This window comes from Klenkia soli (genome assembly GCF_900103975.1).
Classification (GTDB): Bacteria; Actinomycetota; Actinomycetes; order Mycobacteriales; family Geodermatophilaceae; genus Klenkia; species Klenkia soli.
This window is the reverse complement of the sequence record NZ_FNIR01000004.1, coordinates 170,489-228,159: the sequence shown is the minus strand read 5'-3', so window position 1 is coordinate 228,159 and position 57,671 is coordinate 170,489. Positions and strand designations below refer to the sequence as shown.

General features: G+C 73.5%; 47 protein-coding genes (2 of these 47 running past the window's edge). 21 read left to right on the top strand and 26 right to left on the bottom strand.

Annotated elements, in window-relative coordinates:
* The 6 genes from BLS67_RS07850 to BLS67_RS07825 all read right to left on the bottom strand — a co-directional run.
* Positions 1–99: the 5' end (the start) of an ABC transporter ATP-binding protein gene (locus BLS67_RS07850; RefSeq protein WP_091242590.1), read on the bottom strand. The gene continues 987 nt to the left of window position 1, outside the view; the window shows 99 of its 1,086 coding nt (coding positions 1–99); its start codon is at positions 97–99; the stop codon falls past the left edge of the window.
* Complete coding sequence (locus BLS67_RS07845; RefSeq protein ID WP_207500409.1) at positions 99–959, bottom strand: ABC transporter permease subunit; 861 nt, start codon at positions 957–959, stop codon at positions 99–101. The genes BLS67_RS07850 and BLS67_RS07845 overlap by 1 nt, the downstream gene beginning before the upstream one ends.
* A complete protein-coding gene (locus BLS67_RS07840; RefSeq protein WP_242653905.1) occupies positions 956–1,735 on the bottom strand; it encodes an ABC transporter permease in 780 nt (259 codons plus the stop codon). The genes BLS67_RS07845 and BLS67_RS07840 overlap by 4 nt, the downstream gene beginning before the upstream one ends.
* Before the next feature lie 110 nt (positions 1,736–1,845).
* Entirely contained in the window at positions 1,846–2,946 is a 1,101-nt protein-coding gene (locus BLS67_RS07835; protein WP_242653904.1) for an ABC transporter substrate-binding protein, read from the bottom strand.
* A 196-nt stretch (positions 2,947–3,142) separates the two neighbouring features.
* Complete coding sequence (locus BLS67_RS07830) at positions 3,143–3,928, bottom strand: enoyl-CoA hydratase/isomerase family protein (protein ID WP_091242587.1); 786 nt, start codon at positions 3,926–3,928, stop codon at positions 3,143–3,145.
* Between the two features lie 127 nt (positions 3,929–4,055).
* On the bottom strand, positions 4,056–4,853 hold the full coding sequence (locus BLS67_RS07825; protein WP_242653903.1) for an ABC transporter ATP-binding protein: 798 nt from the start codon (positions 4,851–4,853) through the stop codon (positions 4,056–4,058).
* 68 nt (positions 4,854–4,921) lie between these two features.
* On the opposite strand from BLS67_RS07825, the gene glgX reads away from it, so the two are divergent.
* Entirely contained in the window at positions 4,922–7,066 is a 2,145-nt protein-coding gene (glgX, locus tag BLS67_RS07820; protein WP_091242580.1) for a glycogen debranching protein GlgX, read from the top strand.
* 218 nt (positions 7,067–7,284) lie between these two features.
* Here glgX and BLS67_RS07815 read toward each other — a convergent pair whose 3' ends face one another.
* Together BLS67_RS07815 and glgP are read right to left on the bottom strand one after the other, a co-directional pair.
* Positions 7,285–8,265 (bottom strand): FHA domain-containing protein, encoded by a 981-nt coding sequence (locus tag BLS67_RS07815; protein ID WP_091243129.1) that lies wholly within the window; start codon positions 8,263–8,265, stop codon positions 7,285–7,287.
* A gap of 185 nt (positions 8,266–8,450) precedes the next feature.
* Positions 8,451–11,000, bottom strand: a complete 2,550-nt coding sequence (gene glgP / locus BLS67_RS07810) for an alpha-glucan family phosphorylase (protein WP_091242576.1) — start codon at positions 10,998–11,000, stop codon at positions 8,451–8,453.
* Between the two features lie 123 nt (positions 11,001–11,123).
* Here glgP and BLS67_RS07805 point away from each other — a divergent pair, with 123 nt between their 5' ends.
* The 5 genes from BLS67_RS07805 to BLS67_RS07785 all read left to right on the top strand — a co-directional run bounded on the left by BLS67_RS07805 (position 11,124) and on the right by BLS67_RS07785 (position 20,627).
* The gene (locus BLS67_RS07805; RefSeq protein ID WP_091242573.1) at positions 11,124–13,127 is read left to right on the top strand and encodes an alpha-1,4-glucan--maltose-1-phosphate maltosyltransferase; all 2,004 of its coding nucleotides are present in this window, start codon (positions 11,124–11,126) and stop codon (positions 13,125–13,127) included.
* 52 nt (positions 13,128–13,179) lie between these two features.
* Complete coding sequence (gene treS, locus BLS67_RS07800; RefSeq protein WP_091242570.1) at positions 13,180–15,012, top strand: maltose alpha-D-glucosyltransferase; 1,833 nt, start codon at positions 13,180–13,182, stop codon at positions 15,010–15,012.
* Positions 15,009–16,355: a maltokinase N-terminal cap-like domain-containing protein gene (locus BLS67_RS07795; RefSeq protein ID WP_091242567.1), complete on the top strand. Its 1,347-nt coding sequence runs from the start codon at positions 15,009–15,011 to the stop codon at positions 16,353–16,355. The genes treS and BLS67_RS07795 overlap by 4 nt, the downstream gene beginning before the upstream one ends.
* Positions 16,356–16,405: 50 nt before the next feature.
* Positions 16,406–19,090, top strand: a complete 2,685-nt coding sequence (gene glgB / locus BLS67_RS07790; RefSeq protein WP_091242564.1) for a 1,4-alpha-glucan branching protein GlgB — start codon at positions 16,406–16,408, stop codon at positions 19,088–19,090.
* Between the two features lie 124 nt (positions 19,091–19,214).
* Positions 19,215–20,627 (top strand): neutral zinc metallopeptidase, encoded by a 1,413-nt coding sequence (locus BLS67_RS07785; RefSeq protein ID WP_091242561.1) that lies wholly within the window; start codon positions 19,215–19,217, stop codon positions 20,625–20,627.
* Between the two features lie 11 nt (positions 20,628–20,638).
* Here the strand turns inward: BLS67_RS07785 and BLS67_RS07780 are convergent, their stop codons facing one another.
* Positions 20,639–21,622: a tetratricopeptide repeat protein gene (locus BLS67_RS07780; protein ID WP_091243126.1), complete on the bottom strand. Its 984-nt coding sequence runs from the start codon at positions 21,620–21,622 to the stop codon at positions 20,639–20,641.
* A gap of 329 nt (positions 21,623–21,951) precedes the next feature.
* Between BLS67_RS07780 and BLS67_RS07775 the strand changes: the two genes are divergently transcribed.
* Together BLS67_RS07775 and BLS67_RS07770 are read left to right on the top strand one after the other, a co-directional pair.
* On the top strand, positions 21,952–22,476 hold the full coding sequence (locus BLS67_RS07775; RefSeq protein WP_091242558.1) for a C40 family peptidase: 525 nt from the start codon (positions 21,952–21,954) through the stop codon (positions 22,474–22,476).
* 201 nt (positions 22,477–22,677) lie between these two features.
* Positions 22,678–23,556, top strand: a complete 879-nt coding sequence (locus BLS67_RS07770; protein WP_091242555.1) for an endonuclease domain-containing protein — start codon at positions 22,678–22,680, stop codon at positions 23,554–23,556.
* A gap of 66 nt (positions 23,557–23,622) precedes the next feature.
* Here the strand turns inward: BLS67_RS07770 and BLS67_RS07765 are convergent, their stop codons facing one another.
* Genes BLS67_RS07765 through BLS67_RS07755 form a run of 3 tightly spaced genes read right to left on the bottom strand, consistent with a single transcriptional unit; the run spans position 23,623 to position 27,278 of the window.
* Positions 23,623–25,095: a phytoene desaturase family protein gene (locus BLS67_RS07765; protein ID WP_091242551.1), complete on the bottom strand. Its 1,473-nt coding sequence runs from the start codon at positions 25,093–25,095 to the stop codon at positions 23,623–23,625.
* A gap of 25 nt (positions 25,096–25,120) precedes the next feature.
* Positions 25,121–26,071: a methylmalonyl Co-A mutase-associated GTPase MeaB gene (gene meaB, locus BLS67_RS07760; protein WP_091242547.1), complete on the bottom strand. Its 951-nt coding sequence runs from the start codon at positions 26,069–26,071 to the stop codon at positions 25,121–25,123.
* Position 26,072: 1 nt separating this feature from the next.
* Positions 26,073–27,278: an acetyl-CoA C-acetyltransferase gene (locus BLS67_RS07755; protein WP_091242543.1), complete on the bottom strand. Its 1,206-nt coding sequence runs from the start codon at positions 27,276–27,278 to the stop codon at positions 26,073–26,075.
* 196 nt (positions 27,279–27,474) lie between these two features.
* Between BLS67_RS07755 and BLS67_RS07750 the strand changes: the two genes are divergently transcribed.
* The 7 genes from BLS67_RS07750 to BLS67_RS07720 all read left to right on the top strand — a co-directional run bounded on the left by BLS67_RS07750 (position 27,475) and on the right by BLS67_RS07720 (position 35,069).
* Entirely contained in the window at positions 27,475–28,329 is an 855-nt protein-coding gene (locus BLS67_RS07750) for an alpha/beta fold hydrolase (protein ID WP_091242539.1), read from the top strand.
* Positions 28,330–28,448: 119 nt separating this feature from the next.
* A complete protein-coding gene (gene mce / locus BLS67_RS07745; RefSeq protein ID WP_091242536.1) occupies positions 28,449–28,898 on the top strand; it encodes a methylmalonyl-CoA epimerase in 450 nt (149 codons plus the stop codon).
* Positions 28,899–28,966: 68 nt separating this feature from the next.
* A complete protein-coding gene (gene ccrA / locus BLS67_RS07740) occupies positions 28,967–30,298 on the top strand; it encodes a crotonyl-CoA carboxylase/reductase (protein ID WP_091242534.1) in 1,332 nt (443 codons plus the stop codon).
* Positions 30,299–30,359: 61 nt separating this feature from the next.
* Positions 30,360–31,643, top strand: a complete 1,284-nt coding sequence (locus BLS67_RS23415) for a coiled-coil domain-containing protein (RefSeq protein WP_091242531.1) — start codon at positions 30,360–30,362, stop codon at positions 31,641–31,643.
* 137 nt (positions 31,644–31,780) lie between these two features.
* A complete protein-coding gene (locus tag BLS67_RS07730) occupies positions 31,781–33,499 on the top strand; it encodes a hypothetical protein (RefSeq protein WP_091242528.1) in 1,719 nt (572 codons plus the stop codon).
* A 69-nt stretch (positions 33,500–33,568) separates the two neighbouring features.
* On the top strand, positions 33,569–34,414 hold the full coding sequence (locus tag BLS67_RS07725) for a DUF4397 domain-containing protein (RefSeq protein WP_091242524.1): 846 nt from the start codon (positions 33,569–33,571) through the stop codon (positions 34,412–34,414).
* Between the two features lie 16 nt (positions 34,415–34,430).
* A complete protein-coding gene (locus tag BLS67_RS07720) occupies positions 34,431–35,069 on the top strand; it encodes a class F sortase (RefSeq protein WP_091243122.1) in 639 nt (212 codons plus the stop codon).
* Between the two features lie 54 nt (positions 35,070–35,123).
* Here the strand turns inward: BLS67_RS07720 and BLS67_RS07715 are convergent, their stop codons facing one another.
* The 4 genes from BLS67_RS07715 to BLS67_RS07700 all read right to left on the bottom strand — a co-directional run bounded on the left by BLS67_RS07715 (position 35,124) and on the right by BLS67_RS07700 (position 39,395).
* Entirely contained in the window at positions 35,124–35,423 is a 300-nt protein-coding gene (locus tag BLS67_RS07715; RefSeq protein WP_091242521.1) for a hypothetical protein, read from the bottom strand.
* A gap of 13 nt (positions 35,424–35,436) precedes the next feature.
* Positions 35,437–37,218: a 3-hydroxyacyl-CoA dehydrogenase family protein gene (locus BLS67_RS07710; protein ID WP_091242518.1), complete on the bottom strand. Its 1,782-nt coding sequence runs from the start codon at positions 37,216–37,218 to the stop codon at positions 35,437–35,439.
* Positions 37,219–37,324: 106 nt separating this feature from the next.
* A complete protein-coding gene (nucS, locus tag BLS67_RS07705) occupies positions 37,325–37,984 on the bottom strand; it encodes an endonuclease NucS (protein WP_091242514.1) in 660 nt (219 codons plus the stop codon).
* A gap of 43 nt (positions 37,985–38,027) precedes the next feature.
* A complete protein-coding gene (locus BLS67_RS07700; protein ID WP_091242511.1) occupies positions 38,028–39,395 on the bottom strand; it encodes a dicarboxylate/amino acid:cation symporter in 1,368 nt (455 codons plus the stop codon).
* A 234-nt stretch (positions 39,396–39,629) separates the two neighbouring features.
* Between BLS67_RS07700 and BLS67_RS07695 the strand changes: the two genes are divergently transcribed.
* Genes BLS67_RS07695 through BLS67_RS07685 form a run of 3 tightly spaced genes read left to right on the top strand, consistent with a single transcriptional unit; the run spans position 39,630 to position 45,415 of the window.
* Positions 39,630–40,367, top strand: coding sequence for a hypothetical protein (locus BLS67_RS07695; protein ID WP_091242508.1), 738 nt, complete (start codon positions 39,630–39,632; stop codon positions 40,365–40,367).
* Positions 40,368–40,405: 38 nt separating this feature from the next.
* Positions 40,406–41,974 carry a DNA polymerase Y family protein gene (locus BLS67_RS07690; RefSeq protein ID WP_091242505.1) on the top strand — a complete coding sequence of 523 codons (1,569 nt, stop codon included), beginning with the start codon at positions 40,406–40,408 and terminating at the stop codon, positions 41,972–41,974.
* Between the two features lie 15 nt (positions 41,975–41,989).
* On the top strand, positions 41,990–45,415 hold the full coding sequence (locus tag BLS67_RS07685) for an error-prone DNA polymerase (RefSeq protein WP_091242502.1): 3,426 nt from the start codon (positions 41,990–41,992) through the stop codon (positions 45,413–45,415).
* Positions 45,416–45,421: 6 nt separating this feature from the next.
* On the opposite strand, the gene BLS67_RS07680 is transcribed toward BLS67_RS07685, so the two are convergent.
* The gene (locus BLS67_RS07680; protein WP_242653902.1) at positions 45,422–46,207 is read right to left on the bottom strand and encodes an enoyl-CoA hydratase-related protein; all 786 of its coding nucleotides are present in this window, start codon (positions 46,205–46,207) and stop codon (positions 45,422–45,424) included.
* Positions 46,208–46,270: 63 nt separating this feature from the next.
* Between BLS67_RS07680 and BLS67_RS07675 the strand changes: the two genes are divergently transcribed.
* Positions 46,271–46,996 carry a YqjF family protein gene (locus BLS67_RS07675; RefSeq protein ID WP_091242499.1) on the top strand — a complete coding sequence of 242 codons (726 nt, stop codon included), beginning with the start codon at positions 46,271–46,273 and terminating at the stop codon, positions 46,994–46,996.
* 42 nt (positions 46,997–47,038) lie between these two features.
* Here BLS67_RS07675 and BLS67_RS07670 read toward each other — a convergent pair whose 3' ends face one another.
* The gene (locus BLS67_RS07670; RefSeq protein WP_091242496.1) at positions 47,039–49,048 is read right to left on the bottom strand and encodes a protein meaA; all 2,010 of its coding nucleotides are present in this window, start codon (positions 49,046–49,048) and stop codon (positions 47,039–47,041) included.
* Positions 49,049–49,147: 99 nt separating this feature from the next.
* Between BLS67_RS07670 and BLS67_RS07665 the strand changes: the two genes are divergently transcribed.
* Positions 49,148–49,474: a hypothetical protein gene (locus BLS67_RS07665; protein ID WP_091242493.1), complete on the top strand. Its 327-nt coding sequence runs from the start codon at positions 49,148–49,150 to the stop codon at positions 49,472–49,474.
* Between the two features lie 4 nt (positions 49,475–49,478).
* Here BLS67_RS07665 and murA read toward each other — a convergent pair whose 3' ends face one another.
* Positions 49,479–50,771, bottom strand: coding sequence for a UDP-N-acetylglucosamine 1-carboxyvinyltransferase (gene murA / locus BLS67_RS07660; RefSeq protein WP_091242490.1), 1,293 nt, complete (start codon positions 50,769–50,771; stop codon positions 49,479–49,481).
* Between the two features lie 22 nt (positions 50,772–50,793).
* On the opposite strand from murA, the gene BLS67_RS07655 reads away from it, so the two are divergent.
* Positions 50,794–51,396 carry a cob(I)yrinic acid a,c-diamide adenosyltransferase gene (locus BLS67_RS07655; protein ID WP_091242486.1) on the top strand — a complete coding sequence of 201 codons (603 nt, stop codon included), beginning with the start codon at positions 50,794–50,796 and terminating at the stop codon, positions 51,394–51,396.
* Positions 51,397–51,414: 18 nt separating this feature from the next.
* Here the strand turns inward: BLS67_RS07655 and BLS67_RS07650 are convergent, their stop codons facing one another.
* The 7 genes from BLS67_RS07650 to BLS67_RS07620 form a co-directional block, all read right to left on the bottom strand.
* Positions 51,415–51,825 carry a DUF2550 domain-containing protein gene (locus tag BLS67_RS07650; protein WP_242653901.1) on the bottom strand — a complete coding sequence of 137 codons (411 nt, stop codon included), beginning with the start codon at positions 51,823–51,825 and terminating at the stop codon, positions 51,415–51,417.
* A 34-nt stretch (positions 51,826–51,859) separates the two neighbouring features.
* Entirely contained in the window at positions 51,860–52,252 is a 393-nt protein-coding gene (locus BLS67_RS07645; RefSeq protein ID WP_091242483.1) for a F0F1 ATP synthase subunit epsilon, read from the bottom strand.
* An 89-nt stretch (positions 52,253–52,341) separates the two neighbouring features.
* Positions 52,342–52,611, bottom strand: coding sequence for a hypothetical protein (locus tag BLS67_RS07640; protein ID WP_091242479.1), 270 nt, complete (start codon positions 52,609–52,611; stop codon positions 52,342–52,344).
* 297 nt (positions 52,612–52,908) lie between these two features.
* Entirely contained in the window at positions 52,909–54,351 is a 1,443-nt protein-coding gene (atpD, locus tag BLS67_RS07635) for a F0F1 ATP synthase subunit beta (protein ID WP_091242475.1), read from the bottom strand.
* 55 nt (positions 54,352–54,406) lie between these two features.
* Positions 54,407–55,369 (bottom strand): F0F1 ATP synthase subunit gamma, encoded by a 963-nt coding sequence (locus BLS67_RS07630; protein ID WP_091242471.1) that lies wholly within the window; start codon positions 55,367–55,369, stop codon positions 54,407–54,409.
* A gap of 4 nt (positions 55,370–55,373) precedes the next feature.
* Complete coding sequence (atpA, locus tag BLS67_RS07625; protein WP_091242468.1) at positions 55,374–57,011, bottom strand: F0F1 ATP synthase subunit alpha; 1,638 nt, start codon at positions 57,009–57,011, stop codon at positions 55,374–55,376.
* 92 nt (positions 57,012–57,103) lie between these two features.
* Positions 57,104–57,671, bottom strand: partial view of a F0F1 ATP synthase subunit delta gene (locus BLS67_RS07620; protein ID WP_091242465.1) — the 3' portion only. Its footprint extends 266 nt past the window's final position; the window shows 568 of its 834 coding nt (coding positions 267–834); its start codon lies off the right edge, out of view; it ends in the stop codon at positions 57,104–57,106.

Below are 57,671 nucleotides of genomic sequence, written 5' to 3'. Positions count from 1 at the left end.
GTCGCCGTACCGCCGGGTGAGCCCGACCAGCTGCACCCCGACCCCGGGGGTGTCGCGCAGCGCCTCGACGCCGGCGGGGCGGTCGGGGGTGGTGGTCATCAGGAGTCCTTCCCCGCACGGCGGCGGTCCAGCGCGGAGATGAGCAGGAGCAGACCCCAGGTGACGACCAGGGAGAGCACCGAGACCGACACCGACAGCTGCGGCTGGGACCCCGAGACCTCCACGATCCAGGTCGGGAACGTCTGGAAGCCCAGGATCGAGGCGATGGTGTACTCCCCCAGCACCAGGGCCAGGGTGAGGAACGCGGCGTTGAGCACCGAGGTGCGCAGCACGGGCAGGACGACGCCCACCAGCACGCGCGGCCACGAGGCGCCCAGGCTGCGGGCGGCCTCGGTGAGGGTGCGCAGGTCCACCGAGCGGATGCCGGCGTCCAGCGCCCGGTAGACGAACGGCAGCGCCAGGACGACGTAGACCAGCACCAGGATCCAGGGCAGCGAGGGTTCCTGGAGGGCGAAGAACGCCTCGGCCAGCGGGGTGCCGTAGAAGTAGTCGGGCGCCCAGGCCAGCACGCTGCGCACCCCCACGACCAGGGCGATCGGCGGGAGCACCAGCGGCAGCAGCGTGAGGATCTCGACCGTCGGGCGCAGCCGGGGCAGCCGCAGGTCGACCAGCACCATCGTGGGCAGCATCAGCAGCAGCGACAGCACCACGGTGAGGACGGCGAGGACCAGCGAGCGGCCGAACGCCTCGGCGAACCCCGGCGCGCTGGGGATGCCGGTGTAGAACTCGGCCGTCAGCGCCCCGTTGCTGCGGGAGGAGTACCAGACCGACGCCGCGATCGGCACGAGGAAGTACAGTCCCAGCACGGCCAGCGTCACGACCCGCCACGCGCCGGCGCCGCGCCGGCGTGGCCGGCGCCCGGTCTCCGGGGCGACCGTGGTCGGCAGCGTCGCGGTCACTGCAGCCACCGCTGGGTGCGGCGCTGGACCCAGGTGTAGAAGACCATCACCACGCCGATCAGCGCGACCATGCCCAGGGCCAGGGCCTTGCCGAGGTTCTCCGAGCCGACCAGCACGTTGGAGCTCAGCGCGTCGGCGATCTGCAGGGTCACCAGCGGCACGCTGGAGCCGACCAGTGCCCGGGCGGTCGCGTAGGCGGCGAACGACGAGGCGAACAGCAGCATGGTGGCGCCGATGACCGGTGGCGCCAGCACCGGACCGCCCACGTACCGCCAGTACTGCCAGCCGGTGGCGCCCAGGTTGTCCGAGGCCTCCCGCCACTGCGGGCGCAGGCCCTCCAGCGCCGGGACGATGGTCAGCACCATCAGGGGGACGAGGAAGTACAGGTAGACCACGGTCAGGCCGCTCATCGAGTAGAGCGAGAACCCGCCCAGCCCGACGCCGAAGTCGCGCAGCAGGACCGTCAGCACCCCGGCCTGCCCGCCGATGGTGGCGATGAACGCGAACGCCAGCGGGATGCCGCCGAAGTTGGCCAGCACGCCGGACGCGGTGAGCACCAGCCTGCGCAGCAGCCGGCCCCGCCGGGCACCCAGCACCGCGACGGCCAGGGCGAGCCCGAGGACGGCACCGATCACCGCGGTGGTCAGCGACAGCTGCAGGCTGCCCAGGTAGGCCCGCCGGTAGGCCCCGTCGGTGACGGCGACGATCGAGTCGGTGGACCAGGACTCCTGGTAGGTCACCGGGTCGGTGGCGCGGAACGCCTCGACCGCGAGCACCCCGATCGGCAGCAGCAGGAAGACGGCCAGGTAGCCGAAGAACGGCAGCGTCCCGAGGACGGCGAGCAGGGTCGCCCGCCGTCCCCGGGACCGCGGGGCGTGGGTCTGCGTCAGCCCGAGATCTCCGTGTTCCAGCGGCTGGCCACGACCTGCTGCGCAGCGGTCTGCTGCGCCTGGGTCGGGAACTCCGCGGTGCCCTCGACGGCGGGCAGCGCAGCCAGGGCGTCGGCGTCGGCCGTGCCGTCGGCCTGCATCGTGGGCAGCAGCACCGGGCGTGCGCCGCCGGCCAGCCAGGTGTTCTGGCCGTCGACCGAGTAGAGGTACTCCTGCCACAGCCGGGCGGCGGCCGGGTGCGGGGCGAAGGCGCTGATGGCCTGGCTGTAGTACCCGCCGAACAGGCCGTCGGTGGGCACGTTGACCTGCCACTCCACGCCCTGGTCGGCGAGGGTGCCGGTGAGGCCGGAGTTCAGGTAGTCCCAGTCGATGGCCAGCGGGGTCTCCCCGGACTGGATGGTCGCCGGGGTGATCTCGACCGGGTTGAAGTTGCCGGCCGCCTTGACCTGGCCGAAGAAGTCGATGCCCGGGCCGATGTCGTCCAGGCTGCCGCCGGTGGCCAGCGAGGCCGCCCACACGCCGCCGAAGGCCGCCGCGGCCTGGGTCGGGTTGCCGTTGAGCGCGACCTGTCCGGCGTACCGCGGGTCGAGGAGGTCCGCCATCGACGTGGGGCAGACCTCGATCACCGTCGCGTTGCAGCCGATGCTGACGTACCCGCCGTAGTCGTTGTACCAGAGCCCGTCGGGGTCCTTCTGGTCGTCGGGGATGTCGTCCCAGGCGGCCACCTGGTAGGGCGCGAGCAGGTCCTGCGCCGCGGCCTGCTGAGCGAACGCGGTGCCCAGGTCGAGCACGTCGGGGGCCCGGTCCTGGCCGCGCTGGCTGATGACCGCGTTGAGCTCGTCCTGGCTGGACCCGTCGGGCGTGGCCGAGTTGATCTCGATGCCGTACTTCTGGCTGAAGTCGTCGAGCATCGTGCCGTAGTTGGCCCAGTCCCGGGGCAGGGCGATGACGTTGAGCGTGCCCTCGGCCTTCGCGGCGGCGACCAGGGCATCCATGTCGCCGAAGTCCGCCAGCGACGTCGCGCTCGCGGCGTCGGAGTCCGATCCGCCCCCACCGCCGGAGGACCCGCACGCGGTCAGCGCCAGTCCCACGGCCACCAGGGCCGTGGACGCTCGGAGGGTGGTCCTGTGCACGTGGCGCTCCCGTCGTCCGTCACCGTGCTCCCGCGGAGCACGACTGACCTGCGGAAAGTAACCCCTTCCGAGGTGTCGCGGTCCCCTTTTCGACGTGACCGGCCGGTGTCGGGACGACGACGGACCGGTCGGGCCCGGATCCCCCGGGCCCGACCGGGTCTCAGCGGCCGGTGAAGGTCGCCTTGCCGGGACCGTCGGCGATGAACGAGGCCATGCCGTTCTTCTGGTCCTCGGTGTCGAACAGGCCGGCGAACAGCTCGGACTCCAGCGCCAGGCCGTGGTCGAGGGTGCCGTCCAGGCCCTCGTCGATGGCTCGCTTGGCCGCCGCCAGCGCCAGCGGCGGACCCGCGGCGAACTTGCGCGCCATGGCGACCGAGGCCGCGTACACCTGGTCGTCGGGGACGACGGCGTCGGCCAGCCCCAGCTCGAGGGCCTCCTCGGCGCCGACGTGCCGGCCGGTGAAGACCAGGTCCTTGGCCTTCGCCGGGCCGACCAGCCTGGCCAGCCGCTGGGTGCCCCCGGCGCCGGGGATGACGCCGAGCAGGATCTCGGGCTGGCCGATCTTGGCCGACTCGCCGAGCACCCGGAAGTCCGCGCACAGCGCCAGCTCGTAGCCGCCCCCGAGGGCGTAGCCGGTGATCGCGGCGACCACCGGCTTGGGGATGCGGGCGACCTCGCGGAAGGAGCTGGTCAGCTCGCGGCCCCAGGCCACCATCGAGGAGCCGGTCAGCTGCGACATGGCCTTGATGTCGGCGCCGGCGGCGAACACCCGCTCGCCGCCGTAGAGCACGACCGCCCGGACATCGGCCCGGCTGCCGGCCTCCTGCGCCGCGGCCCGGACCTCCCAGTGCAGCTGCTCGTCGATCGCGTTCATCTTCGGGCGGTCCAGGCGGATGGTGCCCACGCCGTCCTCGACCTGCAGCGTCACGAACTCCGGCTCGGCCATGCGGTGCTCCTCTGATGGGGGACGGCGTCGTCACCGCCCACCGTAGGCAAAGGAACCTCTGCACCCCCGATCGGGCTCAGGAGGGGGTGCAGAGGTTCCTTTGCCGACGAGTTCGGGCGCGCCGGGTTCAGGCGTCGGTGGCGCGGCGGGCGGTGAAGCGGCCGCGGACCCGACCCAGGGCGAGCGTCAGGCCGAAGGTCTCGCTGAGCAGCGGGGCGGTGATCACGTCGTCCACGGCGCCGGCCGCGACCACCGCGCCGTCGCTCAGCAGCATCGCGTGGGTGTAGCCCGGTGGGATCTCCTCGACGTGGTGGGTGACCAGCACCTGGGCCGGCGCGTTCGGGTCGCGGGCCAGGTCGGTCAACCGGGTGACGAGGTCCTCGCGGCCGCCGAGGTCGAGACCGGCGCCGGGCTCGTCGAGCAGCAGCAGCTCGGGGTCGGTCATCAGCGCGCGGGCGATCTGGGTGCGCTTGCGCTCGCCCTCGCTCAGCGTGCCGAACTGCCGGTTGGCGTAGGGCCCGACGCCCCACTGGTCCATCAGCATCGCTGCGCGGGTGAGGTCGTGGATGTCGTAGCGCTCGCGCCAGCGACCGACCACGGCGTATCCGGCGGACACCACGACGTCGCCGACCCGCTCGGCGGGGGCGATCCGCTGGGCCAGCGACGCGCTGGTCAGCCCGATGCGGGGGCGCAGCTCGAACACGTCGACCGCACCCAGGGTCTCGCCCAGCAGGGTCACGGTGCCGCGGGTGGGGTGCATCTGCGCCGAGGCCAGCTGCATGAGGGTGGTCTTGCCGGCACCGTTGGCGCCCAGCAGCACCCACCGCTCGTCCTCGCGGACGGTCCAGTCCACCCCGCGCAGCAGGTGCGCACTCCCCCGGACGACGTCGACACCGGAGAGCTGGACCACCGCGGGGCTAGGCACACCCCCATCCAACCAACCCCGACGCCCACCTCCACGGCCCGGACCCGGGTGTCGGGCACGATGCGGGGATGGCAGATCGAGCAGCTGGTCCGTCGTCCGAGGTGTGGCCGGGCAGCCCGGCACCCCTCGGGGCGCACTGGGACGGCACGGGCACCAACGTCGCGCTGTGGTCGGCGGGTGCGTCGGCGGTCGACCTGTGCCTGTTCGACCCCGACGGCACCGAGCACCGGCAGCGCCTGCAGGAGACCACCCACCAGGTCTGGCACGGCCGGCTGCCCGGCGTCGGACCCGGTCAGCGCTACGGCTACCGCGTGCACGGCGGTTACGACCCCTCCTCCGGCAACCGGTACAACCCGGCCAAGCTGCTGCTGGACCCCTACGCCCGCGCCGTCGACGGCGAGCTGAGCCTCGACCCCGCTCTCTTCGGCTACGCCGAGGGCCACCCCGATGCCGGCTCCCCCGACCACCTCGACTCCGCCCCCTTCGTGCCCCGCGGGGTGGTCATCCACGACTCGTTCCCGTGGGCCGGCGACGCCCCGCCGCGCACGGCGTGGTCGGACACCGTCATCTACGAGGTGCACGTCAAGGGCGCGACCATGCGCCACCCCGACGTCCCCCCGGCCCTGCGCGGCACCTACGCCGGCCTGGCCCACCCGGCCTTCGTCGAGCACCTGGTGTCCCTGGGCGTGACGGCGGTCGAGCTGCTCCCCGTGCACCACTTCGTCTCCGAGCCGCACCTGCTGCGCCGCGGGCTGAGCAACTACTGGGGCTACAACACCCTGGGCTACTTCGCCCCGCACGCCGCCTACTCCTCCGCCGGCACCGGCGGGGCGCAGGTCACCGAGTTCAAGGCCATGGTCAAGGCGATGCACGCGGCGGGCATCGAGGTGATCCTCGACGTCGTCTACAACCACACCGCCGAGGGCGACCACACCGGCCCGACCCTGTCGTTCAAGGGCATCGACAACAGCGGCTACTACCGGCTCGCCGGCGGGGAACCGGCCCGGTACACCGACTACACCGGCTGCGGCAACACCCTCGACGTCCGCCGTCCCCAGGTCCTGGCCCTGCTGATGGACTCCCTGCGCTACTGGGTCACCGAGATGCACGTCGACGGCTTCCGCTTCGACCTCGCCTCGGCGCTGGCCCGCTCCTTCCACGACGTCGACCGGCTGTCGGCGTTCTTCGACGTCGTCCACCAGGACCCGGTCGTCTCGCAGGTCAAGCTGATCGCCGAGCCCTGGGACGTCGGCGAGGGCGGCTACCAGGTCGGCAACTTCCCGCCGCTGTGGACCGAGTGGAACGGCAAGTACCGCGACACCGTCCGCGACGTGTGGTCCGGCGCGCACGTCGGCGTCCGGGACCTCGCCTACCGGCTGACCGGGTCCAGCGACCTCTACCGCTCGGACGGGCGCCGTCCCTTCGCGTCGGTGAACTTCGTGACCGCCCACGACGGGTTCACCCTGCGCGACCTCTACACCTACGAGCGCAAGCGCAACGAAGCCAACGGCGAGGAGGGCCGGGACGGCGAGAGCCACAACCGCGGCTGGAACTGCGGCGTCGAGGGGCCCTCCGACGACCCGTCCGTGGTCGAGCTGCGGCAGAAGCAGGCCCGCAACGTGCTGGCCACCCTGCTGCTGTCCACCGGCGTCCCGATGCTCACCGCCGGCGACGAGCTGGGCCGCACGCAGGGCGGCAACAACAACGCCTACTGCCAGGACACCGAGGTCTCGTGGCTGGACTGGGGCGCGATCGACGCCGACCTGTGGACCTTCGCCTCGCGGGTGATCGCCCTGCGCCGGGCCTCCCCCGTGCTGCGCCAGGAGGCGTTCTTCGACGGCCACGAGGTGCCCGGCTCCGGCGGCACCCGGGACCTCGCCTGGTTCGCCCCCGGCGGCGGTCAGCTGACCACCGAGGACTGGTACGACACCGGCCTGCAGACCATGGGCATGTACCTGGACGGCCGCGGCATCCGGCACCGCGACGAGCGCGGCCGCCCGGTGGTCGACGACTCCTGGCTCATCTGGGTGCACGCCGGCCCCGAGGACGTCACCGTCCACCTCCCGGGCGCCCCGTGGGCCGACGCCTACGAGTTCGCCGTCAGCACCGAGTACGCCACGGGTGCGCCGCCGCACCCCCTGATCGTGGCCCCCGGCCCGATCACCATGCCCAGCAGAAGCGTCTGGGCCCTGAGAGTCGTCCGCAGGCCGTGACGCAGGGGTCGCGACGAGGGGGCCCGGAGGGTCCCCGAGGAGCGACCGGGACCAACCCCGAGGAGCCGGGGACGAACGGGTGAGATCCGTCGGGAGGTGCCCCCGGCGACCCCGAGGAGGGGGCCCGGAGGGTCCCCGACCGAGGGGCTCAGCGGCTCAACGCCGTCGGGGACGGCCGTTGGCCGCGGTGCGACCCGAAGGGTCGCGATGAGCACAGATCACTCCGCCGGCTGCTCGAAGGTGATGACGGTCCAGCCGAGCAGCAGGCGGTCGCCGTCGGACAGGGCGTGGGCGACGCCGGGCTCGAGCTGGGTCCACTCGGTGGCCTCGGGGCCGGCGACGTGGGTGCCGTTGAGCGAACCCAGGTCGACCAGCGAGACCTCGCGGCCGGCGCGCTGGATGGCGGCGTGGGCCGACGAGAGCACGTTCTGGGTGTCGGCGATCGGCACCGGCTTGGCGGTGCCGGAGGTCACGAGCTCGTGGCCGTCGGGACGTCGGCCCAGCACCAGGTCGCTGTCGACGTCGACGACCATGCCGTCGTCGAAGCGCAGCACCGGGGCGGCCGGCGGGTCGGGGGCCCAGAAGGCGGTGGCCGCACCGGCCTGGGCGACCGGCTGGGGCTCGGAGACCGGCGCTGCGGCCGGGGCGCTGAAGCCGGCGTCGGAGCTCGCGGTGAAGCGCTCGGCGGCCGGGGCCGCGGCGGGTGCCGGAACGGCGACCGAGACCGGCGTCGCCGCCGTCAGCTGCAGGGTGGCGCCGCTGCCGGGGACGGTGCCCTCGACGAGGTCGAAGGCGACGCCCGGGGGCACCGGGGACGGCGAGGAGCCCGGCCCGACGTAGAGGCTGGAGCCCAGGTCGAAGCCGCTGGCCAGGCTGCAGCCGCCGTCGGTGGGGCGACCGGAGACGGGCACGCCGTCGACGGCGGGCTGGCCCTTGCCGGCCCACAGCGCCACACCGGCGCCGGAACCGTCGGCCGAGTCGGTGAGCACCAGGGCGAAGGACGCACCGCCGGAGGCGAGCGCCGAGACCTGCCCGGCGACCGCGGTCAGCACCCGGTCGGCGCCGGGGCCGGCGACCCCGAGGCAGGCGTGCAGCGTCGCGACGAGGGCGGGCGAGCCGGGGGCGTCGACCCACAGCAGGCCGCCGGCACGGCGGGCGACGACGTTGTCTCCGGGGAGAACCTCACAGCGGTCGGGCATGGCGGCCACACTAATGATCGACGCCGGGTGATCGCCCCCGCTCGGGGCAGCCACGCCGGAGCGTGACGACGAACATGGTCCCTTCGTCACCGCCAGTCACGGCAGTCTCACCCGGTGGTCGCCGCGGGGCCGGTTCGTCCACCGACCGTCGAGCGGCGGTGGACGATCCGGCCCCGGGATGACCATCAGGCGTTGGTGACGACCCCCAGCTCGGCCGGGGTGGCCAGCGCCGGCGAGGACGGCAGCACCCGCACCGTGTAGCCGAAGGCGCCGGTCCGCTCGAGCGGGATGGTCGCGGTGAACCAGTGCCGCGAACCCTCGGTGGCCTCGTGCGCCATGCCCACCGCGGTCACCTCGTGCAGCCCGTCGGTGTCGTCGACCCGGCCGTAGGCCGCCTGCACCTGGACGTCGCCCGGGACCAGCCCGGGGAGCTCCACCTCGGCCCGCAGGTCGATGGTGGACCCGATCTGCGGGGTGTCGCCGACCCCGGTCGCCTCGACGTGCGCCACCCGGACGCTGCCCCAGTTGCTCACCAGGTGCGCGCGCCACGCCGCCTGCTCGCGGGCCACGGTGTAGCCGCCCTCGGCCAGCGTGCGCGCGGACCCGGCGGCCGGGACGTAGAGCTGCTCGACGTAGTCGGCGACCATGCGGCTGGCCAGCACCTTGGGGCCGAGCTCGGTCAGGGTGTGCTTGACCATCTCGACCCACCGGGTGGGTACGCCGTCCCGGTCGGTCTCGTAGAACCGGGGCAGCACCTGCCGGTCCAGCAGCTCGTAGATCGCGGTGGCCTCGACGTCGTCACGCCGGTCGGGGTCCTCGACGCCGTCGGCGGTGGGGATCGCCCAGCCGTTCTGGCCGTCGAACCACTCGTCCCACCAGCCGTCCTTGATGGACAGGTTGAGCCCGCCGTTGAGCGCGGACTTCATGCCCGACGTGCCGCAGGCCTCCAGCGGCCGCAGCGGGTTGTTCAGCCAGACGTCGCAGCCCCAGTACAGGTAGCGGGCCATGCCGATGTCGTAGCCGGGCAGGAAGGCGATGCGGTGCCGGATCTCGGGGTCGTCGGCGAACTTCACCATCTGCTGGATCAGCTGCTTGCCGCCGTCGTCGGCGGGGTGGCTCTTGCCGGCGATGACCAGCTGGATCGGCCGCTCGGGATCCAGCAGCAGGGCCTTGAGCCGCACCGGGTCCTTGAGCATCAGGGTCAGCCGCTTGTAGGAGGGGACCCGTCGGGCGAACCCGATGGTCAGCACGTCGGGGTCGAAGACCGAGTCGGTCCAGCCCACCTCGGCCTCGGACGCACCGCGGGCCAGCGCGCTCTCGCGCACCCGACGACGCACCTCCTCGACCAGCCGACCGCGCAGCAGCCGGCGGGTGCTCCACAGCTCACCGCTGTCGATCCGGTCGACCTGGTCGAAGCGGACGGGGCCGTCGACGTCGACCGGGTCGCCCTGGCTGGAGGTCTGGGTGCCCAGCTCGACCAGCTCGCGAGCGGTCCAGGTGGCCGCGTGCACCCCGTTGGTGATCGAGGAGATCGGGACGTCGTCGGCGTCGAAGCCCGACCACAGGTAGCCGAACATGTCCCGGCTGACGTGCCCGTGCAGCTCGCTGACGCCGTTGGCGCGCTGCCCCAGCCGAAGGCCCAGGTGCGCCATGTTGAACTTGGTCGGGTCCTCCTCGGCACCCAGCGGCAGCAGGTCGTGCACGCCGACGCCGAACCCGGCGAAGTACCGCTCCACCAGGGCGCGGGGGAACCGGTCGATGCCTGCGGGCACCGGGGTGTGGGTGGTGAACACCGTGCCGCCGCGCACCGCCTGCAGCGCCTCGGCGAAGGACAGGCCGTGGGACTCGGTCAGCTCGCGGATGCGCTCGATGCCCTGGAACCCGGCGTGGCCCTCGTTGGCGTGGAACACCTCGGGCTGCGGGGTGCCGGTGAGCGAGCAGTACGCCCGGACGGCGCGCACGCCGCCGATGCCCAGCAGCATCTCCTGGCGCAGCCGGTGGTCCTCGCCGCCGCCGTAGAGGCGGTCGGTGACGCCGCGCTCGGCCGGGGTGTTCTCCTCGATGTCGCTGTCGAGCAGCAGCAGCGACACCCGGCCGACCTGGGCCCGCCAGACGTGGGCGTGCAGCGTGCGGCCCTCGGGCAGCGGCACGGTGATGACCACGGCGGCGCCGTCGGCGTCGCGCAGCAGCTTCACCGGCAGCCCGTGCGGGTCCAGCGCCGGGTAGTGCTCGAGCTGCCAGCCGTCGGCCGACAGCCCCTGGGAGAAGTAGCCGGCCCGGTAGAGCAGCCCGACGCCGATCAGCGGGACACCGAGGTCGGAGGCGGCCTTCAGGTGGTCACCGGCCAGGATGCCCAGACCACCGGAGTACTGCGGCAGCACCTCGGTGATGCCGAACTCGGCCGAGAAGTAGGCGATGCTGGCCGGCGCCTCGGCCCCCAGCGACTGGTACCAGTGCGGGGCCTCGAGGTACTCCTGCAGGTCGTCGGTGACGTCGGAGAGCCGGCGGAGGAACTTGCGGTCCTTCGCCAGCGCGGCCAGGCGCTCGGCCGAGACCTCGCCCAGCACGCGGACCGGGTCGTTGCCGCAGGAGGTCCAGAGGTCGGGGTCGACGGCCTCGAAGAGGTCGCGCGTCTCGGGGTGCCAGGACCAGCGCAGGTTCATGACCAGCGGGGCAAGAGGGAGCAGCGCCTCGGGCAGCGCTGCGCGGACGGTGAGTCGTCGGAGGGCTCGCACGGCGCCGACCCTAGTGGCCCCCACCGACGCGTCCAGGGGTTCGCGAGCGGCAGCTGGAACCGTTCAGCACCGGGCGACCCGGCCGATGTGCCCTTCGGCATCCACGCCGATAGCGTGACGGGGGTGACTGGCCGCGCTGACCTCCGTCTGGGCATCACCGACATCGCGCCCGTCGTCGCGTGCGGGAGCTTCTCCTCCCGCGCCGTCGTCGGGGAGCACATCCCGATCACCGCCACGGTGTTCCGCGAGGGGCACGACGCCGTGGCGGCCAACGTGGTCTGGAGCCCCCCGGCCACCCCGGGCAAGCGGGCCACCCGCCCGCCGCTGCTGCGCATGCGCCCCTACTCCGACCAGCCCGACCGCTGGACGACGACCGTCGTCCCCGACCGCGAGGGCCTGTGGACCTACCAGGTCGAGGCGTGGGACGACCCCATCGGCACCTGGCACCACGCCGTCGAGGTCAAGGTCGAGGCCGGGCAGGGGCCGGCCGACCTGGCCAACGACCTGGAGGAGGGCGCCCGGCTGCTGGACGCGGTCGGCAAGACCGTCCCGCGCGAGCACCGCAGCGCGGTCGCGGCGGCCGCCGTGGCCCTGCGCGACGAGGGCCTGGAGCTCTCGGCCCGACTGGCCCCGGCCCTGGCCCCGGCGATGACCGAGCTGCTGCACGCCCACCCGGTGCGCCGGCTGGTCACCCGCTCGCCCCGCTACGAGGTCTGGGTCGACCGGGTCACCGCCCTCTACGGCTCCTGGTACGAGTTCTTCCCGCGGTCCGAGGGTCCCGTCGTCGACGGGAAGCCGACGCACGGCACCTTCGCCGACGCGGCGGAGCGCCTGCCGGCGATCGCGGCGATGGAGTTCGACGTCGTCTACCTGCCGCCGATCCACCCGATCGGCACGGTCAACCGCAAGGGCAAGAACAACACCCTGACCACCGTCGAGGGCGACGTCGGCTCGCCCTGGGCGATCGGCAGCGCCGACGGCGGCCACGACGCGGTGCACCCCGAGCTGGGCACGATGGCCGACTTCGAGGCCTTCGTGGCCCGCACCCGGGAGCTGGGCATGGAGGTGGCGCTGGACTTCGCGCTGCAGGCCGCGCCCGACCACCCGTGGGTCACCGAGCACCCCGAGTTCTTCACCACCAAGGCCGACGGCACCATCGCCTACGCCGAGAACCCGCCGAAGAAGTACCAGGACATCTACCCGATCAACTTCGACAACGACCCCGACGGCTTCTACGCCGAGGCCCGCCGGGTCCTGCAGGTGTGGATCGACGCCGGGGTGAAGGTCTTCCGGGTCGACAACCCGCACACCAAGGCGATCAACTTCTGGCACTGGCTGATCTGGGACGTCAAGAAGAGCCACCCCGACGTGCTGTTCCTGGCCGAGGCGTTCACCAAGCCGGCGATGATGCACCAGCTGGCCCGGGTCGGCTTCACCCAGAGCTACACCTACTTCACCTGGCGCACGCAGAAGTGGGAGATCGAGCAGTACGGCCGCGAGCTGGCCTCCACCGCGCACTACATGCGGCCCAACTTCTTCGTCAACACCCCGGACATCCTGCACGCGTCGCTGCAGTTCGGCGGCCCGCCGATGTTCAGGATCCGGGCGGTGCTGGCGTCGATGATGAGCCCCACCTGGGGCGTCTACTCCGGCTACGAGCTGTACGAGCACGTCGCGCTCAAGCCGGGCAGCGAGGAGTACCTGGACACCGAGAAGTTCCAGCTCCGCCCCCGCGACTACGAGGGCGCGCTGGCCCAGGGCCGCTCGCTGACCCCCTACCTGACCCGGCTGAACCAGATCCGCCGGCAGCACCCCGCGCTGCAGCAGCTGCGCACGCTGACCTTCCACCCGGTCGACAACGAGAACCTGCTGGTGTTCTCCAAGACCGACCCGGGCTCGGACGACGCCGTCCTGGTGGTCGTCACGCTGTCCAGCCAGCACACCCAGATCGGGACGACGGCGCTGGACATGGCCGCCCTGGGCCTGGAGTGGTCCGACCGGTTCACCGTGACCGACGAGATCACCGGCGCGCAGTACGAGTGGGGCCAGTTCAACTACGTGGAGCTGGACCCCTACCGCGAGCCCGCGCACGTCTTCACCGTCACCCGGCACGCCCCGCTCGGCTGACCCGCTCTCCCCCGCGCCCCTTCCCCTCCGAGAGTCGAGGACCGACCTCCCCATGACCGTCCCCGTCCCCAACGCTGCCCGACCGGGTCTCCCCGCCCCCGGCGCCGACCCGGAGTGGTACAAGCGCGCCGTCTTCTACGAGGTGCTCGTCCGCGGCTTCGCCGACAGCAACGGCGACGGCATCGGCGACCTCCGCGGCATGATCGGCAAGCTGGACTACCTGCAGTGGCTCGGTGTCGACTGCATCTGGCTGCCGCCGTTCTTCGCGTCCCCGCTGCGCGACGGCGGCTACGACGTCGCCGACTACACCGCGGTGCTGCCCGAGTTCGGCGACATCGAGGACTTCACCGAGCTGGTGGCCCAGGCCCACAGCCGCGGCATGCGCGTGATCATCGACTTCGTCATGAACCACACCTCGGACCAGCACCCCTGGTTCCAGGCCAGCCGCAACGACCCCGAGGGCCCGTACGGGGACTTCTACGTCTGGCGCGACGAGGACACCGAGTACGCCGACGCACGGATCATCTTCGTCGACACCGAGGTCTCGAACTGGACCTTCGACCCGGTCCGCAAGCAGTACTTCTGGCACCGCTTCTTCAGCCACCAGCCCGACCTGAACTTCGAGAACCCGACGGTGCAGGAGGCGATCATCGACGCCCTGCGCTTCTGGCTCGACCTGGGCATCGACGGCTTCCGGCTCGACGCTGTGCCCTACCTGTTCGAGGAGGAGGGCACCAACTGCGAGAACCTCCCGAAGACCCACGCCTTCCTCAAGAAGGTCCGCTCGGTGGTCGACGCGGAGTACCCGGACCGCGTGATGCTCTGCGAGGCCAACCAGTGGCCGGCCGACGTCGTCGAGTACTTCGGCGAGGACGGCGACGAGTGCCAGATGGCCTTCCACTTCCCGGTCATGCCCCGGTTGTTCATGGCCGTCCGCCGCGAGCAGCGGTTCCCGATCTCCGAGATCATGGCCCAGACCCCGGCCATCCCGGACAACTGCCAGTGGGGCATCTTCCTGCGCAACCACGACGAGCTGACCCTGGAGATGGTCACCGACGAGGAGCGCGACTACATGTGGGGCGAGTACGCCCAGGACCCCCGCATGAAGGCCAACATCGGCATCCGCCGGCGGCTGGCCCCGCTGCTGGACAACGACATCGACACCCTCGAGCTGTTCACGGCGCTGCTGCTGTCCCTGCCCGGGTCGCCGGTCATGTACTACGGCGACGAGATCGGCATGGGCGACAACATCTGGCTCGGTGACCGCGACGGCGTCCGCACCCCGATGCAGTGGAGCCCCGACCGCAACGGCGGGTTCTCCACCGCCGACCCGCAGCGCATGCACCTGCCGCTGATCGCCGACCCCGTCTACGGCTACCAGGTCACCAACGTCGAGGGCCAGCTGCGCAACTCCAACTCGCTGCTGCACTGGACCCGCACGCTGATCTCGGTGCGCAAGGAGCACCCGACCTTCGGCGTCGGCACCTTCGCCGAGATCGGCTCCCGCAACCCCACGGTGCTCACCTTCGTCCGCGAGTTCGGCGACGACGTCGTGCTGTGCGTCAACAACCTGTCCCGGTTCCCGCAGCCGGTCGAGCTCGACCTCCGCCGGTTCGAGGGCTACACCCCCGTCGAGCTGACCGGGCGGGTCGAGTTCCCGCAGATCGGCGTCCTGCCCTACATGCTCACCCTCGCCGGGCACGGCTTCTACTGGTTCGAGCTGTCCAAGCCCGCGGAACCGGTCACCGAGGAGGACGACGACGCCTGGGAGACCGCGACCAGCTCCAGCGTCGCGCAGTCTCTGCTGGACGCCGGGGTCGTCGGCTCGACCGAGGACCCGCCCGGTGGCACCGGCGGGCTGGGCGTCGAGGAGGGCACCCGATGAGCGCGCTGACCGACCTCCTCGCCGAGTGGATGCCGCACCAGCGCTGGTTCCCCGGCAAGGGCCGCGAGTGGTCCGGGATCACCGAGGACGGCTTCTTCCTCGACGAGGGGACGCCGGCGGTGTCCGTGCACCGGGTCCGGGTGACCTACACCGACGGCGGTGCCGAGACCTACCTGGTCCCGCTCTCCTGGCGGGGCGCCCCGGACGACGAGCTGGCCCACGCCTACGTCGGTGCGGTCGGGGACAACCACGCCTACGACGGTCTGCGCGACCGCGAGGCCACCGTGCCGTGGCTGACCCACCTGGTCGCGGCCTCGACCGTCGGTCCGCTGCACTTCCACCCGGCGGGCGTCGCCTACATCCCCGAGGGGGTGCCCGGCGACGTCATCTCCGGCGAGCAGTCCAACACCTCGCTGATCTACGGCGAGACCGCGATCATGAAGGTGTTCCGCCGCCTCGAGCCCGGGCTCAACCCCGACGTCGAGGTGCACGACGCGCTGCGGGCGACCGAGAACCCGCACATCGCCCCGCTGCTGGGCCACGTGGAGGTCGACGAGGACGGCGGCGAGTCGGCCACCGTGGCCTTCCTGCAGTCCTTCGTCCCCAACGCCAGCGACGGGTGGCGGCTGGCCACCTCGAGCGTGCGGGACCTCTACGCCGAGGCCGACCTGCACGCCGACGAGGTCGGCGGTGACTTCGCCGGCGAGGCCGAGCGGCTGGGCGAGGCCACCGCCAGCGTGCACCGCGACCTCGCCCGGGTGCTGCCGACCGCCGAGGCCGGTGCCGAGTGGTACGCGCAGCTGGCGGCGCAGCTCATCGCCCGGCTCGACGCCGCCACGGCGATCGTGCCCGAGCTGGCCGAGCACGCCGACGGGCTGCGCGTCCTCTACGGCGCCGTCGGCGACATCGCCGAGCCGACCACGGCCCAGCGCGTGCACGGCGACCTCCACCTGGGTCAGGTGCTGCGCACCACGACCGGCTGGATCGTGCTGGACTTCGAGGGCGAGCCGGCCCGCTCGCTGGCCGCCCGGCGCGAGCTGGACTCCCCGCTGCGCGACGTGGCCGGCATGCTGCGGTCCTTCGACTACGCCGCCCGGCACATGCTGGTCGAGCAGCCCGGCGACCCGCAGCTGGCCTACCGCGCGCAGGAGTGGGCCGAGCGCAACCGCACCGCGTTCTGCGCCGGCTACGCCGCAGCCAGCGGTACCGACCCCGCGACCTCGCCCCTGCTGCGCGCCCTCGAGGCGGACAAGGCCGTCTACGAGTGCGTCTACGAGGCGCGCAACCGGCCGAACTGGCTCATGATCCCGTTGACCTCCCTGGCCCGGCTCGCCAGCAGCTGACCGACCCATTCATCCGTGCCCCCGGGGCACGCAGGCAGGACGGAGCTCCCATGACGACCCAGGACCAGCCGAACGACCCCCTCGACCCCGACGACCTCCAACGGGTCGTGACCGAGAAGACCGAGGCGTTCGAGGCCGAGCTCGAGCAGGCCGAGCGGGACAGCCCCAGCCCGCCCAGCACCGGCGTCACCGCCACGCCCGTGGTCGCCCCGGCCCCGATCGCCGAGCCCGGCAACCCGTCGGCGCCCTCGGCGCCGCAGCCCGAGCCGCCCGACGACGACCCGGCCGAGGTCTCCTACCCCGAGCCCCGCGAGGACGGCACCCAGGCCGGCACCGGTGGCGACTCCCCCGCCCGCACCTCCGACATCAGCCCGGCGTCCACCAGCCCGGACGACGACGGCGGCACCCCGGAGCCGTCCCCCACCGCGGACCCCGCCCCGGGCAGCACGCCCGCCGACGAGGACCACGGGTTCTCGGGCTTGACCGGCGTCGCGTCCCCCGGCCGCACCCGCTCGGCCTCCGCGGCGGCCCCGACCGCCCCGGCCGTGGTCGAGGGCGCCCCGGTCGACGCCGCGGCGGTGCGGGCGGTCGTCGAGGGCTGGTCGCACGACCCGCACGGCATCCTCGGGGCGCACCCGGTCGGCGACGGCTGGGCGGTGCGCACCCTGCGCCCGGACGCCGTGTCGGTCAGCGTGGTCGACCAGGACGGCAGCCGGTACGACGCCACCCAGCTGCACGGCGGCGGGGTCTACGAGGCCACGCTGCCCCAGCAGCCCGGCGACTACCGGGTCGAGGTCGTCTACGGCGACGGCCAGGGCGGCACGAACACCGTGCTGGCCGACGACCCGTACCGGTGGCTGCCCACCCTCGGCGAGGTCGACCAGCACCTGATCCGCGAGGGCCGGCACGAGCGCCTGTGGGAGGTGCTCGGTGCGCACGTGCGCAGCTACGACACCCCCGGCGGCACCGTCACCGGTGTCTCGTTCGCCGTGTGGGCCCCCAACGCCCGCGGGGTGAAGGTCACCGGCGACTTCGACTGGTGGCAGGCCCGCGCGCTGCCGATGCGCTCGCTGGGGTCCTCCGGCGTCTGGGAGCTGTTCGTGCCCGGCGCCGAGGTGGGGCAGCGGTACCGCTTCCACGTGCTGGGCGCCGACGGCCAGTGGCGGGAGAAGAGCGACCCGATGGCCTTCGCCACCGAGGTGCCCCCGCTGAACGCCAGCGTCATCACGCAGTCCACCTACGAGTGGGCCGACGACGAGTGGCTGGCCGACCGGGCGCTGGGCAACTGGCACGAGCGGCCGGTCAGCGCCTACGAGGTGCACGTCGGGTCCTGGAAGCAGGGGCTGTCCTACCGGCAGCTGGCCGACGAGCTGGTCGAGTACGCCACCTACGCCGGGTTCACCCACCTGGAGTTCATGCCGGTCGCCGAGCACCCCTTCGGCGGCTCGTGGGGCTACCAGGTCAGCGGCTACTTCGCGCCGTCGGCCCGCTTCGGCGTGCCCGACGACTTCCGCTACCTGGTCGACAAGGCCCACCAGGCCGGCCTCGGCGTCCTCATCGACTGGGTGCCGGCGCACTTCCCCAAGGACGCCTGGTCGCTGGGCCGCTTCGACGGCACCGCGCTCTACGAGCACGGCGACCCCCAGCGCGGCGAGCAGATGGACTGGGGCACGTTCGTCTTCGACTTCGGCCGCTCCGAGGTGCGCAACTTCCTGGTCGCCAACGCCCTGTACTGGTGCAAGGAGTTCCACGTCGACGGCCTGCGGGTCGACGCCGTCGCCTCGATGCTCTACCTCGACTACTCCCGCAAGGAGGGCGAGTGGACGCCGAACGTGCACGGCGGGCGGGAGAACCTCGAGGCCGTGGCGTTCCTGCAGGAGATGAACGCGACCGTCTACCGCGAGGTGCCCGGCGTGATGACCATCGCCGAGGAGTCGACCGCGTGGCCGGGCGTCACCCGGCCCACCTACCTGGGCGGCCTGGGCTTCGGCTTCAAGTGGAACATGGGCTGGATGCACGACTCGCTCGGCTACGTCGAGAAGCAGCCGGTGCACCGGGTCTACCACCACAACCAGCTGACGTTCTCCCTGGTCTACGCCTACAGCGAGAACTACGTGCTGCCCATCAGCCACGACGAGGTCGTCTACGGCAAGGGCTCGCTGCTGCGCAAGATGCCCGGCGACCGCTGGCAGCAGCTGGCCAACGTGCGTGCCTACCTGGCCTACATGTGGGCCCACCCCGGCAAGCAGCTGCTGTTCATGGGCCAGGAGTTCGCCCAGGACGGCGAGTGGGCCGACTCCCGCTCGCTGGACTGGTGGCACCTCGACGACCCCGCGCACCGCGGGGTGCTCTCCCTGGTCGCCGACCTCAACGGCCGGTACAAGGAGAACGAGGCGCTCTGGAGCCAGGACGTCGACCCCGCCGGTTTCCAGTGGATCGACGCCAACGACGCCGCGGGCAACGTGCTGAGCTTCCTGCGCTACGGCAAGGGCGGCCAGGCGCTGGCCTGCGTCGCCAACTTCGCCGGCACCCCGCACTCCGGCTACCGCATCGGGCTGCCCCGCGGTGGCCGCTGGCGCGAGGTGCTCAACACCGACGCCGAGGCCTACGGCGGTTCCGGCGTCGGCAACCTGGGGGGCATCGACGCCGTCCCCGAGCCGTGGCACGGCCAGCCCTTCTCGGCCATGGTCAGCGTGCCTCCGCTGGCCACCACCTGGTTCCTGCACGAGGGCTGAGCCCTGCGGTGCGGACCACCCACCCGAGGTGGTCCGCACCGGGGCTCGTCGCGCCCGGGCAGCGCGTCGGCCATGATGTGACGGCCGTCCGGAGCCCGTCCCGGACCGACGAGAACGGGAACCCATGACCGTGACGTCCCGCCCGGTGGCCGTGGTCGCCGGCATCGTGTCCGCGGCGCTGCTGCTCACCGGCTGCGGCACGACCCTGGTGCCGGGCCGGGCGTCGTCGGCCGAGCCGCCGATCACCGACGTCGCGCCGGCGGACTTCCCCATCACCGGGGCGGCCGAGACCGAGGCCGACGTCACCGCCCGCAACTCGCTGGCCGACCTCAACGACTTCTGGGCCCAGACGTTCCCCGAGGTGTACGGCGAGGACTTCCCGGCGCTGACCGGTGGCTACTTCTCCGTCGACCCGGGTGACGTCGACGAGTCGCAGTACCCCGACGGAGAGATCGGCTGCAGCTCCGCCCCCGAGGAGGTGGAGCAGAACGCCTTCTACTGCCCACCCGACAGCGGCACCTCGAACGAGGACTCCATCAGCTACGACCGGGCCTTCCTGCAGGAGCTCGGCGACCAGTTCGGCCGGTTCCTGCCGGCGCTGATCATGGCCCACGAGTTCGGCCACGCCGTTCAGGGGCGGGTCGGCTACCCGGCCGACGACACGTCGATCAACACCGAGACCCAGGCCGACTGCTTCGCCGGCGCCTGGACCCGCTGGGTGGCCGACGGCAACGCCAGCCACGAGACCATCCGTGCCCCCGAGCTCGACGACCTGCTGGCCGGGTACTACGTGGTCCGCGACCCGCCGGGCACCGACCCCGCCGCCGAGCAGGCCCACGGCTCCTACTTCGACCGGGTCTCGGCCATCCAGGACGGCTTCGACGGCGGGGCGGCGGCCTGCCGGGACAACTACGAGTCCGACCGGCGCTTCACGCAGGCCGAGTTCACCGACGAGGAGCTGGCCGAGGGCGGCACCGGGAACGCGCCGCCCGACGAGATCGCCGCGGTGATCGAGAGCGCGCTGCCCGAGTACTACGCGGACTCGTTCCCCTCGGACCTGGGCACCGATTTCACCGAGCCCACGATCGAGCCCTTCGACGGCACTGCGCCGTCCTGCGCCGGGATGAACACCGACACCAACGCCGGCTTCTGCCCGGACGGGGACATCGTCTACTACGACCAGACGGACCTGGCGGAGCCCGCCTACCGGGACATCGGCGACTACGCGGTGCTCACCGCCGTGGCCATCCCCTACGGCATCGCCGCTCGCGACCAGCTGGGCCTGTCCACCGACGACGAGGACGCCATCCGGTCGGCCACCTGCCAGGCCGGCGCCTTCTCGGGCGCCGCCCTCAACGGGGAGGTCACCTCCATCGCGCTCTCCCCCGGCGACTTCGACGAGGCGGTGCAGTTCCTGCTGGCCTACGGCAAGGACCCGACCGTGTTCCCCGACGTCGGGCTCTCCGGCTTCCAGCTGGTCGACGTCTTCCGCCAGGGCTACCTCTACGGCCTCACCGCCTGCGGGCTGCAGGCCTAGCCCGCAGGGGGCTAGAAGAGGGCGGCCGAGAGCTGGCGGCGGGCGGCGCCGACCCGCGGGTCGTCGTCGCCGACCACGCCGAACAGCTCGACCAGGTGCACCCGCGCGGCGTCCCGGTCCTCACCGGCGGTGCGGCGGACGACGTCCAGCAGCCGGGCGAAGGCGCCGTCGATGTCCCCGGTGCCCAGCAGGAAGTCGGCGGCCCGGGTCTGCGCCGCGACGTCGTCGGGGGCGGCGTCGGCCTCGACCAGCGCGTTCGGGCCGGCGGCCTCGGCGCGGCGGAACAACTGCACCTGCTTGATGGCCACCGAGGCGACCGGGTGGGTGGGCTCGGCGTCGAGGATCTGCTGGTAGGCCGCCTCGGCGCCGGCCAGGTCACCGGCGTCCAGCGCGGCCTCGGCGGCGTCCAGGCGCGGGTCCTCGGGCTCGGCCGGCTCGGCCCCCTCGGCACCCTCGGGCAGCCCGCCACCGGTGGTGGCGCCGACCAGCTCCGTGACGAACTGCCGGGCCTGCTCCTCGGGGATGGCGCCGCTGAACTCGGCGACCAGCTGGCCCTGCCACACCGCCTTGACCGCCGGGATGCCCTGCACGCGCAGGCCCTGCGCCAGGTTCGGGTTGGCGTCGACGTCGACCTTGGCCAGCACCCACGCGCCGCCGCCCTCGGCGGCGAGCTTCTCCAGCACCGGCGACAGCTGCTTGCAGGGCCCGCACCACTCGGCCCACAGGTCGAGCACGACCGGCACCTGGAACGACCGGTCGATGACCTCGGTCTGGAAGGTGGCCTCGTCGACGTCCACCACGGTGCCACCGGGCGCACCGGCCGGCGCACCGGGCGCGGGCGGCGGTGCCGCAGCGGCCCGGGCAGCGGCGTCCGAGCGGGCCTTGACCGCGGCCAGGTCGACCGCGCCGGCCAACGAGGCGGCCAGCTGGGCCTGCTGCGCGGCGGCGCGCGGATCGGTGGGCTGACCGGGTCGAGCGGGGCGGTTCGGCTGCATGGCGACCATCGTCCCACCGCCGGGCGCCGGGCTCCTGGCGAGCCGTCGAGCGCCGGGTGAGCATTCTCACGACCGGTTGCGACCAGCCCCCGCCCCCTGCCTACGGTGGTCGCCGCCCGGTCGGGTCGACCACCCGCCGGGCACCGCCGGGACCAGCACGAGGTCCGCAGCGGGCAGTTCCCCCGTCGGCCGCCAGCGCGGCGCGCGGGATCCAGGATGCGCCGGAGCGCAACTGCCCCACGACCGCCCCGCCCGACCGCCGTCCGTGCGCGTCGAGGTCCGGGGACGATGCCCGGCGGGCGAACCGCGAAAGGACGGCCCGCTCCTCCATGGCCCTCGCCTCCACCCGCTCCACCCGTCTGCGCCGTACCGGCCAGGCGATGTTCACCGGTGTCGCCGCCACCCTGGCCGTCGGGGTCCTCCCCGGCGCCGTCGGGACGGCGTCCGCCGCCCCCGCGGCCGTCACGGCACCTGCCGCGCCCTCATCGGGCATCGTGGCCCCGACCCCGGCCACCCAGGTCGCCGTCGACCACGCCATGGCCCAGGTCGGCAAGGCCTACGCCTACGGCGGCAATGGCCCCGACGCCTACGACTGCTCGGGCCTCACCACCCAGGCCTACGCCGCGGCCGGCGTCGAGCTCCCCCGCCGCAGCGCCGACCAGGCCACGGTCGGCACCCCGGTCGACCGCTCGGCCCTGCTGCCCGGCGACCTGGTCTTCTACTACTCCCCCGTGAGCCACGTGGGCATCTACATCGGCGACGGCCAGATGGTGAACGCGCTGAACTCGGACACCGGCGTGGTCGTCAGCAGCGTGGACATGCCCGGCTACGCCGGCGCCTCCCGCGTCGCCTGACCCGGTCCATCCCCGGCCCCGGCCCCGGCCCCGACCCCGCTGGATGTCACATCCAGCGGGGTCGGGGCGTGCGGACACTGCTGGATGTCACATCCAGCGGCCGGGGTCGGTCCGCAGGGCACGGCCCAGGGAGCGCCTGGGTGCCCTCCCGGCCTGTGGACAACTCGGTGTCCGGCCCTCGGGCTGCGGCACCCTGCACCCGTGCCGCCCGTCCCCCGCTGCCCGCCGGAGCTCCGCGCCGTCGTCTTCCGCGGGTCGACGGCGATCCGGGACGGCCAGGTGACAGCCGGGCAGCTGCGCTCGCACGCCTTCACCTCCCTGGCCCGCGACGTCTACGCCGGCCCCGACGTCGTGCTCGACCACCGCGCCCGGATCACCGCCGTCCGGCTGCTCCTGCCGTCGGCCGTCGTGTCCGGTCGCAGCGCAGCGGTGGTGTGGGGGGTCCCGCTGGCCGAGCCCCGGGACGACGTCGAGGTGACCTTGCCGCCCGCGTGCACCGCAGGGCGGGTGGACGGCGTCCGAGCACGCCGCCGGGTGCTCCCCGCTGCCGACGTCGTCCTGCGCGGGGACGCCGCGGTGACCGACCTGGCCCGTACCGCCCTCGACCTCGCCGGGTGCGCCCCGCGGGACGACGCCGTCGCCCTCGTCGACCGGTTCCTGGGCGCGGTCCCCCTCAGCCACGACGAGCTGCTCGTCGCCGCTGTCGCCGACCGGACGCGCGGAGCTCGTCGGGCCGAGGCGGTGGTGCGGCTGGCCGACGGGCTCGCCGAGTCGCCGATGGAGACCGTCGTCCGGCTGCTGCTGCACCGGTCGCGCCTCCCGACCCCGGTGGCCCAGTTCCGCGTGGTCCACGACGGCCGGGAGATCGCCCGGGTCGACTTCGCCTGGCCCGACCGGAAGGTCGCGGTCGAGTACGACGGCCGCTGGCACGGCGAGCCCGGCCAGTTCGCCCGCGACCGCACCCGGCTCAACCGGCTCACCGCCGCCGGCTGGCGGGTCGTGTTCGTGACCGCCGAGGACCTCCGGAACCCGAGCGCGCTGGTGGCCCGAGTGGCCGCCGAGCTGGCCCGCTCGATGTGACATCCCGTCGTGTCCCGGCCGGCCGACCCCGCTGGATGTCACATCCAGCGGGGTGTCAGGCCAGGGTCAGGACGGCGGGGCCGGGCGGAGCGGGGGGACTTCCCGCAGGCCGAAGACCTTCCGGAGCGCCACCCGCGCGGCGTTGTCGCCGCACATGCCGTGCACGGCCGGGCCGGGCGGGGTGGCCGCCGAGGCCAGGAACACGTGGTCCATCGGCGTGGAGTAGGTGTTCCAGCGCGGCACCGGGCGGGCGAGCATCTGCAGCAGGGATGCCTCGCCGTTGGAGATGTCGCCGCCCACGTTGTTCGGGTTCCACTGCTGCATCTGCGGCGCGGTCTTGGTCGCCCGGGCCAGGATCGTGTCCCGGAAGCCCGGCGCGAATCGCTCGACCTGCGCCTCGATCTGGGTCGTCATGTCGACCGTCGAGCCGTGCGGCACGTGCACGTAGGCCCAGAAGACGTGCTTGCCCTCGGGCGCCCGGGTCGGGTCCACGACGGTGGGCTGGACGGCCAGCACGTAGGGCTGGTCGGTGAGCCGCCCGGCGGCCGGCGCGGCCTCGCCGGCGATGGTCTCGGCCAGCGTGCCGGCCACGTGCACCGTGCCGGCCCGGCGGACGTCGGCGTTGGTCCACGGCACCGGGTCCGACAGCGCCCAGTCGATCTTGAACACCCCGGGCCCGTGCTTGTAGCGGTTCACCCAGCGCGCGTAGCCGCCGGTCAGCCGGTCACCGGCCATCTGCACGAACGCGTCGGGCGAGGTGTCCAGCAGCACCGCCGGGACGCCGTCGAACTCGCGCAGGTCGGTGACCTCGTGGCCGTACTCCACCGAGCCGCCCTGCTGCTCGAGCGCGGTCACCATCGCGTCGGCCATCCGCTGGGTGCCGCCCTCGGGCAGCGGCCAGCCGCGGTGGTGGGCCAGCATCGACAGCACCATGCCCAGCCCGGCGGTGAGCGGGCGGGTGAGGTCGAGCATGCCGTGCGCGGCCGCCCCGCCGATCAGCGCGCGGGCCGGCTCGCCGTCGAAGGCCTTGTGCGCCAGCCAGCGGACGTTCGGCAGCGCGTTCAGCGCGAAGCGGGTGATCGCCGGGATGCTGCGGGTGGGCAGCCGGCGGAACGCCGAGGACAGGAAGAAGTCGATGACGTCGTCCCCGTGCTCGACCAGCTGGCCGAACAGCGCCCGGTAGGCCGCGGCGTCGGAGCCCAGGCCCGCGGCGGTCTGCTCGAGCGACCGGTACGCGACCGCGGCGTCGCCGCCGTCCAGCGGGTGGGCGTAGGCCACCTCGGGGTGCAGCATGCGCACCCCGCGCGACGCCCAGTCGAACTCGCGGAAGAACGGCGAGGCGACCCCCATGGGGTGCACGGCCGAGCAGATGTCGTGGGCGAAGCCCGGGAGGGTGACCTCCTCGGTGCGCATGCCGCCGCCGGCCCGCTCGGCCCGCTCGACGACCTGCACCCGCAGGCCCGCGGCCGACAACCGCAGCGCGGCGGCGAGCCCGTTCGGTCCGGCCCCGACGACGACGGCATCAGGCTGGGAGCTCATGCCGGCCAGTCTCCCCTGCCGGCCCTCACAGCCGCCCGACGAGCTCGTCGGCCGCCGCGTAGGGGTCGCACTCCCCCGCCACGACCCGGTCGGCCAGCGCGTCGATCGCCGCGGCGCCCCCGACGTCCCCCATGCGGCGGCGGAGCTCGCCGACCGCGATGGCCTCGATCTCCCGGGCGGCGCGCACGCGCCGGCGGCGGGTGCCCTCACCGGACGACGCCAGCCAGTCCCGGTGCTCGCCGACCCGGGTCAGGACCTCGTCGATGCCCTCGCCGGCCGACGCCACGGTGCGCACGACCGGCGGCCGCCACCCGCTGTCGGCGGCCATCGTCAGCATGGCGCGCAGCTCGCGGGCGGTGCGGTCGGCCCCCTCGCGGTCTGCCTTGTTCACCACGAAGACGTCGGCCACCTCGAGGATGCCGGCCTTCGCCGCCTGGATGCCGTCGCCCATGCCCGGCGCAACCAGCACCAGCGTGGTGTCGGCCAGCGAGGCCACCTCCAGCTCCGACTGGCCCACCCCGACCGTCTCGACCACGACGACGTCGCAGCCGGCGCCGTCGAGCACCCGCAGTGCCTGCGGCGTGGCCCAGGAGAGCCCGCCCAGGTGGCCCCGTGAGGCCATCGACCGGATGTAGACCCCGGGGTCGTCGGCGTGCGCGCCCATGCGCACCCGGTCGCCCAGCAACGCGCCCCCGGAGAACGGGGACGACGGGTCGACCGCCAGCACCCCCACCCGCAGGTCGCGGGCGCGCAGCCCGCTGACCAGCGCGGTGGTCGTCGTCGACTTGCCGACCCCGGGCGATCCGGTGATGCCCAGCACCTGCGCGCGGCCGGTGTGCGGGGCCAGCGCCGCCGCCACCTCGCGCAGGGCCGGGCTCTCCTGCTCGACCAGCGAGATCAGCCGGGCGACCGAGCGGGGGTCGCCGTCCCGGGCGCCGGCGACCAGGGCGCCGACGTCCGGGGAACGGCGTCCCATCTCAGGCAGCGGGGACGTGCACGACCAGGGCGTCGCCCTGACCACCGCCACCGCACAGCGCGGCCGCACCGACCCCGCCACCGCGGCGGCCCAGCTCCAGCGCCAGGTGCAGCACGATGCGGGCCCCGCTCATGCCGACCGGGTGACCCAGGGCGATCGCGCCGCCGTTCACGTTGACCTTCTCGGGGTCCAGGCCCAGCTCGCGGGTGGACACGATGCCCACCGCCGCGAAGGCCTCGTTGATCTCGACCAGGTCCAGGTCGGTCGGGTCGATGCCCTCGCGTGCGCAGGCCGCGGCGATCGCCCGCGAGGGCTGCTGCTGCAGCGTGGCGTCCGGGCCGGCGACGACGCCGTGCGCGCCGATCTCGGCCAGCACGGTCAGCCCGAGCTCGGCGGCCTTCGCCGCGCTCATGACCACGACGGCGGCGGCGCCGTCGGAGATCTGCGAGGCGGTGCCGGCGGTGATCGTGCCGTCCTTGCTGAAGGCCGGCTTGAGCTTGCCGAGGGACTCCGTGGTCGTGTCGGCCCGGATGCCCTCGTCCTCGCGGAACTCGATCGGGTCGCCCTTCCGCTGCGGGATGGAGACGGTGACGATCTCGTCGTCGAACAGGCCGTTCTTGTGCGCGGCAGCGGCCCGCTGGTGGCTGGCGGCGGCGAAGGCGTCCTGGTCCTCGCGGGTCAGCTCGTAGCGGCTGTTGGCCTGCTCGGTCAGCAGACCCATGGCGACCTGGTCGAAGGTGTCGGTCAGCCCGTCGTGGTTCATCGAGTCGACCAGCTTCGTGTCGCCGAACTTCACGCCGGTGCGGCTGGTCGGCAGCAGGTGCGGTGCCTGGGTCATCGACTCCATGCCGCCCGCGACGACGACCTCGAACTCGCCGGCGCGGATGAGCTGGTCGGCCAGCGCGATCGCGTCGAGGCCGGACAGGCACACCTTGTTCAGGGTGAAGGAGGGCACGGTCATCGGGATGCCGCCGGCGACCGCGGCCGGGCGGGCCGGGTTCTGGCCGGCGCCGGCCTGGATGACCTGACCCATGATCACGTAGTCGACCTGGTCGCCGGTGATGCCGGCCTTCTCCAGGGCGCCCTTGATGGCCACCCCGCCCAGGTCGGCGGCCGAGAAGTCCTTGAGCGAGCCGAGCAGCCGGCCCATCGGGGTGCGGGCGCCGCCGACGATGACGGAGCGGTTCTGGGCTGCGGGCTGGCTCACGATGTCCTCCAGTCGGTCCGGCCGCCCTCGTTGGCGGCCTCGTCCGGTCCGCCAGCCTAGGACGACGGGGCACCCGGCGCCGACGGGCCGTGACGCAGTTCACCGGGCGGGGCCCAGGTTTCCGTTGCGCACAACCGGGCACGGCATCCAGGACCGGCCCGCCACTGCGGGCACATCGACACGGGAGGTTGCACCTATGGCACGGCTCACCGTCGGCACCGAGAATTCCGCCCCGATCGACCTGCACTACACCGACGTCGGCTCCGGCCGACCGGTTGTGCTCATCCACGGCTGGCCGCTGTCCGGTCGCTCCTGGGAGGCCCAGGTCCCCGCGCTGGTCGAGGCCGGGCACCGGGTCATCACCTACGACCGCCGCGGTTTCGGCGACAGCTCCCAGCCGTGGGGCGGCTACGACTACGACACCTTCGCCGCGGACCTGGACCAGCTGCTGACCCACCTGGACCTGTCCGACGTCACCCTCGTCGGCTTCTCGATGGGCGGCGGCGAGGTCGTCCGCTACATCTCGACCTACGGCACCCAGCGGGTGGCCAAGGCCGTGCTGGCCGCCGCCGTCCCGCCCTACCTCTACAAGAGCGACGACAACCCCGACGGCGGTCTGGACGACGCCACGATCGAGCAGTTCCAGGCCGGCGTCACCACCGACCGCCCGGACTTCCTGCGCACCTTCACCACCGAGTTCGTGACCCCCGGCGGTGGCGGGGCGCTCAAGGGCAAGACCGGCTCGGTCAGCCAGGGCATGTACGACTACCTGCTGCAGATCGCCAACTTCGCCTCGCCGAAGGGCACGCTGGACTGCATCACCGCCTTCGGGAAGACCGACTTCCGGGCCGACATCGCGAAGATCACCGTCCCGCTGCTGGTCATCCACGGCGACAGCGACGCCGTCGTCCCGTTCGAGGTCAGCGGGAAGCGCGTCGCCGAGTCCGTCCCGGGCGCGAAGCTCGTGGTCGTCGAGGGCGGCCCGCACGGCATCAACGCCAGCCACGCCGAGCAGTTCAACCGCGAGCTGATCGCCTTCATCGGCTCCTGACACCGCCGACGAGGCCGGCCGTCCCCGAGGGACGGCCGGCCTCGTCGTGTGTGCAGGCTCACTGCGGTCCGACCGGTCGGGCAGGTGCGCGGTACCGCCGGTCACGGCAACATGCCCGCATGAGCGTCGACGGAGCCGCACTGCCCACCGAGCTGTTCACCACCATCGACCACGTCGGGATCGCCGTCCCGGACCTGGACGAGGCGATCGCCTTCTACGACCGGGCCTTCGGGGTGCGGTCGGTGCACGAGGAGACCAACGAGGACCAGGGCGTCCGCGAGGCGATGCTCGCCGTCGGGTCGGGCGACACCCGGATCCAGCTGCTGGCCCCGCTGACCCCGGAGTCCACGATCGCGAAGTTCATCGGCCGGTCGGGCCCGGGCCTGCAGCAGCTGGCCTTCCGGGTCACCGACGTCGAGGCGGTCAGCGCGACGCTGCGCGAGCGCGGCCTCCGGCTGCTCTACGACGAGCCCCGCCGCGGCACCGCCGGCAGCCGGGTCAACTTCGTGCACCCCAAGGACGCCGGCGGTGTCCTGGTGGAACTCGTGGAACCGGCCACATCGCACTGACTTCTGGGCTACTCGCCAGTAACATCCACAGCCGCACTACCGAGCCAACGACGACCCGGGAGCACAGCGTGAACGAGATCAGGGACGCCATCCTGTCCGACCAGCTCAGCGACATCGGAGGGCTGGGCGTGCCCGGGTCCTACCGCGCGGTGCTGGTGCGCAAGGACGAGCAGGACATGTTCGAGGGCCTGGCCACCAAGGACAAGGACCCCCGCAAGAGCCTGCACGTCGAGGAGGTGCCCACCCCGGAGCTGGGCCCCGGTGAGGCGATCGTCGCGGTGATGGCGTCGTCGGTGAACTACAACACCGTCTGGACGTCGATCTTCGAGCCGGTGAGCACCTTCGGGTTCCTGGAGCGCTACGGCCGGCTGTCCGAGTACACGAAGCGGCACGACCTGCCCTACCACGTGGTGGGCTCCGACCTGGCCGGCGTGGTGCTGGCCGTCGGACCCGGGGTGAACAAGTGGAAGGCCGGCGACGAGGTCGTCGCCCACTGCCTCTCGGTCGAGCTCGAGGACCCGGCCGGCCACGACGACACGATGATGGACCCGCAGCAGCGCATCTGGGGCTTCGAGACCAACTTCGGCGGCCTGGCCGAGCTGGCGCTGGTCAAGAGCAACCAGCTGCTGCCCAAGCCGGCCCACCTGACGTGGGAGGAGGCCGCCGCGCCGGGCCTGGTCAACGCGACGGCCTACCGCCAGCTGGTCAGCAAGAACGGCGCGAACATGAAGCAGGGCGACACCGTCCTCATCTGGGGCGCCTCGGGCGGCCTGGGCTCCTACGCCACCCAGATGGCCCTCAACGGCGGCGCCATCCCCGTCTGCGTGGTCTCCAGCCCCGAGAAGGCCGAGATCGTGCGGAGGATGGGCGCCGAGCTGGTCATCGACCGCTCCGCCGAGGGCTACCGGTTCTGGAAGGACGAGAACACCCAGGACCCCAAGGAGTGGCAGCGGTTCGGCAAGAAGATCCGCGAGCTCACCGGCGGCGAGGACATCGACATCGTCTTCGAGCACCCGGGCCGGGAGACCTTCGGCGCGAGCGTCTACGTCGCGAAGAAGGGCGGCACGATCGTCACCTGCGCCTCGACCTCGGGCTACATGCACCAGTACGACAACCGGTACCTCTGGATGAACCTGAAGAAGATCCTGAGCTCGCACTTCGCGAACTACAAGGAGGCCTACGAGGCCAACCGGCTCATCGACAAGGGGCTCATCCACCCGACCCTGTCGAAGGTCTACGGCATGGAGGACGTCGGGCAGGCCGCCCGCGACGTCCAGACCAACACCCACCAGGGCAAGGTCGGCGTGCTCACCCTGGCCCCCGAGGAGGGTCTCGGGGTCCGCGACACCGCCAAGCGCGAGCAGCACCTCGAGGCGATCAACCGGTTCCGCGGGCTGTGAGACTGCTGCGGACCGGCTCGTCACGCACGAGCCGGTCCGCCGGTTCTGGAAGGATGGACCCATGAGCGACCCCCACTCCGAACTGCTCCCGCTCCGCGAGGCCACGTACTCCTTCGAGGTGGTCCGCAAGGGGTACCACCGCGACCAGGTGGCCGAGGCGATCGAGCGTCTGGACGCAGATCTGCGGGTCACCATGGCCGACCGCGACGCCGCGGCGACCCGGTCCGCGGACCTCGCCGCGCAGCTGTCGGCCCTGCACCAGGAGATCGAGGGCCTGCGCCGCAAGGCCGCCTCGGCCGGGGCGCCCACCTTCGAGAACATGGGCGAGCGCATCTCGCACATGCTCCGGCTGGCCGAGGAGGAGGCCGCCGAGGTGCGTCGTCGCGCCGCCGAGGAGGCCGACGCCGTCCGCGAGCGGATCACCGCCGAGGAGAACGCCTCCGTCCAGCGCCAGGCGCAGGCCGGCGCCGAGGCCGAGCGGGTGCTCGCCGAGGCCCGCCACGAGGCCGAGCAGATCGGCGCCAAGGCCCAGGCCCGCGCCGACGAGCTGGTCACCAAGGCCCAGGAGCGGGTGGCCCAGCTCGACACCGACTCGCAGGCCCGGCGGACCAAGATCGAGGAGGACTTCGAGATCGCCCAGCGGGCGCGCCGCAGTGAGGCCGCCCGGCTGGAGGACGAGCGCGAGAAGGGGTCCGTGCAGGCCGCGCAGCAGCGGGTCACCGCCGCCACGGAGAAGGCCGCCGCCACCGTGGCCGCCGCCGAGGAGGAGGCCGCGGCCATCCGCCGGGTCCGCGACGAGCTGGCCTCCCGCCTGCACGAGGTCCGCAGTCTGCTCGGCCGGCTGCCCGGTCTGGACGACGCGCCCGCAGCCGCCGAGAAGGGCACCGAGAAGGCTGCGGACAGGGGCACCGACGAGGGCACGGACAGGCCCGCCGCGACCGGGGCCAGCGCCTCGGGTGCCGGCTCCTCGAGCGCCGCCCCTGCCCCGCGGTCCGCCGCCGCTCCGCCGACCACCCCTGCGCCGTCCGACGGCGCCCCGGCGAAGCAGGCCCCGGCCGTCGCCCAGCCGGCCCCCGCCCGCCCCGAGGCGCCGGCCCGGCCCGCCGGCTCGGGCCCTGCACCGGCGCTGCCCAACCGTCCTCCGGTGCAGCGCCCGGCGCCGGCCCAGCAGTCTGGCCCCCAGCAGTCCGGCCCCCAGCAGCCGAGCACCCGGCCGGCCGGGGCCGGGCCGGAGACCAGCCCGAAGCCGGCGGCCGACGGCCCGGCCACCGCGGTGCAGCCCGCCGTCCGGTCGGTGCCCACCGGCAGCCAGCCCGCGCAGTCCGGGGACGACCGCCGGTCCTGACCCCGGTCGGCCGCTGGGCGTGATCCCGCCGATCACGGTCGAGCGAGGGCCGGGAGTGGCCAGCCGTGACCGTGCGTGTCAAGGTCGTCACGACGTCGTCAGTCCGACGTGCTGCTGCCGTCGCCGGAGGGGGTGCCGTGTCCGCCTCCGGCGACGACCGCCAGCACCGGCACCGGTCCACCGGCAGGCAGCGCGCCCGCTGGTTCGTGGTGGCCCCGCTCGCCGCCGTGGTCGTCGCCGGCCTCGTCTCGGCCCGGGCGCTGCGCAGCTCGCCCCTCGCCGACGACGGCGCCCTGACCGCCCCGGCGTGGGAGTGGTTGCACGGTGGCGCCGCCCCCCAGCTGCTCACCCCCGACGGGTTGGCGGTCGCGCACACGGCGGCCGGCGCCTGGCTGACCCGGTCCTTCGACCGCGGCACCGGCCTGGCCGCGGCCGGTCGGGAGCTGCTCTGGGCCGCCCTCCTCCTGTCCTGCCTGCTGCTCTGGCGGCTGGCCCGGCGCACCCGGCTCGGTGATGCCGGTGCCTGCGTCGCCGTCCTGGTGCTCGGGGCCGTCCCGGGTCTGGTGATGGTGCACGCGGTGAGCGCTCCGGCGGCCTGGGCGGTGCCGTGGATGCTGCTGGCCGCCTGGCTGGCGGTGGGCCGGCGGCGGCGCGCGGTCCGGGTGCTGGGCGGCCTGGCCCTCGTCCCCGCGGTGCTGCTGGCGCCGGACGTGCTGCTGCTCCTGGTCGCCGGCACCGCGGGCGGCCTGTCCACCGGCCGCCTGGGCCGCCGGTGGTCCCCCCGCACCCGCACGGTCACCGCCGGGCTGCTGGCCCCCGTGTTCGTCGCGGTGGTCCTGCTGCTGCCCCGCTGGGACCCCCAGCCCGACGTCCTGGCCCCCTGGGCGGCCGGGGAGACCCGGTCGGTGCTGCTGACCGCCGGGCTGCTCGGCGCCGGTGTGCTGGCCGCCTGGCTCCTCCCCCGCTGGCGTCCGCCGGCCGCTGCCCTCGCCGCCACGACGCTGGCCGCCATCGCACCGCCGGGCCGGTTCTCCGCGCTGGTGGTGTGCCTCCCCGTCGGTGCGCTCCTGGTCGGCGCGCTGGTGCAGGAACTGGTGCGGACACCCGCGCTGCGGCCGCTGCGCCCCGTCCTGGCCGCGGCGACCGCCGCCGCGCTGGTGGCCGGCGCCGTCCTCGCCGCGGTGGCCCTGCGCACCACGCCGGTCGACGACTTCGGCGCCCAGGACCGGGCGGCGTTCGTGGACTGGTTCACCGAGCAGCTGCCGGCCGGTTCGACCGTGGCCGCGAGCGGCCTGCTCGCCCAGGACCTCCGCAGGGACGGCGTGCCCGTCGCCGCCGACGGGCTGCAGGTGGCGCGCGGGGCACCCGGGAGCAGCAGGGACGACGTCGTGGCCCGCTTCGGGGACGCCGACACCGGGCTGGTCGTGGTGGACCCCGACCGGCGCACCCCGGACGCCGACCAGCGCACGCTGCGCCGGGAGCTGTCGGGGGCCCTGCTGACCAACCCCACGACCGCGGATGCCGGCCAGGCCACCGGTGCGCTGCTGTCCGGCGACGTCGACCCACGACTGCTGACCCTGCTCGCCGGGATCGCCGCGCAGTACGGGGTGGGCATCTCCTCCTTGCCCGCGGTGCCCGGTGAGGTGGGCACCGCGGTGCGCTACGCGGTGGTCGACTCGGTCGGGGGCACCCGCCTGGTCGACGACCCCGCGCTGCGCGACCAGGTCCGCACCTGGCTGACCGCCCAGCTGCCGCCCTACGCCCCGGACCTGGTCGAGGACACCGACGACGGCATCCGGGTCGGCTACGACTACGCGTCCGACCCCGACGCCCTGCTGACCGCGGACGGCGGCTGACCCCCTGCGGTCCGTGTGAGGGACCGGTACGTTCACCCTGTAGTGCTGTCGTCACCCAGGAGGAACCCCATGGCCGTCCGGCGCAGTCTCGCCGTCCTCCTGCTGGCCGGCCTCGCCGTCCTGCTCGGCAGTACCCCCGCAGGCGCTGCCGACACCGGCATGCTGCGGTTGGCCCACCTCAGCCCCGACACCCCCTCGGTCGACGTCTACGTCGACTCGGTGTCCTCCCCCGACACCGGCATCGTGCTCACCGGTGTCGGCTACGGCACCGTCTCGGACTACCAGTCGGTGCCCGCCGGCACCTACACCGTCTCCATGCGGTCGGCCGGGGCGCCCACGACGTCGGCGCCGGTGCTCTCGACCACCGTCACCGTCGCGCCGGGCACGGCGTTCACCGTGGCCGGGGTGGGCACCTTCGCCCAGCTCGGGCTCAAGGTCCTCGACGACGACCTCACCCCGCCGGCCGACGGCCAGGCCCGCGCCCGCGTGGTGAACGCATCCCAGATGTTGACCCCGGCATCGGTCGCGCTGGTGGGCGGCGAGTCGCTCTCGGCCGACCTGGCCTTCCCCGACCTGACCGACTACGTGTCGGTGCCCGGTGGCTCCACCACCCTGCAGATCGCCGGCGCGTCCGGGTCGCCCACCGACCTCCCCGTCGACCTGGCCAGCGGCTCCTCCTACACGGTGCTGCTGCTGGACGGCGGCTCCGGCGTCCAGGTCCAGACGGTCCTGGACGCGGCCAGCCCCGGCGTCGTCCCGACCGGTGGGGTCGAGGCCGGTGGCGGCGGCACGGCCGGCTCGACCGTGCCGCTCGCGCTCGGCGGTGTGGCACTCGTGGCGCTGGTGGGCTCGGGGCTCGCGGCGGGTCGCCGGCTGCCCCGGCGCGGCGCGGTCGCACGGCACGCTGCTCGCTGACGCCCCGTCCGCAGTCGTGCCCGGCCGTCGGCACCGGCACCGTCGGCGGCGTCCGTGGCTCACCGCGCTGCGGTGGGGTCTGGCCCTGGTCGCGGTGACCGCCGGGACCTTCGCCCTCCTCGACCCGTTCGCCGCGAGCGGGCCCTCCCCCGCGGTGGCCGGGTCACCACCCGCTCCGGTGATCCGCGAGGCGCCGGGCAGCGACACCGCCCAGCCGGCGCCCCTGTCGGTGTCCGTGCCGAGCGTGGGCCTGTCCAGCAGCCTGGTGGGCATCGGGGTCGACGCCACCGGGGCACTGGTGCCACCGGCGGACTACGCCCAGGCCGGCTGGTTCGACGCCGGCGTCGCCCCGGGCGAGGTCGGTCCGGCCGTGCTGGCCGGCCACGTCGACTCCCGGGCCGGGCCGGCGGTGTTCTACCGGCTGGAGGACATCGCCGTGGGCGCCGACGTCCTGGTCACCCGGGCCGACGGCAGCACGCTGACCTTCCGGGTCACCCAGGTCGCCGAGTACCCCAAGAGCGCGTTCGCCACCGCCGAGGTCTACGGCCCCACCGTCGACGCCCAGCTCCGGCTGATCACCTGCGGTGGGGAGTTCGACCGGTCCCGCCGCAGCTACGTCGACAACATCGTCGTCTACGCCGGCCTGGTCCCCTGATCCTGAGAACCGCGGTTCCTGGGACCAGGTGGTGCACCACGGGCTCTCGGCGGGTCAGCGCCGGCGGGAGCGGGCCCGCCAGCAGGCGGTGTGCCAGTGCCGGCGGAGGTCGACCGAGGACTCGGTGTCCCAGGGGTCGAGGTCGGAGTCGCGGGCGTAGACCGGCCAGGCCACCACGTGCGGCGTGCCGGGTCGGATCTCCTGGTCGCAGCCGGGGCACCGGTAGCTGCGGGTGCTCGCCGCCCCGGTGACCGGGCGGACCACCCAGTCGCCGTCGTCCGAGCTCTCGACCGGCTGGGGCCGGGACAGCGGCGGCCGCCCACCTGCGTGCGGCCGCCGCCGTCCTCTGCCCATGTCGTGCGCGAGGCTACCGAGCGGTGTGGTCCCGGAACCCGCGGCCGGTCTTGCGGCCCAGGTAGCCCGCGGTGACCAGGTGCTCCAGCAGCGGGGCGGGGGCGAAGCCGGGCTCGCGGAACTCGGTGTAGAGCTCGCGCTCGATGGCCAGCGACACGTCCAGGCCGACGGTGTCCAGCAGCTCGAAGGGCCCCATCGGGTAGCCGCAGCCGACCTTCATGGCGGCGTCGATGTCGTCGGCGGTGGCGTAGTGCGCCTGCAGCATGCGCACCGCGTCGTTGAGGTAGGGGAACAGCAGGGCGTTGACGATGAAGCCCGAGCGGTCGGTGCAGCTGACGGCGTGCTTGCCCAGCTGGCCGCACACGGCGTGGGCGGTGGCGGCGACGTCGTCATCGGTGGCGATGGTGGAGACGACCTCGACGAGCTTCATGACCGTGGCCGGGTTGAAGAAGTGCAGCCCGACGACGTCGCCGGGCCGCCCGCTGGCCTTGGCGCACTCGATCACCGGCAGCGAGGACGTCGTGGTGGCCAGCACCGCACCCGGCTTGCAGATGCGGCCGAGCTCGGCGAAGAGCTCCTGCTTGACCGGCAGCGACTCGACGACCGCCTCGACCACCAGGTCGACGTCGGCCAGGTCGGCCCGGTCGGTGGTCCCGGTCAGCCGGCCCAGCACCGTCGCCTTGCCGTCCTCGTCCAACCGGCCGCGGGTGACCTGCTTGTCCAGGCTCTTGCCGATCGCGGCCAGCACGGCCTCGACCTTCTCCGGGGTGCGGGCGACGAAGGTCGTGTCGTACCCGCCCTTGGCGAACACCTCGATCATGCCGGTGGCCATCGTGCCCGACCCGACCAGGCCGACCTTCTGCACCGGCCGCGCACCCTCGGCCGCCCCACCGGGCGTGGGGGTCTGGGCGTCGGGCACGACCTCCGCGGAGTCGCGGCCGGCGTAGGAGTAGAAGCCGCGGCCGGTCTTGCGGCCCAGCAGCCCGGCCGTCATCAGCTGCTTGATGATCGGGCTGGGCGCGTGCAGCCGGTCGCGGGACTGCTTGTACATCGTGTCGAGGATCTCGTAGGCGGTGTCGACGCCGATCAGGTCCATGAGCGCCAGCGGGCCCATCGGCAGGCCGCAGCCCAGCCGCATGGCGGCGTCGATGTCCTCGCGGCTGGCGTACTTGTTCTCGTACATCGACACGGCGTGGTTGAGGTAGCCGAACAGCAGGGCGTTGGCGATGAAGCCGGCCTTGTCCCCCACCGTGACGTCGGTCTTGCCCAGCCGGGCGGCCAGGGCCTCGACGTCCTCGATGACCGACGGCTCGGTGACGACGGTGCTGATCACCTCGACCAGCTTCATGACCGGCGCGGGGTTGAAGAAGTGCATGCCGATGACCTTGCTGGGCCGGCCGGTGGCCACGCTCAGCTCGGTGACCGACAGGCTCGAGGTGTTGGTCGCCAGGATGGTGTCCGGCGGGCAGATCTTGTCCAGGGCGGCGAAGACCTCGGTCTTGAGCTCCATCCGCTCCGGGATGGCCTCGACCACGAGCTCGGCCTGGGCGAGGTCGTCCAGCGAGGTCGACCAGCGGACCCGGGCGAGGATCTCGTCGCGGTCGGCCGCCTCGAGCTTGCCGCGCTCGACGGCCTTGCCGGTGGACTGCTCCAGGTGCGCCCGGCCGCGGTCCAGCGCCTCGTCGGAGACCTCGACGGCGGTGACGTCGAGCCCGGCCCGGGCCAGCACCTCGGTGATGCCGGCGCCCATGGTGCCCAGTCCGACGACCCCGACCTGGCTGAGTTCTCTGGCCACGATGCCACTCCCTCGTCCCGGCGCGACCTCGTCGTCGCGCCCTGGTCCGACGAGTCTGCCAGAGGTGGTTACCGGCCGGTAACCAGCGCAGGGGGTGAAGCGGGTCTCAGAACAGCCGCTGGGTGGGGTCGTCGGTCCCCTTGAGGACGGCGTAGTCCACCGTCACGCAGTCGATGCCGCGGTCGCGGGCCAGCACCCGGGCCTGCGGCTTGATCTCCTGGGCGGCGAACACGCCCTTGACCGGGGCGAGCAGCGGATCGCGGTTGAGCAGCTCCAGGTAGCGGGTGAGCTGCTCGACGCCGTCGATCTCGCCCCGGCGCTTGATCTCCACGGCGACCGTCGTCCCCGAGGCGTCCCGGCAGAGCAGGTCGACCGGGCCGATCGCCGTCGGGTACTCGCGCCGGACCAGCGCCCACCCGGCGCCGAAGGTCTCGACGTGCAGGGCCAGCAGGCGCTGCAGCTCGGCCTCGACGCCGTCCTTCTGGAGGCCGGGGTCGGGGCCGAGCTCGTGCCGGACGTCGTGGAACACCTCGCCGATCGTGATGATCAGCTGCTCGCCGGCCTTGTTGGTGACCGTCCAGGTACCGGGTTCCTCCTTGAGGGTGCACGGCGGGGTCATCCAGTTCAGCGGCTTGTACGCGCGGTCGTCGGCGTGCACCGACACCGACCCGTCGGCCTTGACCAGCAGCAGCCGGGTGGCCGTGGGCAGGTGGGCGGTGAGCCGCCCCACGTAGTCGACGGAGCACGTCGCGATCACCAGGCGCACGGACGCCGACGCTACAGCGCGGGCGTCCGTGGCCCGTGGTCGGTCAGACCGTCGCGGGCTGCTTCTCCGGCTCGACGGTCTCGCCCAGCGAGCGGACCGGGTCCACCGTCGTGGTCGAGTCGAACCGCGCGCGGTCGAGGATGCCCTCGCGCTTCGCGACGATCACCGGCACCAGCGCCTGGCCGGCCACGTTGGTCGCCGTGCGCCCCATGTCCAGGATCGGGTCGACGGCCAGCAGCAGGCCGACCCCGGCCAGCGGCAGGCCCAGGGTGGACAGCGTCAGCGTCAGCATGACCACGGCGCCGGTCACCCCGGCGGTCGCGGCCGAGCCGACGACCGAGACCAGCGCGATGAGCAGGTAGTCGGTGATGCCGAGGTCCACGCCGAAGAACTGGGCCACGAAGATCGCGGCCAGCGCCGGGTAGATCGCGGCGCAGCCGTCCATCTTGGTCGTGGCCCCCAGCGGGACGGCGAACGAGGCGTAGGACCGCGGGACGCCCAGGTTGGCCTCGGTGACCCGCTCGGTCACCGGCAGCGTGCCGATCGAGGAGCGCGAGACGAAGCCCAGCTGGATGGCCGGCCACGCACCGGCGTAGAAGCGCTTGGGCGACAGGCCGTGCAGCTTGAGGATGACCGGGTAGACGACCAGCAGCACGATGGCCAGGCCGCCGTAGACCGCCCCGACGAAGACGCCGAGGCTGCCCAGGGACTCCCAGCCGTAGCTGGCCACGGCATTGCCGATCAGGCCCAGGGTGCCCAGCGGCGACAGCAGGATGACCCACCACAGCACCTTCTGCACGATCGCCAGCGCCGAGCGGGTGACCGACAGGAACGGCTCGGCCGCCTCGCCGACCTTGAGCGCGGCGATGCCGACGGCCACCGAGACGACGATCAGCTGCAGCACGTTGAACGAGATGGACCCGTCGGTCGAGCCCTCCAGGCCGAGGATGTTGCCGGGCACCAGGCCGGTGAGGAAGTCCCACCACCCGCCGGTGGTGGCCGGGGCCTGCGCCGCCGACTCCGACACCGAGCTGTTGCGTCCGGGCTGGGTCAGCAGGCCCAGGGCGATGCCGATGGACACCGCGACCAGCGCGGTGATCGCGAACCACAGCAGGGTCTGACCGGCCAGCCGGGCGGCGTTGCCGACCTTCTTCAGGTTGGCGATGCTGACGATGATCGCGGTGACGATCAGCGGGATCACGATGACCCGCAGCAGCCCGACGAAGGTCGAGCCGATGGTGGCCAGGGTCGAGGTCAGCCAGTTGCGGTCGGTGCCCTCGACGAGGGTGCCGTCGACGAACTGGCCGGGCACGGGGCCGATGGCGCGGGCGACCAGGCCGAGACCGACGCCCACGACGAGCGCGACGAGGACCTGGGCCGCGAAGGGGGTGCGGCGGATGCGGGAGAGCACGAGGGGCCTTTCGGAGGAGGACGGACGGCGGGACGGCGGGACCGTCAACCCTCGGAGGTCATCCGACCGAAGTCGACGACCCGCCTCCTCGTCAGCCACAGGGTGCGCACAGAAGGGCCAACCACGCACGCCGGCCGGTGTTCCCGCCGACGGACGTCGCGCCGGTCACTCCGCCGTCGGCGTCGCGCACCAGCTGGTTTGACACGGATCGAACACGTGTTCGATGATCCTCCGGTGCCCGACCACCCGCCCGTGCGGCTGCCCGCCCCCCGCGCCGACCGCGCCGACCGGTTGGCCGCGGCCCGGGCTGCGGCCGGCCAGGCCGACCGCCGGTTCGGCATCACCACGCCGGGCCGGGCGCTGCAGACGCTGCCCGCGCTGGCCGCGCTGCTGCCCGGCGGGGCGTTGTCCACCGGGTCGGCCTACTCGGTGCTCGGGTCCGTCGCGCTGGCCACGGCCCTGCTGGCCGGGCCCTCGGCCGCCGGCGAGTGGTGCGGGGTGGTCGGGGTGCCCGGGTTCGGCGCCGAGGCGGCGGCCGCCATGGGGGTCGACCTGGACCGCACCGTGCTGGTCCCCGACCCCGGCCCCGAGCTGGTGGGCGTGGTGAGCGCGCTGGTGGGGGCGTTGGCGGTCGTCCTGGTCGGGCCCCCCGGCCCGGTCGGCGAGGCCGAGGCCGGGCGGCTGGCCGTGCGGCTCCGGCAGCGTGGCACCGCGCTGGTGGTGTGCGGTCCGTGGCCCCGCAGCGAGGCCGAGCTGAGCCTGGCCGACAGCACCTGGCACGGCCTGGGTGCCGGGCACGGCCACCTGGCCGGCCGGCTGGCGACGGTGACGGTGCACGCCCGCCGGGCAGCCCGGCCGCGGCGGGCCCGGCTGTGGCTGCCCGACCCCGAGGGCCTGGTCCGTCCGGCGCCGACCTCAGCCCTCGACCTGCCGGTGCTCCCCGCGGCGACGCTGACCCGGTCGGCAGGGTGAGCAGGACCCCATGAGCAGGACCCCGTGAGCAGGACCCCGTGAGCAGGACACTGGTGCTGTGGTGCCCGGACTGGCCGGTCACCGCGGCCCGTCAGGCGGCCGGGGTCGGGTCCGGCGCACCGGTCGCGGTGGTGGAGGCCGGCCGGTTGCTGGCCGTCTCGGCCGCGGCCCGGTCCACCGGGCTGCGGCGCGGGCTGCGGATCCGCGAGGCGCAGTCGCGCTGCCCCGAGCTGGTCGTCCTCCCGCACGACCCGCGGCTCGAGGCCCGCGCCTTCGAGCCGGTGCTCGGCGCGGTCGAGGCGATCGCCCCCGGCGTGCAGGTCGTGCGGCCGGGCACCTGCGCGGTCCGGGCCGGGGGGCTCAGCCGCTACCTGGGCGGCGAGGAGCACGCCGCGGCCGCCGTGCTGGTCGGCGTGGGCGACGCCGGCGTCCACGGTGCCCGCGCCGGGGTGGCCGACGGCCCGTTCGTCGCCGAGCAGGCCGCCCGCGCCGCCGACCCGGCGGCCGCCCGCACCCGGGTGGTGGGCACCGGGGGCTCCGCGGCGTTCCTCGCCGGGTTGCCGGTGGACGTGCTCGGCCCGCTGCTGGGCGACCCCGCCGCCGTCGACCTGCTGCGCCGGCTCGGGCTGCGCACGGTGGGGGCCTTCGCCGAGCTCGAGGTCGCCGTCGTGTCCGCCCGGTTCGGCGCCGACGGCGTCCGGGCCCACCGGCTGGCCCGGGGGGTCGACGAGCAGCGGCACCAGCGCCGCGAGGCACCGCCCGAGCTGACCCGGGTGGTCGAGTTCGACCCCCCGCTGGACCGGGTGGACCAGGTGGCGTTCACCCTCCGCGCCACCGCCGACGCCTTCGTCGCAGCGCTCGCCGACCAGGTCCTGGTCTGCACCGGGCTGCGGGTGGAGACCCGCGACGACCGCGGGGGGCTGGTCACCCGCACCTGGCTGCACCCCCGGTTCTTCACCGCCGCCGACGTCGTCGACCGGGTGCGCTGGCAGCTGGGCGGGGGCGGGCTGGTCGGCCCGGTCGCCCGCGTCGACCTGGTGCCCGAGGACGTCGTGCCGCACGGCGAGCAGGCCGACGGGTTGTGGGGCGGGGCACCGGACGAGCAGCTGCACCGGGCGCTGACCCGCATGCAGGGCCGGCTGGGCCACCACGCCGTCGGCACGGCCGTGGTGGGTGGTGGTCGGGGCCCGGCCGACCGGCTGACCTTCGTGCCGTGGGGGGACCGGCCGCTCCCCCGCCGTCCCGGCGACCGGCCCTGGCCCGGGCAGCTCCCCCCGCCGCTGCCGGCCACCGTGCTGCCGCGGCCCGAGGGCGCCGTGGTGGTCGGCCCGGACGACGCACCGGTGGCCGTCGACGAGCGCGGGGTGCTGTCGGCCGCGCCCTGCCGGCTCCGGATCGCGGCGGCCGGCCGGCCGCGGGAGGGCTGGCCCACCGGCTGGCAGCCGATCCAGGCGTGGGCCGGCCCGTGGGCGGTCGACGAGCGGTGGTGGGAGGACGACGCGGCCGGGCGGCTGGCCCGGTTCCAGGTGGTCGCCGTCGACGGCAGTGCGTGGCTGCTGCTGGTCGACGCCGATGCCCGCTGGTGGGTCGAGGCCCGCTATGACTGAGCAGGAGGCGCCCTGATGGGCTGGCAGAACCCGCCCATCCCGTGGTCGGAGCTCGAGCGCACGCTCTCCGACCGGCACCGGCCCGGCACCCCGGGCACCGGCGACGGCGGTGACAGCCCGGCCTGGTCGCGCAAGCGGCAGCCCTACGACCCGCCGCCCGAGCACCGGCCGCAGGAGCCCGACCGCCCGGTCGTGCCCTACGCCGAGCTGCACTGCCACACCAACTTCAGCTTCCTGGACGGCGCCAGCCACCCCGAGGAGCTGGTGGCCGAGGCGGTCCGGCTGGGCCTGCACGCGCTGGCGGTCACCGACCACGACGGGTTCTACGGGGTGGTCCGGGCCGCCGACGCCGCGCGGGCCCACCACCTGCCCACCGTGGTGGGTGCCGAGCTGTCCCTGGGGCTACCCGGCCCCCAGCAGGGGGTGGCCGACCCGGTGGGCACCCACCTGCTGGTGCTGGCCCGCGGCGCGGCGGGCCACCACCGGCTGTCCGCGGCGATCACCGAGGCCCAGCTGCGCGGGGCGGAGAAGGGCCGGCCGGTCTACGACCTCGAGGAGCTCGCGGCCGCGGGGGCCGGTGACTGGGTGGTGCTCACCGGCTGCCGCAAGGGCGCCGTCCGCACCGCGTTGGCCACCGGTGGCCTGGACGCCGCGTCGGCCGAGCTCGAGCGGTTGGTCGCGCTGTTCGGCCGGGACCACGTGGTGGCCGAGCTGTTCGACCACGGGCACCCGACCGACAGCCGGGCCAACGACGCGGTCGCCGGGCTCGCCGCCCGGGCCGGCCTGCCGGTGGTGGCCACGGGCAACGTGCACGTGGCCACCCCGGCCGGCCGCCGGCTGGCCGGGGCGCTGGCCGCCGTCCGGGCCCGGCGCTCGCTGGCCGACATGGACGGCTGGCTGACCGCGGCCGGGGCCGCGCACCTGCGGTCCGGCGCCGAGATGGCGGCCCGGTTCGCCCGGTACCCCGGCGCGGTGGCCCGGTCGGTGCAGATCGCCGACGAGCTGGCGTTCCCGCTGGAAGCGGCCAGGCCGAGGCTGCCGCGGATGGAGATCCCCGCGGGGCACAGCCCGATGTCCTGGCTGCGGGAGCTGAGCCTGCGGGGATTGATCGAGCGGTTCGGCCCCCCGGGCACCCGCTCCCCGCAGACCGAGCGGGTCTACGCCGACCGGCTGGACCGCGAGCTGGCGGTGATCGCCGAGAAGGACTTCCCCGGCTACTTCCTCATCGTGCACGACCTGGTCGCCGTGGCCCGGGCGAAGCGGATCCTCTGCCAGGGCCGGGGCTCGGCGGCCAACTCGCTGGTCTGCTACCTGCTGCACATCACCGCGGTCGACCCGGTGCGGTTCGGGCTGCCCTTCGAGCGGTTCCTGGCCACCACCCGCGAGGAGGAGCCCGACATCGACGTCGACTTCGACTCCGACCGCCGCGAGGAGGTCATCCAGCACGTCTACGCGAAGTACGGCCGCCGCAACGCCGCGCAGGTCGCCAACGTGATCACCTACCGGCCCAAGCTGGCCGTCCGCGACGTCGCCAAGGCCCTGGGCCACAGCACCGGCCAGCAGGACGCCTGGTCCAAGCAGGTCGAGTCGTGGGGATCGGTGGCCACCACCACCGCCGACCACGACATCCCGCCGGCCGTGGTCGAGCTGGCCGGGCAGCTGCTGGGCTTCCCCCGGCACCTGGGCATCCACTCCGGCGGCATGGTGCTCACCGACCGGCCGGTGGGCGAGGTGTGCCCGATCGAGCACGCCCGCAAGGAGCAGCGCACCGTGCTGCAGTGGGACAAGGACGACTGCGCCTCGATGGGGCTGGTCAAGTTCGACCTGCTGGGCCTGGGCATGCTGGCCGCCCTGCAGTACTGCTTCGACCTGGTGGCCGAGCACACCGGCGAGCACCTGACGCTGGACTCCGTGCCCAAGGAGGAGCCCGGCGTCTACGACATGCTCTGCCGGGCCGACTCGATCGGGGTCTTCCAGGTCGAGAGCCGGGCCCAGATGGGCACCCTGCCCCGGCTGCGGCCGCGGGAGTTCTACCACCTGGTCATCGAGATCGCGCTGATCCGTCCCGGCCCGATCCAGGGCGGGGCGGTGCACCCCTACATCCGGCGCAAGCTGGGCCAGGAGCCGGTGACCTACCCGCACCCGCTGCTGGAGCCGGTGCTCGCGCGCACCCTGGGCGTCCCGCTGTTCCAGGAGCAGCTCATGCAGATCGCGCAGGCCGTCGGCGGGTGCAGCGGTGACGACGCCGACCTGCTGCGCCGGGCGATGGGCTCCAAGCGCGGCAAGGAGAAGATTGGCCGGCTCAAGGAGACGCTGTTCGCCGGCATGGCCTCCCACGGCATCACCGGGGGCCTGGCCGACGACATCTACGCCAAGATCGAGGCGTTCGCGAACTTCGGCTTCGCCGAGAGCCACTCGATCAGCTTCGCGCTGCTGGTCTACGTGTCCAGCTGGGTCAAGCTGCACCACCCGGCGGCGTTCCTCGCCGCGCTGCTGCGCGCCCAGCCGATGGGCTTCTACTCCCCCCAGTCGCTGGTCGCCGACGCCCGCCGGCACGGCGTGCAGGTGCGCACCCCGGACATCCACCGGTCCGGGGTGCACGCCGACCTCGAACGGCTCGACGCCGGCACACCCCACCCGACCGGGGACCCCGCGTGCCTGGCCGGCGACCAGCCGCCCGCCGGCGAGTTCGACCCCGACGCCCCCTTCGACACCGACGACCACCGGCGCGACGGCGCGTTCGCCGTCCGGCTGGGGTTGGCCGGGGTGCGGTCCATCGGCACCGACCTCGCCACCCGCATCGTGGCCGACCGGGACGCCGCCGGACCGTTCGCCTCGATGGCCGACCTGGCCCGGCGGGTCGGGCTGACCACCCCCCAGCTCGAGGCGCTGGCCACGGCCGGTGCGTTCGACCCGCTGGGCATGTCCCGCCGTCAGGCGTTGTGGGAGGCCGGCCGGGCCGCCCGCGAGCGCCCGGACCGGTTGCCGGGCACCGCCGGCGACGAGGCCCCCCCGGTGCTGCCGGGCATGAGCGGCGCCGAGCAGACGATGGCCGACCTGTGGGCCACCGCCATCTCCCCCGACAGCCACCCGGTCCAGCACGTGCGGGCGCACCTGCGGGCCGCCGGGGTGCTGTCGGCGGTGGAGCTGGCCCGGGCGGTCCCGGAGACCCGGGTGCTGGTCGGCGGGGTGGTGACCCACCGGCAGCGGCCGGCGACCGCGGGGGGCACCACCTTCCTCAACCTGGAGGACGAGACCGGGCTGGTCAACGTGATCGTGTCGGCCGGGGTGTGGGCCCGGTACCGCCGGGTCGCCCGCGAGTCCGGGGCGCTGGTGGTCCGCGGGCGGGTCGAGCGGAACCAGCGCGTGGTCAACCTGGTCGCCGACCGCATCGAGAAGCTGGCCATCACCGTGCAGACGACCTCGCGGGACTTCCGATGAGGGAGGTCAGTCGGTCCAGACCGCGGGGCGCTTGCCCAGGAACGCCGCCATGCCCTCGCGGGCGCCGTCCAGCTGCGAGGCCGCGGCCATCGTCTCGACCGCCTGCAGGTAGGCCTCGGCCTCGGGCCGGTCCAGCTGGGCGTACATCGCCTGCTTGCCCCACGCCTTCGACGCCCGCGAGCCCCGGGTGGCCCGGTGCACCAGCTCGGCGACGGCGTCGTCGAGCTGGTCGTCGGGCACCACCCGGTTGACCAGACCCCAGTCCAGCGCCGTGCGGGCGTCGATGACGTCGCCGGTCAGCGCCAGCTCCATCGCCCGCTTGCGGCCGACGTTCCGCGCGATCGGGACCATCGGGGTGTGGCAGAACCAGCCGCCCTTGCCGCCCGGCGCGGCGAACCCGGCCGACTCCGCGGCCACCGCGAGGTCGCAGGAGGCCACCAGCTGGGCCCCGGCGGCGGTGGCCAGCGCGTGCACCCGGGCCACGACGACCTGCGGCACCTGGTGGAGGGTCTGCATCAGCTCGGTGCACAGCACCAGCAGCGACCGCACGTCGGCCAGCGGCGCCCCCGCCACGTCGGCGAAGTCGTGCCCGGCGCTGAACACCGGCCCCTCGGCGGCCAGCACGACCGCGGTCGCGTCGGTGCCGGCGGTCTCGGTGACCGCGGCCAGCAGCTGGGTGAGGTGCTCGCGGGAGAGCGCGTTGCGCCGCGAGGGCCGGCACATCGTGATCGTGACGACGTCGCCGTCCCGCTGGACCCGGGGTGCTGCCAGCTCGCCCATGCCACCGCTCATGACGTCGACCACACCACGCCGGCGATCCGGTGTCGAGGGCGTCGGCGCGGGCATCCCGTCCCCGTGCACCCCGAACCCGTCACGCCGGTCAGCCCGCGCCCGGTCACCACGACCGTCTTCACCCAGGGCTGGCGGGACCTCGCGTTCCTGCACTGGGCCGTCGACCCCGACCTCGTGGCGCCGCACCTGCCGCCGGGCGCCCGGCCCGACACCGTGGACGGCGCGACCTACGTCGGGCTCATCCCGTTCCGCATGCGCCGCATCGGCTTCTTCGGCCTCCCGGGACTGCCCTACCTGGGCTCGTTCGCCGAGACCAACGTCCGGCTGTACTCCGTCGACGAGCAGGGCCGCCGCGGCGTCGTCTTCTCCTCGCTGGAGGCGGACCGGCTGCTGCCCGTGCTGGCCGCCCGCTGGGTGGCCCGGCTGCCCTACGTCTTCGCGTCGATGCAGGTCGCCCGAGCCGGCGACGTGCTCACCTACACGTCGCGGCGGCGCTGGCCCGGGCCCCGCGGTGCCTCCAGCGCGCTCGCCATCCGGGTCGGCGAGCGCATCGCCGACCCGGCACCGCTGGACCGCTTCCTGACCGCCCGCTGGGGGCTGCACCGCGGCTTCCTCGGCCGCACGGCGTACTGGCCCAACGAGCACCCGGAGTGGCCGCTGCACCGGGCCGAGGTGCTGCAGCTCGACGAGTCGCTGACCGCAGCGGCCGGCGTCCCGGTCACCGGGGCGCCGGACAGCGTCCTGTACTCCCCCGGCGTCGACGTCCGCTTCGGCCCCTGGACCCGGTGACGGAGTCGCTGCGCAGCGGGAACCGGTGCGCAGCGACTCCGCTCAGGCGGGGACCGCGGCGTCGAGGCCGTTCGCCTCGCGGACGACGTCGACGATCTGGCCCATGATGTCGGTCATCCCGAAGTCCTTCGGGGTGAACACCCGGGCCACGCCCTGCTCGCGCAGCCGCCGCGCGTCGGCGTCGGGCACGATGCCGCCGACCACCACGGGGACGTCGTCCAGACCCGCCGCGCGCAGTCCCTCGAGCACCGCCGGCACGACCTGCAGGTGCGACCCGGACAGCACGGACAGGCCCACCACGTGCACGTCCTCCTCGACCGCGGCCGAGACGATCTGCGCCGGGGTCAGCCGGATGCCCTGGTAGACCACCTCGAACCCGGCGTCGCGGGCCCGCACGGCGATCTGCTCGGCGCCGTTGGAGTGCCCGTCGAGGCCGGGCTTGCCGACCAGGAAGCGCAGCCGCCCGCCCAGCTCCTCGCCGGTGGACCGGACCCGCTCCCGCACGTCGGTCAGCGACCCGTCGGCCTCGCCGGTGCTGGCGGCCGAGACCCCGGTGGGCGCCCGGTACTCGCCGAACACCTCGCGCAGGGCCCCGGCCCACTCACCGGTGGTGACCTTGGCCCGGGCGCACTCCAGGGTGGCGGCCATCAGGTTCTCGTCGGTGCCGGCGACCCGCTTCAGGTCCTCGAGCGCGGCGGCCACCGCGGCGTCGTCCCGGTCGGCCCGCCAGGCGCGCACCGCCTCCTGGGCGGCGTTCTCGACCGCGGGGTCGACCGTCTGGATCGCGGTGTCCAGGTCGGCGGTGAGCGGGTTGGGCTCGGTGGAGTCGAACCTGTTCACCCCGACGACGACGTCCTCGCCGTTCTCCATCCGCCGACGGCGGCGGGCCAGCGACCCGACCAGCTCGCCCTTCATGTAGCCGGACTCGACCGCGGCCACCGCCCCGCCGAGGTCGGCCACCCGGGCCATCTCGGCGCGGGCACCCTCGACCAGCTCGGCGACCTTGCCCTCGACCACGACCGACCCGGTGAACAGGTCGTCGTACTCGAGCAGGTCGGTCTCGTAGGCCAGCACCTGCTGCAGCCGCAGCGACCACTGCTGGTCCCAGGGCCGGGGCAGGCCCAGCGCCTCGTTCCAGGCGGGCAGCTGCACGGCGCGGGCGCGGGCGTCCTTGGACAGCGTGACGCCGAGCATCTCCAGCACGATGCGCTGCACGTTGTTCTCGGGCTGGGCCTCGGTGAGCCCCAGCGAGTTGACCTGCACGCCGTAGCGGAACCGGCGCTGCTTCCTGTCCTGCACCCCGTACCGCTCGGCCGTCAGCTCGTCCCAGAGCTGGCCGAAGGCCCGCATCTTGCACATCTCCTCGACGAACCGGACCCCGGCGTTGACGAAGAACGAGATCCGGGCGACCACCTCGCCGAAGCGCTCGGCCGGCACCTGGCCCGAGTCGCGCACGGAGTCCAGGACGGCGATCGCGGTGCTCAGCGCGTAGGCGATCTCCTGCACCGGCGTCGCCCCGGCCTCCTGCAGGTGGTAGCTGCAGATGTTGATCGGGTTCCACTTCGGCAGCGCCGTCACGGTGTAGGCCACCATGTCGGTGATCAGCCGCATGCTCGGCGCCGGCGGGAACACGTAGGTGCCCCGTGACAGGTACTCCTTGACGATGTCGTTCTGCGTCGTGCCGGCCAGCTTCGAGATGTCGTGGCCGTGCTCCTCGGCGACCGCCTGGTACAGCGCCAGCAACCACATCGCCGTGGCGTTGATGGTCATCGACGTGTTCATCTCGTCCAGCGGGATGCCGTCGAACAGCGCCCGCATGTCGCCGATGTGGCTGACCGGCACGCCGACCTTGCCGACCTCGCCCACGGCCAGCTCGTCGTCGGGGTCGTAGCCGGTCTGGGTGGGCAGGTCGAAGGCCACCGAGAGGCCGGTCTGGCCCTTGCTCAGGTTGCGGCGGTAGAGGGCGTTGGACTCCACCGGGGACGAGTGGCCCGCGTACGTGCGCATCACCCAGGGGCGGTCGCGGTCCTTCGGCGCTGAAGGGTTCGGCATGTCCGCGGAGTGTAGGGCTACTCGCGGGTAACCACGATGTCGAACAGCTCACGCGGTGGCACACTGGGAGGCCGGTCCGCGAACGGGGAGGAGGGTCGAGTGCCCATCGACGCCGGCAGCCTGCACTTCCTCGTGGGCCCGGGCATCGCCCTGGTCGTGCTCGGCATCCTGGCGGTGTTCCTGCGCTGGGCCTTCGCCTCGTCGACGCCGAAGGTGACGCGTCGCCCGGCGGCCGAGGACGGCCTGCTCACCCGGGTCGCCACCCTGTCCCGCAAGGAGTCCGCGCTGGCCCTGCGCGCGGTGCTCTCCGACGCCGGGATCCGCTCGACCCTGCGCTACCCGGCCCCGCACCGCGCCGACGTCCTCGTGTTCCCCGAGGACGCCGCCCGCGCCCGCCAGCTGGCCGGCACCTTCACCAACGGTTGAACCCTCAGCGCTCCCGGTCGCGGTGGGTGCGCTCGATGGTGGCGCCCAGCCCGCGCAGCTGCTCCTCGAAGTCGGGGTAGCCGCGGTCGACGTGGTGCACGTCGGCCACCTCGGTGACGCCGTCCGAGCACAGCCCGGCCAGCACCAGGCCGGCCCCGGCACGGATGTCGGTGGCCAGCACCGGGGCGCTGGACAGCCGCTCGCGACCGCGGACGACGGCGTGGTGCCCGTCGATGCGGACGTCGGCACCCAGCCGCACCAGCTCGTTGACGAACATGAAGCGGCCCTCAAACACGTTCTCGGTGATCAGGGCGGTACCGGTGGACACCGCGGCCAGCGCCACGGCCATCGGCTGCAGATCGGTCGGGAACCCCGGGAACGGGAGCGTGACGACGTCCACGCACGTGGGCCGCTCGGCCATCGCCACGCGCACCCCGCCCTCGACCTGCTCAACGGTGGCGCCGGCGGCCCGCAGCTTGTCCAGGGCCACCGACAGGTGCTCGGGCGCCGCCCGCTCGATGACGACGTCGCCGCGGGTCATCACCGCACCGATCGCCCAGGTACCGGAGACGATCCGGTCCGGGACGGTGGTGTGGGTGACCGGGTGCAGCTCGGTGACGCCCTCGACGGTGATCGTCGAGGAGCCCGCCCCGGTGATGCGGGCGCCCATCTCGGTGAGCATCGTGCAGATGTCGACGATCTCGGGCTCGCGCGCCGCGTTGTCGACCACCGTGGTGCCCTCGGCGAGGACGGCGGCCATGACCAGGTTCTCGGTGGCGCCCACCGACGGGAAGTCCAGCCAGATGGAGGTGCCGACCAGCCGCGGGGCGGTGGCGATCAGGAAGCCGTGCTCGCTGCGCACGGTGGCGCCCAGCCGCTCCAGGCCGGCGACGTGCATGTCCAGGCCGCGCGAGCCGATCGCGTCGCCGCCGGGGAGCGCCACCTTGGCCTGCCCGCACCGCGCCACCAGCGGCCCCAGCACGCTGATCGAGGCGCGCATGCGGCGCACCAGGTCGTAGTCGGTCTCGCTCGAGGGCGTCTCCGGGACGTCGACCACGACCCGACCGCCTCCCCCGCCCCGGCCGTCGGTGTAGCGCTGGAAGTCCACACCGCACCCCAGCCGGCGGAGCACCTCGCTCATGATCGAGACGTCGAGGATGTCGGGGACCTCCTCGATGGTCGTCCGGCCACTGGCCAGCAGCGCTGCGGCCATCAGCTTCAGCGCGCTGTTCTTGGCGCCGGTCACCCGCACCCGTCCACGCAGCGACGTCCCGCCGGTCACCTCGAAGCAGTCCACCGCACAACCCTAGGCTGCCGTCATGACCGTCCGGCTCACCCGCATCTACACCAAGACCGGCGACGCCGGCCAGACCCACCTGGGCGACATGAGCCGGGTGGCGAAGACCGACGTCCGGCTGGCCGCCTACGCCGACGTCGACGAGACCAACTCGGTGCTCGGGCTCGCCCTGGCCCTCGGGTCCCCCCCGGCACCGCTGGCCGAGCTGCTGCGCAGCGTGCAGAACGACCTCTTCGATGTCGGGGCCGACCTGTGCACCCCGATCACGCCCGAGCCGGAGTTCCCGCCGCTGCGGGTGACGGCGGCCTACACCGAGCGGCTCGAGGCGGCCTGCGACGAGCACAACGAGCAGCTGCCGAAGCTGACCTCGTTCATCCTGCCCGGCGGCACCCCGCTGGCGGCGTTCCTGCACCAGGCGCGCACGGTGGCCCGGCGGGCCGAACGGAGCGTCTGGGCGCTGCTCGAGGCCGACGCCGAGCACACGAACGGCGAGACGGCCAAGTACCTCAACCGGCTGTCGGACCTGCTGTTCATCCTGTCCCGCGAGGCGAACCCGGGCGGGGACATCCTCTGGGAGCCGGGCGCGCACAGCGGCGCCCACGCCCAGCGCGCCGCCCGCAGCTGACGGAACGGGGTCCTTCTGCTAGCGGCCCAGCGGCGGCGAGGACTCGATCCAGGACAGGAAACCGGTCACGGTCGAGGGGTCCATCGCCAGCTCCTGGGGGCCGGCGCCGGTGCGGCAGATCAGCACCTGGCTGTCGACCGGGACGGCGCCGTCGTCGACCGTGGGCCGGCGGCGACCCTCGACGTGGAACTCGGTGCGGCACAGCCGTTGCGTCGGCCGCACCGACAGCGACAGCGCGGGGTACCAGAGCAGCTCCTCGCCCGAGTACCACGCGACCCCGACCGACCAGCGGGGCGCCCCGACCGGGCGCAGGCACATGGTCACCGCGCCCAACCCGGACAGCAGGAACCGACGGCGCAGCAGGAACGTGGCGACCAGCGCCACCACCAGGACGGCGGCCAGGACCAGCACCACGGTGGTCAGCGGCACGGGCCCCGGTCCTCGGTCGTCGCGGGTCTCGGGGTCAGGCGGTCTGGCCGGCGGCGCGGAGCCGGGACTGCGCGCGACGCGCGGCGGCCAGCGCTTCCTCGTCGTCACCGGCGGCGGACTCGGCGCGGCTGAGCGCCTGGCGGGCCCGCTCGACGTCGATCTCGGTGGCGATCTCGGCCGTCTCGGCCAGGATGGACACGCCCTGCTCGGTCACCGACAGGAACCCGCCGTGCGCGGCGACCACGAGGTCGTCACCGCCGTCGACCCTGATCGTGACGACGCCGCCGGGGGCCAGCTCCCCGAGCAGCGGCGCGTGGCCGGGCAGCACCCCGAGCTCGCCCTCGGTGGTCCGGGCGATCACCATCGTCGCCTCACCGGACCAGATCTTGCGCTCCACGGCCACGAGCTCGACCTGCAGGGTCGCCACGACACTCCTCGGGGTCCACCGGCCGGGCCGGCGAGCTGGTCACCTGACGGTGACGGATCGGGGCCCAGCATACGGGCCCGGCCAGGTGGTCAGCCGCGGCGGTAGAGCAGGGTCCAACGCCCCACCCGGACCAGCGGGCGGCGGACGGTCGAGCTGGGGGCCCACCCGTCCATGTCGAAGCGCGGCACGTCGGCCGGCGGGGGCGGGGCGTAGGGCGGCCAGCACCAGTCCGACTCGTCGCCGGTGCCCACGGCGGGCATCGGACCCGACGGGTGGTCGGGGCCGGGGGTGCCCTCGGGGGTCAGCAGGGAGTCCGCAGCGGTCACCGGCGCTGCTGCGGTCTGCGGGCTGTCGTCCACGCTGCTTCTCCTGCCGCGCACCGGGGGTCGTCCCCGGCGCTCCTTGCCGTGATCGTCGGCCGCCACCGGGCCCGACGACGAGCATCTGGGCCACGGATCACCCGATGGGGTGAGGGGCGGAGCCGGCACGCCGCACCGCGTCGCCGACGGGCCCGATCGTATCGGGGCCCGGACCCGTGCACGACAGCGGCCGGCCCACCCCGAGGGGTGGACCGGCCGCTGTGGTCACGTGCTGGAACGGCTACGGCGCAGGGACCCGCGACGTGCGGAGCGCGTCGTGGGGGGCGCCGTGGTCCTTCACTTCTTCAGCTTGGCCGCGTTCGCCTCGAGGTCCTCGAGACCACCGCACATGAAGAACGCCTGCTCGGGCACGTGGTCGTACTCGCCGACCGTGAGCGCCTTGAACGCCTGCAGCGTCTCGGTCAGCGGCACGTAGGAGCCCGGCTGACCGGTGAAGGCCTCGGCCACGAACATGTTCTGGGACAGGAAGCGCTCGATGCGACGGGCCCGGTTCACGGTGACCTTGTCCTCCTCACCGAGCTCGTCGATGCCGAGGATCGCGATGATGTCCTGCAGCTCCTGGTAGCGCTGCAGGATCCGCTTGACCTCCGACGCGATGTCGTAGTGCTCCTGCCCGACGTACTGCGCGTCGAGGATCCGGCTGGTGGAGTCCAGCGGGTCCACGGCCGGGTAGATGCCCTTCTCCGAGATCGGCCGCGACAGGTTCGTCGTGGCGTCCAGGTGGGCGAAGGTCGTGTGCGGCGCCGGGTCGGTGATGTCGTCGGCGGGCACGTAGATGGCCTGGAGCGAGGTGATGGACCGGCCCCGGGTCGAGGTGATCCGCTCCTGCAGCTCGCCCATCTCGTCGGCCAGGGTCGGCTGGTACCCCACGGCGGAGGGCATGCGGCCCAGCAGCGTGGAGACCTCGGACCCGGCCTGGGTGAACCGGAAGATGTTGTCGATGAACAGCAGCACGTCCTGGTCCTGCTCGTCGCGGAAGTACTCCGCCATCGTCAGGGCCGAGAGGGCCACACGCAGACGCGTGCCCGGCGGCTCGTCCATCTGGCCGAAGACCAGGGCCGTGGAGTTGATGACCCCGGACTCAGTCATCTCGGTGATGAGGTCGTTGCCCTCACGGGTGCGCTCGCCGACGCCGGCGAACACCGACACGCCACCGAACTCCTGCGCGACGCGACGGATCATCTCCTGGATGAGGACCGTCTTGCCGACCCCGGCACCGCCGAACAGGCCGATCTTCCCGCCCTTGATGTAGGGCGTGAGCAGGTCGATGACCTTGATGCCGGTCTCGAGCAGCTCGGTGCGGCCCTCGAGCTGGTCGAACTTCGGCGCGTGGCGGTGGATGGTCCAGCGCAGGCCGTCCTCGCCGAAGCCGGGGGTGTCCAGGCACTCGCCGAGGGCGTTGAACACGTGGCCGGTGACCTGCTCGCCGACCGGCACGGAGATGGCCGAGCCGGTGTCGCGCACCTCGGCGCCGCGGACCAGGCCGTCGGTCGGCGCCATCGAGATGGTGCGGACGACGTTGTCGCCCAGGTGCTGGGCAACCTCGAGGGTCAGCGTCTTGCCCAGGTCGGCGAGGGTCACGTCGACCTTGAGGGCGTTGAACAGCTCGGGCATCGAGTCCCGGGGGAACTCGACGTCGACGACCGGGCCGGTGACCCGGACGACGCGGCCGGAGCCGGTGGTCTCGCTCGTGCTCGGACGGTCCTCGGTGAGGGTCATCGCTGGTTCTCCTGGCTGGTGTGGGACGAGCTCGACTGCGGGGTCTGCGACACGGTCAGATGTCCGACCCGCTGGACACGAGGGCGTCGGCGCCGCCGACGATCTCGCTGATCTCCTGGGTGATGCCGGCCTGGCGGGCCGCGTTGGCCTGCCGCGAGAGGTTCTTGGCCAGCTCCTCGGCGTTGTCCGACGCGGACTTCATGGCGCGGCGGCGGGACGCGGACTCCGAGGCGGCCGACTCGAGCATCGCGGCGTAGATGCGCGTGCTGATGTACTTCGGCAGCAGCGCATCGAGCAGCGACTCGGCGGAGGGCTCGAACTCGTACGAGGTCGGGATGTCGGTCGACTTCTGACCGGCCGCCGCGTCCTCGCGCTCGTGCTCGAACTCCTCCACCTCCTCGACCTCGAGGGGCGCCATCCGCTTGGCGACCGGCACCTGGGCCAGCAGCGAGCGGAACTCGGTGTAGACGATGTGCAGCTCGTCGACCCCGGCGATGCCGTCGGCGTTGCCCCGGTCGTCGTCCTCACCGGCGGTGAAGGCGTCGATCAGGGTGCTGCCGACCGCCTGGGCGTCGGAGTAGCCGGGCTGCTCCGAGAAACCGGTCCAGGTCTCCTCGACCGGGCGGTCGCGGAACCGGTAGTACGTCTCGCCCTTGCGGCCGACGACGTACAGGACAGGGTCCTTGCCCTCGCTGCGCAGCAGCCCGAGGAGCTCCTCGGTGCGGCGCAGGACGTTGACGTTGTAGGACCCGGCGAAGCCGCGGTCGGAGGTGATGACCAGGACCGCCACCCGGCCGGGCTTGTCCCGCTCGGTGAGCAGCGGGTGGTCCAGGCTCGCCGAGGACGCCAGCGCCGAGAGCACCTTCGTGATCTCCCGGGCGTAGGGCTTGGAGGCCTCGACCCGGTTCTGGGCGCGCACGATGCGGGCACCGGCGATCAGCTCCTGGGCCGAGAAGATCTTCTTCGTCGACCGCGTGGAGCGGATGCGGCGCCGCAGCGCGCGGAGGGAGGCGGCCACCGGGTCAGGCCTTCTTCTTGACCTGGACGCGCTCCTGGCCACGCTGGGACGCATCCATGGCCTCGACCTCGGGCTCGTTGACCTTCAGCGACTCGCCGTCGCTGGTGGTGAACTGGCCGTAGAAGGTCTCGACGGCGTTCTCCAGGTTGCGGACGGTGTCGTCCTCGAGCTTGAGCGAGGTGCGGATGGCGTCCAGCGCACCGGAGTCGCCCCGGGACAGGAAGTCCAGGAACTCGCCCTCGAAGCGCCGGACGTCGGCCACCGGGACGACGTCCAGGTGCCCTCGGGTGCCCAGCCACAGCGACACGACCTCGCGCTCGAGCGAGAACGGTGCGTACTGGCCCTGCTTGAGCAGCTCCACCAGGCGCTGACCGCGGTCCAGGGTGGCCCGGGAGGAGGCGTCGAGGTCGGAGGAGAAGGACGAGAACGCCTCCAGCTCGCGGAACTGCGCCAGGTCCAGGCGGAGCCGGCCGGCGACGGCCTTCATCGCCTTCGTCTGCGCCGAGCCGCCGACGCGGGACACCGAGATGCCGACGTTGATGGCCGGGCGGACACCGGAGTTGAACAGACCCGTCTCGAGGAAGATCTGGCCGTCCGTGATCGAGATGACGTTGGTCGGGATGTAGGCCGACACGTCGTTGCCCTTGGTCTCGATGATCGGCAGACCCGTCTGGGAGCCGGCACCGAGCTCGTCGGACAGCTTCGCGCACCGCTCGAGCAGACGGGAGTGCAGGTAGAAGACGTCGCCGGGGTAGGCCTCGCGGCCCGGCGGGCGGCGCAGCAGCAGCGAGACGGCGCGGTAGGCCTCGGCCTGCTTGGACAGGTCGTCGAACACGATCAGGACGTGCTTGCCCTCGTACATCCAGTGCTGGCCGATGGCCGAGCCGGTGTAGGGGGCGATGTACTTGTAGCCGGCGGAGTCCGAGGCGGGCGCGGCGACGATGGTCGTGTACTCCATCGCGCCGGCGTCCTCCAGCGCGGCCTTGACGCCGGCGATGGTGGAGCCCTTCTGGCCGACGGCGACGTAGATGCAGCGGACCTGCTGCTGCGGGTCACCGGTGGCCCAGGCGGCCTTCTGGTTGATGATCGTGTCGATCGCGATCGCGGTCTTGCCGGTCTGGCGGTCGCCGATGATCAGCTGGCGCTGGCCGCGGCCGATCGGGGTCATGGCGTCGATGGCCTTGATCCCGGTGGCCAGCGGCTCGCCGACGGACTGGCGCTGGACCACCGAGGGGGCCTGCAGCTCCAGGGCGCGGCGCTCGGTGGACTCGATGTCCCCGCCGCCGTCGATCGGGGTGCCCAGCGGGTCGACGACCCGGCCGAGGAAGCCGTCGCCGACCGGCACCGAGAGGACCTGGCCGGTCCGGCGGACCGTCTGGCCCTCCTCGATGGAGGCGAAGTCACCCATGACCACGACGCCGACCTCGCGGACGTCCAGGTTCAGGGCCAGGCCACGCACGCCACCCTCGAACTCGAGGAGCTCGTTGGTCATGACCGAGGGCAGCCCCTCGACCCGCGCGATGCCGTCGCCGGCCTCGGTGACGGTGCCGACCTCCTCGCGGGAGACATCGGTGTCGTAGTCGCTGACGTAGTTCTGGATGGCACTGCGGATCTCGTCCGCGGAGATCGTGAGCTCGGCCATGGCCCGGGTGTCCTCTTCCCTGCTCAGGTGCTGTCTGGGGTGGTGCGGTGGTCGGTGCGTGCTGCGTCAGCCGGCTGAGCTGACCTGCCGGCTCAGCCGGCGAAGCGCCGGCCTGCTGCTTCCAGCCGGTGCGCGATGCTGCCGTCGACGATCTCGTCGCCGACCCGGATCACCAGGCCACCGACGATCGCGGGCTCGACCTGGACCTGCAGGCCGATGGTGCGCCCGTAGGTGCGCTCGAGGATCGCGGTCAGCCGCTGCCGCTGCTGCTCGCTGAGCTCGACGGCGCTGGTCACGTGCGCGACCGACTGGCCGCGCCGGGCCGAGGCCGCCTCGGAGATCCGCTCGACGGCGTTGGCCGCGTTGTGCACGTGCCGGCTGGTCAGCGAGTTGCGCACCAGCCGTTCGGTGACCGGCGAGACCTTCCCGGCCAGCAGCCGGTCCAGCAGCGCCGTCTTGCCCTGGCGGTCGGCCGAGGGGTCACCGAGCAGACGGGACAGTGCGCCGTCGCCGTCGATGATCCGGCCGAACCGGAAGAGCTCGTCCTCGACGGTGTCCAGCTCGCCCCGGGCCTGCGCGGCGTCCAGCGCCACGTCGGTGGCCAGGGTCTCGACGGCCTCGACCAGGTCCAGCGGGCGCGACCAGCGCTGCCGGGCCACG

Bases quoted from the DNA above. Each gene is read 5' to 3' on its own strand.
- BLS67_RS07830 (WP_091242587.1), bottom strand. From the start codon at position 3,928: ATGGCCGAGCCGGAGTTCGTGACGCTGCAGGTCGAGGACGGCGTGGGC.
- glgX (WP_091242580.1), top strand. From the start codon at position 4,922: ATGGCAGATCGAGCAGCTGGTCCGTCGTCCGAGGTGTGGCCGGGCAGC.
- BLS67_RS07815 (WP_091243129.1), bottom strand. From the start codon at position 8,265: ATGCCCGACCGCTGTGAGGTTCTCCCCGGAGACAACGTCGTCGCCCGC.
- treS (WP_091242570.1), top strand. From the start codon at position 13,180: ATGACCGTCCCCGTCCCCAACGCTGCCCGACCGGGTCTCCCCGCCCCC.
- BLS67_RS07795 (WP_091242567.1), top strand. From the start codon at position 15,009: ATGAGCGCGCTGACCGACCTCCTCGCCGAGTGGATGCCGCACCAGCGC.
- glgB (WP_091242564.1), top strand. From the start codon at position 16,406: ATGACGACCCAGGACCAGCCGAACGACCCCCTCGACCCCGACGACCTC.
- BLS67_RS07785 (WP_091242561.1), top strand. From the start codon at position 19,215: ATGACCGTGACGTCCCGCCCGGTGGCCGTGGTCGCCGGCATCGTGTCC.
- BLS67_RS07780 (WP_091243126.1), bottom strand. From the start codon at position 21,622: ATGCAGCCGAACCGCCCCGCTCGACCCGGTCAGCCCACCGATCCGCGC.
- BLS67_RS07775 (WP_091242558.1), top strand. From the start codon at position 21,952: ATGGCCCTCGCCTCCACCCGCTCCACCCGTCTGCGCCGTACCGGCCAG.
- BLS67_RS07765 (WP_091242551.1), bottom strand. From the start codon at position 25,095: ATGAGCTCCCAGCCTGATGCCGTCGTCGTCGGGGCCGGACCGAACGGG.
- meaB (WP_091242547.1), bottom strand. From the start codon at position 26,071: ATGGGACGCCGTTCCCCGGACGTCGGCGCCCTGGTCGCCGGCGCCCGG.
- BLS67_RS07750 (WP_091242539.1), top strand. From the start codon at position 27,475: ATGGCACGGCTCACCGTCGGCACCGAGAATTCCGCCCCGATCGACCTG.
- mce (WP_091242536.1), top strand. From the start codon at position 28,449: ATGAGCGTCGACGGAGCCGCACTGCCCACCGAGCTGTTCACCACCATC.
- BLS67_RS23415 (WP_091242531.1), top strand. From the start codon at position 30,360: ATGAGCGACCCCCACTCCGAACTGCTCCCGCTCCGCGAGGCCACGTAC.
- BLS67_RS07725 (WP_091242524.1), top strand. From the start codon at position 33,569: ATGGCCGTCCGGCGCAGTCTCGCCGTCCTCCTGCTGGCCGGCCTCGCC.
- BLS67_RS07715 (WP_091242521.1), bottom strand. From the start codon at position 35,423: ATGGGCAGAGGACGGCGGCGGCCGCACGCAGGTGGGCGGCCGCCGCTG.
- BLS67_RS07685 (WP_091242502.1), top strand. From the start codon at position 41,990: ATGGGCTGGCAGAACCCGCCCATCCCGTGGTCGGAGCTCGAGCGCACG.
- BLS67_RS07680 (WP_242653902.1), bottom strand. From the start codon at position 46,207: ATGAGCGGTGGCATGGGCGAGCTGGCAGCACCCCGGGTCCAGCGGGAC.
- BLS67_RS07670 (WP_091242496.1), bottom strand. From the start codon at position 49,048: ATGCCGAACCCTTCAGCGCCGAAGGACCGCGACCGCCCCTGGGTGATG.
- BLS67_RS07655 (WP_091242486.1), top strand. From the start codon at position 50,794: ATGACCGTCCGGCTCACCCGCATCTACACCAAGACCGGCGACGCCGGC.
- atpD (WP_091242475.1), bottom strand. From the start codon at position 54,351: ATGACCCTCACCGAGGACCGTCCGAGCACGAGCGAGACCACCGGCTCC.
- atpA (WP_091242468.1), bottom strand. From the start codon at position 57,011: ATGGCCGAGCTCACGATCTCCGCGGACGAGATCCGCAGTGCCATCCAG.